The organism is Pseudotabrizicola formosa (genome assembly GCF_002900965.1).
Taxonomy (GTDB): domain Bacteria; phylum Pseudomonadota; class Alphaproteobacteria; order Rhodobacterales; family Rhodobacteraceae; genus Pseudotabrizicola; species Pseudotabrizicola formosa.
In genome coordinates this window covers 57451-115121 of record NZ_PJOM01000003.1, presented here as the reverse complement: position 1 = coordinate 115121, position 57671 = coordinate 57451, and the positions used below count along the sequence as shown (strand labels likewise).

The 57671-nt window shown below is 65.2% G+C and carries 50 protein-coding genes (2 of these 50 only partly in view); 24 read left to right on the top strand and 26 right to left on the bottom strand.

Annotation, left to right across the window (positions count from 1 at the left end; all coding sequences use genetic code 11):
* Window positions 1–189, top strand: the end of a protein-coding gene (locus tag CXR43_RS11785) for an aspartate-semialdehyde dehydrogenase (RefSeq protein ID WP_103334661.1). The gene continues 834 nt to the left of window position 1, outside the view; only the last 189 of its 1023 coding nucleotides appear in the window; the start codon falls outside the window, past its left edge; it ends in the stop codon at window positions 187–189.
* 70 nt (window positions 190–259) lie between these two features.
* On the opposite strand, the gene CXR43_RS11780 is transcribed toward CXR43_RS11785, so the two are convergent.
* Genes CXR43_RS11780 through CXR43_RS11770 form a run of 3 tightly spaced genes read right to left on the bottom strand, consistent with a single transcriptional unit; the run spans window position 260 to window position 2247 of the window.
* On the bottom strand, window positions 260–568 hold the full coding sequence (locus tag CXR43_RS11780; RefSeq protein WP_103334297.1) for a P-II family nitrogen regulator: 309 nt from the start codon (window positions 566–568) through the stop codon (window positions 260–262).
* 3 nt (window positions 569–571) lie between these two features.
* The gene (locus tag CXR43_RS11775; RefSeq protein WP_103334296.1) at window positions 572–1552 is read right to left on the bottom strand and encodes a sodium-dependent bicarbonate transport family permease; all 981 of its coding nucleotides are present in this window, start codon (window positions 1550–1552) and stop codon (window positions 572–574) included.
* A gap of 50 nt (window positions 1553–1602) precedes the next feature.
* Window positions 1603–2247 (bottom strand): carbonic anhydrase, encoded by a 645-nt coding sequence (locus CXR43_RS11770; RefSeq protein WP_103334295.1) that lies wholly within the window; start codon window positions 2245–2247, stop codon window positions 1603–1605.
* 142 nt (window positions 2248–2389) lie between these two features.
* On the opposite strand from CXR43_RS11770, the gene CXR43_RS11765 reads away from it, so the two are divergent.
* From CXR43_RS11765 to CXR43_RS11755, 3 genes are read left to right on the top strand one after another with little or no spacing between them, the layout of a single operon-like run.
* On the top strand, window positions 2390–2779 hold the full coding sequence (locus tag CXR43_RS11765; RefSeq protein WP_103334294.1) for a hypothetical protein: 390 nt from the start codon (window positions 2390–2392) through the stop codon (window positions 2777–2779).
* Between the two features lie 60 nt (window positions 2780–2839).
* The gene (locus CXR43_RS11760; protein ID WP_103334293.1) at window positions 2840–4243 is read left to right on the top strand and encodes a leucyl aminopeptidase family protein; all 1404 of its coding nucleotides are present in this window, start codon (window positions 2840–2842) and stop codon (window positions 4241–4243) included.
* Window positions 4243–5067, top strand: coding sequence for a C40 family peptidase (locus CXR43_RS11755; protein WP_103334292.1), 825 nt, complete (start codon window positions 4243–4245; stop codon window positions 5065–5067). The genes CXR43_RS11760 and CXR43_RS11755 overlap by 1 nt, the downstream gene beginning before the upstream one ends.
* 29 nt (window positions 5068–5096) lie before the next feature.
* Here the strand turns inward: CXR43_RS11755 and CXR43_RS11750 are convergent, their stop codons facing one another.
* Entirely contained in the window at window positions 5097–5444 is a 348-nt protein-coding gene (locus CXR43_RS11750; protein WP_103334291.1) for a DUF2794 domain-containing protein, read from the bottom strand.
* Window positions 5445–5706: 262 nt separating this feature from the next.
* On the bottom strand, window positions 5707–6699 hold the full coding sequence (locus tag CXR43_RS11745) for an asparaginase (protein WP_168219821.1): 993 nt from the start codon (window positions 6697–6699) through the stop codon (window positions 5707–5709).
* A 174-nt stretch (window positions 6700–6873) separates the two neighbouring features.
* On the opposite strand from CXR43_RS11745, the gene CXR43_RS11740 reads away from it, so the two are divergent.
* The 4 genes from CXR43_RS11740 to CXR43_RS11725 all read left to right on the top strand — a co-directional run bounded on the left by CXR43_RS11740 (window position 6874) and on the right by CXR43_RS11725 (window position 11200).
* Window positions 6874–7398, top strand: coding sequence for an invasion associated locus B family protein (locus CXR43_RS11740; RefSeq protein WP_103334289.1), 525 nt, complete (start codon window positions 6874–6876; stop codon window positions 7396–7398).
* 162 nt (window positions 7399–7560) lie between these two features.
* Entirely contained in the window at window positions 7561–8748 is a 1188-nt protein-coding gene (gene rlmN, locus CXR43_RS11735; protein ID WP_103334660.1) for a dual-specificity RNA methyltransferase RlmN, read from the top strand.
* A gap of 150 nt (window positions 8749–8898) precedes the next feature.
* The gene (locus CXR43_RS11730; protein ID WP_435530805.1) at window positions 8899–9936 is read left to right on the top strand and encodes a fatty acid desaturase; all 1038 of its coding nucleotides are present in this window, start codon (window positions 8899–8901) and stop codon (window positions 9934–9936) included.
* A 52-nt stretch (window positions 9937–9988) separates the two neighbouring features.
* Entirely contained in the window at window positions 9989–11200 is a 1212-nt protein-coding gene (locus tag CXR43_RS11725; RefSeq protein ID WP_210402096.1) for a winged helix-turn-helix domain-containing protein, read from the top strand.
* Here the strand turns inward: CXR43_RS11725 and uvrC are convergent.
* The 11 genes from uvrC to CXR43_RS11670 all read right to left on the bottom strand — a co-directional run bounded on the left by uvrC (window position 11184) and on the right by CXR43_RS11670 (window position 30905).
* Window positions 11184–13058 (bottom strand): excinuclease ABC subunit UvrC, encoded by a 1875-nt coding sequence (uvrC, locus tag CXR43_RS11720; RefSeq protein WP_103334658.1) that lies wholly within the window; start codon window positions 13056–13058, stop codon window positions 11184–11186. The two genes, CXR43_RS11725 and uvrC, sit on opposite strands and share 17 nt — an antisense overlap.
* 320 nt (window positions 13059–13378) lie before the next feature.
* Window positions 13379–14152, bottom strand: coding sequence for an SDR family oxidoreductase (locus tag CXR43_RS11715; protein WP_103334287.1), 774 nt, complete (start codon window positions 14150–14152; stop codon window positions 13379–13381).
* Window positions 14153–14155: 3 nt separating this feature from the next.
* A complete protein-coding gene (locus CXR43_RS11710) occupies window positions 14156–14338 on the bottom strand; it encodes a hypothetical protein (protein WP_103334286.1) in 183 nt (60 codons plus the stop codon).
* Window positions 14339–15133, bottom strand: coding sequence for a S49 family peptidase (locus CXR43_RS11705; RefSeq protein WP_103334285.1), 795 nt, complete (start codon window positions 15131–15133; stop codon window positions 14339–14341).
* 60 nt (window positions 15134–15193) lie between these two features.
* A complete protein-coding gene (locus CXR43_RS11700) occupies window positions 15194–15403 on the bottom strand; it encodes a hypothetical protein (RefSeq protein WP_103334284.1) in 210 nt (69 codons plus the stop codon).
* 100 nt (window positions 15404–15503) lie between these two features.
* Complete coding sequence (locus CXR43_RS11695) at window positions 15504–16133, bottom strand: 4'-phosphopantetheinyl transferase family protein (RefSeq protein ID WP_168219820.1); 630 nt, start codon at window positions 16131–16133, stop codon at window positions 15504–15506.
* Window positions 16126–20646, bottom strand: a complete 4521-nt coding sequence (locus CXR43_RS11690) for a MupA/Atu3671 family FMN-dependent luciferase-like monooxygenase (protein WP_103334282.1) — start codon at window positions 20644–20646, stop codon at window positions 16126–16128. Before CXR43_RS11690 ends, CXR43_RS11695 begins: the two co-directional genes overlap by 8 nt.
* Complete coding sequence (locus CXR43_RS11685) at window positions 20646–21644, bottom strand: glycosyltransferase (protein ID WP_103334281.1); 999 nt, start codon at window positions 21642–21644, stop codon at window positions 20646–20648. The genes CXR43_RS11690 and CXR43_RS11685 overlap by 1 nt, the downstream gene beginning before the upstream one ends.
* 1 nt (window position 21645) lies before the next feature.
* Complete coding sequence (locus CXR43_RS11680; protein WP_103334280.1) at window positions 21646–28092, bottom strand: type I polyketide synthase; 6447 nt, start codon at window positions 28090–28092, stop codon at window positions 21646–21648.
* Between the two features lie 108 nt (window positions 28093–28200).
* A complete protein-coding gene (locus CXR43_RS11675) occupies window positions 28201–29499 on the bottom strand; it encodes a glycosyltransferase family 4 protein (protein ID WP_103334279.1) in 1299 nt (432 codons plus the stop codon).
* The gene (locus tag CXR43_RS11670; RefSeq protein ID WP_103334278.1) at window positions 29496–30905 is read right to left on the bottom strand and encodes an O-antigen ligase family protein; all 1410 of its coding nucleotides are present in this window, start codon (window positions 30903–30905) and stop codon (window positions 29496–29498) included. The genes CXR43_RS11675 and CXR43_RS11670 overlap by 4 nt, the downstream gene beginning before the upstream one ends.
* Before the next feature lie 204 nt (window positions 30906–31109).
* Between CXR43_RS11670 and CXR43_RS11665 the strand changes: the two genes are divergently transcribed.
* Complete coding sequence (locus CXR43_RS11665) at window positions 31110–31712, top strand: hypothetical protein (RefSeq protein ID WP_103334277.1); 603 nt, start codon at window positions 31110–31112, stop codon at window positions 31710–31712.
* A gap of 28 nt (window positions 31713–31740) precedes the next feature.
* Here the strand turns inward: CXR43_RS11665 and CXR43_RS11660 are convergent, their stop codons facing one another.
* Entirely contained in the window at window positions 31741–32199 is a 459-nt protein-coding gene (locus tag CXR43_RS11660; protein ID WP_103334276.1) for a BLUF domain-containing protein, read from the bottom strand.
* Window positions 32200–32646: 447 nt separating this feature from the next.
* Here CXR43_RS11660 and CXR43_RS11655 point away from each other — a divergent pair, with 447 nt between their 5' ends.
* Window positions 32647–33522, top strand: coding sequence for a WecB/TagA/CpsF family glycosyltransferase (locus CXR43_RS11655; protein WP_354001013.1), 876 nt, complete (start codon window positions 32647–32649; stop codon window positions 33520–33522).
* Here the strand turns inward: CXR43_RS11655 and CXR43_RS11650 are convergent.
* Window positions 33403–34353, bottom strand: coding sequence for a glycosyltransferase family 2 protein (locus CXR43_RS11650; RefSeq protein ID WP_103334275.1), 951 nt, complete (start codon window positions 34351–34353; stop codon window positions 33403–33405). The genes CXR43_RS11655 and CXR43_RS11650 overlap by 120 nt on opposite strands.
* A gap of 352 nt (window positions 34354–34705) precedes the next feature.
* Between CXR43_RS11650 and CXR43_RS11645 the strand changes: the two genes are divergently transcribed.
* The 4 genes from CXR43_RS11645 (at window position 34706) to CXR43_RS11630 (ending at window position 39027) form a co-directional block, all read left to right on the top strand.
* Window positions 34706–35593, top strand: coding sequence for a CpsD/CapB family tyrosine-protein kinase (locus CXR43_RS11645; protein ID WP_168219819.1), 888 nt, complete (start codon window positions 34706–34708; stop codon window positions 35591–35593).
* A 3-nt stretch (window positions 35594–35596) separates the two neighbouring features.
* Entirely contained in the window at window positions 35597–36934 is a 1338-nt protein-coding gene (locus tag CXR43_RS11640) for a GumC family protein (RefSeq protein ID WP_103334273.1), read from the top strand.
* Window positions 36935–37000: 66 nt separating this feature from the next.
* Entirely contained in the window at window positions 37001–38224 is a 1224-nt protein-coding gene (locus tag CXR43_RS11635; protein WP_103334272.1) for a glycosyltransferase, read from the top strand.
* Window positions 38224–39027, top strand: a complete 804-nt coding sequence (locus CXR43_RS11630; protein ID WP_103334271.1) for a glycosyltransferase family protein — start codon at window positions 38224–38226, stop codon at window positions 39025–39027. Before CXR43_RS11635 ends, CXR43_RS11630 begins: the two co-directional genes overlap by 1 nt.
* Here the strand turns inward: CXR43_RS11630 and CXR43_RS11625 are convergent.
* Window positions 39024–39659 (bottom strand): SGNH/GDSL hydrolase family protein, encoded by a 636-nt coding sequence (locus CXR43_RS11625; RefSeq protein ID WP_103334657.1) that lies wholly within the window; start codon window positions 39657–39659, stop codon window positions 39024–39026. The two genes, CXR43_RS11630 and CXR43_RS11625, sit on opposite strands and share 4 nt — an antisense overlap.
* A 132-nt stretch (window positions 39660–39791) precedes the next feature.
* On the opposite strand from CXR43_RS11625, the gene trxA reads away from it, so the two are divergent.
* The 4 genes from trxA (at window position 39792) to CXR43_RS11605 (ending at window position 42134) form a co-directional block, all read left to right on the top strand.
* Complete coding sequence (gene trxA, locus CXR43_RS11620) at window positions 39792–40700, top strand: thioredoxin (protein ID WP_103334270.1); 909 nt, start codon at window positions 39792–39794, stop codon at window positions 40698–40700.
* A gap of 27 nt (window positions 40701–40727) precedes the next feature.
* The gene (locus CXR43_RS11615) at window positions 40728–41372 is read left to right on the top strand and encodes an LON peptidase substrate-binding domain-containing protein (protein WP_103334269.1); all 645 of its coding nucleotides are present in this window, start codon (window positions 40728–40730) and stop codon (window positions 41370–41372) included.
* Window positions 41369–41581 carry a Trm112 family protein gene (locus tag CXR43_RS11610; RefSeq protein ID WP_103334268.1) on the top strand — a complete coding sequence of 71 codons (213 nt, stop codon included), beginning with the start codon at window positions 41369–41371 and terminating at the stop codon, window positions 41579–41581. The genes CXR43_RS11615 and CXR43_RS11610 overlap by 4 nt, the downstream gene beginning before the upstream one ends.
* A gap of 118 nt (window positions 41582–41699) precedes the next feature.
* On the top strand, window positions 41700–42134 hold the full coding sequence (locus CXR43_RS11605; protein WP_103334267.1) for a c-type cytochrome: 435 nt from the start codon (window positions 41700–41702) through the stop codon (window positions 42132–42134).
* A 61-nt stretch (window positions 42135–42195) separates the two neighbouring features.
* Here the strand turns inward: CXR43_RS11605 and CXR43_RS11600 are convergent, their stop codons facing one another.
* A complete protein-coding gene (locus tag CXR43_RS11600; protein ID WP_103334266.1) occupies window positions 42196–42465 on the bottom strand; it encodes an I78 family peptidase inhibitor in 270 nt (89 codons plus the stop codon).
* Window positions 42466–42689: 224 nt separating this feature from the next.
* Here CXR43_RS11600 and CXR43_RS11595 point away from each other — a divergent pair, with 224 nt between their 5' ends.
* The 3 genes from CXR43_RS11595 to CXR43_RS11585 all read left to right on the top strand — a co-directional run bounded on the left by CXR43_RS11595 (window position 42690) and on the right by CXR43_RS11585 (window position 45861).
* Entirely contained in the window at window positions 42690–43820 is a 1131-nt protein-coding gene (locus CXR43_RS11595; RefSeq protein WP_103334265.1) for an S-(hydroxymethyl)glutathione dehydrogenase/class III alcohol dehydrogenase, read from the top strand.
* Window positions 43821–43979: 159 nt separating this feature from the next.
* Window positions 43980–44732 carry an NYN domain-containing protein gene (locus tag CXR43_RS11590; RefSeq protein ID WP_103334264.1) on the top strand — a complete coding sequence of 251 codons (753 nt, stop codon included), beginning with the start codon at window positions 43980–43982 and terminating at the stop codon, window positions 44730–44732.
* 82 nt (window positions 44733–44814) lie between these two features.
* A complete protein-coding gene (locus CXR43_RS11585; protein WP_103334263.1) occupies window positions 44815–45861 on the top strand; it encodes an LLM class flavin-dependent oxidoreductase in 1047 nt (348 codons plus the stop codon).
* A 59-nt stretch (window positions 45862–45920) separates the two neighbouring features.
* On the opposite strand, the gene CXR43_RS11580 is transcribed toward CXR43_RS11585, so the two are convergent.
* Window positions 45921–46340, bottom strand: coding sequence for a GNAT family N-acetyltransferase (locus CXR43_RS11580; RefSeq protein ID WP_103334262.1), 420 nt, complete (start codon window positions 46338–46340; stop codon window positions 45921–45923).
* Window positions 46337–47485, bottom strand: coding sequence for a succinyl-diaminopimelate desuccinylase (dapE, locus tag CXR43_RS11575; protein WP_103334656.1), 1149 nt, complete (start codon window positions 47483–47485; stop codon window positions 46337–46339). Before dapE ends, CXR43_RS11580 begins: the two co-directional genes overlap by 4 nt.
* 295 nt (window positions 47486–47780) lie before the next feature.
* On the opposite strand from dapE, the gene CXR43_RS11570 reads away from it, so the two are divergent.
* Together CXR43_RS11570 and CXR43_RS11565 are read left to right on the top strand one after the other, a co-directional pair.
* A complete protein-coding gene (locus CXR43_RS11570) occupies window positions 47781–49361 on the top strand; it encodes a Hint domain-containing protein (protein ID WP_354001012.1) in 1581 nt (526 codons plus the stop codon).
* A gap of 3 nt (window positions 49362–49364) precedes the next feature.
* Window positions 49365–50345 carry a Hint domain-containing protein gene (locus CXR43_RS11565; RefSeq protein WP_103334260.1) on the top strand — a complete coding sequence of 327 codons (981 nt, stop codon included), beginning with the start codon at window positions 49365–49367 and terminating at the stop codon, window positions 50343–50345.
* Here the strand turns inward: CXR43_RS11565 and CXR43_RS11560 are convergent.
* Window positions 50342–50677 carry a DUF8846 family protein gene (locus tag CXR43_RS11560; RefSeq protein WP_103334259.1) on the bottom strand — a complete coding sequence of 112 codons (336 nt, stop codon included), beginning with the start codon at window positions 50675–50677 and terminating at the stop codon, window positions 50342–50344. The two genes, CXR43_RS11565 and CXR43_RS11560, sit on opposite strands and share 4 nt — an antisense overlap.
* 134 nt (window positions 50678–50811) lie before the next feature.
* A complete protein-coding gene (gene dapD, locus CXR43_RS11555; protein ID WP_103334258.1) occupies window positions 50812–51639 on the bottom strand; it encodes a 2,3,4,5-tetrahydropyridine-2,6-dicarboxylate N-succinyltransferase in 828 nt (275 codons plus the stop codon).
* An 80-nt stretch (window positions 51640–51719) separates the two neighbouring features.
* On the opposite strand from dapD, the gene CXR43_RS11550 reads away from it, so the two are divergent.
* The gene (locus tag CXR43_RS11550) at window positions 51720–52526 is read left to right on the top strand and encodes an LOG family protein (protein WP_103334655.1); all 807 of its coding nucleotides are present in this window, start codon (window positions 51720–51722) and stop codon (window positions 52524–52526) included.
* 12 nt (window positions 52527–52538) lie between these two features.
* Here CXR43_RS11550 and CXR43_RS11545 read toward each other — a convergent pair whose 3' ends face one another.
* Window positions 52539–56390: a translocation/assembly module TamB domain-containing protein gene (locus CXR43_RS11545; protein WP_103334257.1), complete on the bottom strand. Its 3852-nt coding sequence runs from the start codon at window positions 56388–56390 to the stop codon at window positions 52539–52541.
* Window positions 56390–57671, bottom strand: the 3' portion of a protein-coding gene (locus CXR43_RS11540) for an autotransporter assembly complex protein TamA (RefSeq protein WP_246831393.1). Its footprint extends 515 nt past the window's final position; the window shows 1282 of its 1797 coding nt (coding positions 516–1797); the start codon falls outside the window, past its right edge — the gene reads right to left on this strand; the stop codon is at window positions 56390–56392. Before CXR43_RS11540 ends, CXR43_RS11545 begins: the two co-directional genes overlap by 1 nt.

The window sequence follows — 57671 nt, the reverse complement described above, 5'->3', positions numbered from 1 at the left end:
GGGGGATACATCACGCCCATCGATTGCGTGGGCGAATATGCCACCTATGTCAGCCGTATCCGGCAGGACGAGACGGTTGAAAACGGTCTGAACATCTGGGTTGTGTCCGACAACCTGCGCAAGGGGGCGGCGCTGAACGCGGTGCAGATCGCCGAAGTGCTGGGCCAGCGCTGTCTGAAAAAGGGCTGATGCCTACGGCCTGAAGCCCATAAAGCCCGCCCTCCGGCGGGCTTTTTCATCGGGGGCCTGCCGGGCGCGCTCAGAACCGCTCGGCCCGAAGCACTTCGCAATCGCTGACCGAGACCACGCCGATATGCCGCGCGACGACGGTGAATGCGGCATCCAGCAGGCTGTCCAACCGCTCGGGTCTGATCAGGCAAACCACGGCGACCATGCCGCCGCGTCCGACCTGGCCCTCCCGCGTCCAGTCGCCCGACCGGCCCGACCCACCCAGCACCGGCAAGACCGTGTAGCCCGTCACACCGGCCCGGGTCAGCGCATCGGTCAGGCGCCCCTGCATCGGGGCCTCGATAATGATCTCAACGCGTTTGGCGGCATGGGTCTGCATCGGTCAGCCTCCGGTCACGGCCTGGGCCACGGCAACATAGGCCGGAATCCCAATCGTCAGGTTGAAGGGAAAGGTCACGCCCAGCGAGAGCGTCAGATAGATTGACGGGTTCGCCTCTGGCAGGGCCACCCGCATAGCAGCCGGCACCGCGATATAGCTGGCAGAGGCCGCGAGCACCATCATCAGCGCGACACCGCCTGTTGACAGGCCCAGCAGCAACCCGGCTGCCAGCCCCGCGACGGCCCCGACCAGCGGCATCACCACACCAAACACCAGCGCGCCCGCCGTCAGCACCCCACGCGAGGCGCGCAGGCCGCGGCCCGCGACCAGCCCCATGTCCAGCAGGAACAGGCACAAGACCCCCTGAAACGGCGAGACGATGAAGCTTTCGATCCGCACCATACCATCCTGCCCGGTGACCATGCCGATCACGAAGGATCCGACCAGCAAAACGATCGACCCGTTCAGCAAAATCTCGCGCCAGAGGTCTGCATCCATCCGCTGCGCCCCACTGCCGCCACGACTGACCAGCCACAGCGCCGAAATGATCGCCGGAGCCTCCATCGCGGCGGCCACGGCCACCATATAGCCTTCAGAGGCAATGCCCTGCGAGGTGAGGACCGAGGTGCCGGTGACGAAGGTGACAATCGAAATAGATCCGTAATGCGCCGCCACGGCCGCTGCATCCGTGGTCGACATCTGTGTCAGTCCACGCAACAGGCCAAAGGCCACGAAGGGCAGCGCAAAGGACAACACCACACCAGCCAACAAGGCCGAAAGCAGCCGGGCATCGACCCCGTGGTCGGCCACAGCGACCCCGCCCTTGAAGCCAATGGCAAACAGCAGATAGATCGACAGCGCCTTGGCCGCCGCCTCAGGAACCGTCAGTTCAGACCGCGCCAAGGCCGCGAACAGCCCCAGTGCAAAGCACAAGATCATGGGTGACAGCAGATTGTCTGCCGCCAAAGAAAGAATGTCCTGCATGAAGGCTCCCCGTTTGCGGCGATATGGGGAGCGATTAATCTAAGACAAGGTCAGACTGCAACAAACCCGCGCAGCGGATCGTAATGCTCCAGCGCACCCTCGCCCGTGTCGTTCCAAAGCCCGTGCAGCGTCAGCCGGTCGTCAGTGACCGCCTCATGCACAAAGGGAAAGGTCATCAGGTTTTCCAGACTGATCAGCACCGCTTCTTTTTCCAGCGCGCGCGGGCGGTCGGCATCGGGCAGGTCGCGCACCCGTTCGAACCCCGGGCGCAGAATGTCCATCCAGCGCCCGACAAAGGAGGTCTTCTCCTCCAGCGCCGGGGCATGGCCCATGCACATGTCATGGCAGCCCTTGACCCCGCCACAATTGGAATGCCCCAGCACCACGATATGTGCGACCCCCAGCGAGGTCACCGCATATTCCACCGCCGCCGACGTGCCGTGATAGGTGCCGTCGGGCGAATAAGGCGGCACCAGATTGGCGACATTGCGGTGAATGAAGAACTCTCCCTCATCCGCGCCGAAGATCGAGGTCACATGCACCCGGCTGTCGCAGCAGGAAATCACCATCGCGCGCGGATGCTGCCCGCTGGCCGCCAGACGGCGGAACCAGGCCCGGTTGTCCTGATACGTCGTCGCACGCCAGCCATGAAACCGCTGGATCAGATAGTTCGGAAGGGGGCGGGCTGCGTCCATGCCTTTGGTACTCCGGAAATGGGCCAGACCCAGATAGGCCGCAATCGCAGAAAATTCGAGAGGGATAATTCTGCACCTGCAACCTTTTCTTCAACGAAACGGGCGCAGCCTGCCCTTGGGTGTGTATCAAAGGGTGAGGGCCATGCAGGCTGACAATGTGGTGCGGCTGTGTCCGCTGGAACGACTGCGGCAGGACGGCGGGCCGATCGCCACGATTTACCGAAATCTGGGCGCAGAATCGGCCGAGCGGGTGGTCACCCGTGCCTTGGGTGAGGTCGCGCTTACCATGGCGGGGCTGGCCACTCAGGTACAGGCGCATGACCTGGCAGATTTGGCACGGCACTTGCGCCGCTTGCAACTTATCGCAGAAAATCTGGGCATGGTTTCGCTTTCACTCGTCGCTGGGGATGCGCGGTCTTGCCTCGCCTCCGGGGATTCCACGGCTTTTGCTGCAGTCTGGGCCCGGCTGATCCGCATCGCCGAACACTCACTCGCCTTGGACAAGGCCCTGCCTGACCGCTCATTGCTGTAGCGGGGGCTTGCAGGCGGCGTGGGAACAGCTAGGCTTTGGCGACCCAGAAGGAGCCGTCAGATGCCGCCCCCGTCCACCCCTCTGCCCGCCTTTGCCCCTGCAGGATCTGCCTCCTTGCCGGTGCATGTCGTCGCCGCTGATGGCCTGCCAGACTGGCTCGCCGGACCGGGACAGGCCTGGGCTGGATGGCTGAATGCCACGCAGTTCAAGGCAGCATCGGGCGATGTGCGCCTCTTGCCTGCAGCAGATGGGCTTGCCGGCGCGATCATCGGCAGCGGCACCGCCTCCATGCGGGCGCGGGGGCGCTTTGGGATGGGCAAGGCCATCGCTGGCCTGCCGCCGGGCGACTGGCATCTGTCGGGCAGCCTGACCAAGACCGATGCAACAGAGGCTGTGCTGGGCTGGCTGCTGGCAGGCTACCGCTTTGACCGTTATCGTCCCGGCAGGGTGCCAGCTGACCAGACACGCCTCAAACTTCCAGACGGATTGGACGGCAGCTTCCTGATGGCCATGGCTGCGGGCGAATACCTGACCCGCGACCTGATCAACACCCCTGCCAATGACATGGGCCCCGAGGATCTGCAGGCCGCTTTCTTTGCTTTGGCCCAGGAACATGGAGCCACCGCATCCGCCATCGTTGGCGATGACCTGCTGGCGCAGAATTTCCCGATGATCCACGCGGTGGGACGCGCCTCGCCACGCGCGCCCCGCCTGCTTGAAATGCGCTGGGGCAGCACAGGCCCGCAGCTGACGCTGGTGGGCAAGGGGGTGTGCTTTGATACCGGCGGGCTGGATCTGAAGCCATCTGCCGGCATGTTGTTGATGAAGAAAGACATGGGCGGGGCGGCAACGGTCATGGGCCTTGCGCTGATGATCATGCGGCTGGGTCTGCCGCTGCGTCTGCGCCTGCTGGTGCCGGCAGTGGAAAACAGCGTGTCCGGTGCGGCCATGCGCCCGCGCGACATTCTGACCAGTCGCAAGGGCCTGACGGTCGAGGTCAACAATACCGATGCCGAGGGGCGGTTGATCCTGGCCGATGCCCTGACCTATGCCAGCGAGGAAGACGGCGCGACGATCCTCTCGATGGCCACTTTGACAGGCGCGGCCCGTGTGGCGGTGGGGCCGGACCTGGCCCCCTATTTCACCGACGATCCCGCCATGGCCGATGCCATCATGGCCGGGGGAACCAAAGGGTTTGATCCGGTCTGGCGCCTGCCGTTCTGGGACGCCTATGAGCCGATGATCGAACCCGGCATCGCCGATCTGGACAATGCCCCCACGGGCGGGTTTGCCGGGGCGATCACCGCAGCGCTGTTCCTGCGCCGCTTCGTCGCAACGCCGCGGTATGCGCATTTCGACATCTACGGCCATATACCGGCTGATCTGCCGGGGCGGCCGAAGGGGGGGGCCGGGCAGGGCGCGCGGGCGCTGCTCCATGCGCTGCCCGACATGCTGGGCCTGTGATGGACCGGCGCATCACCCCGTTTTCGGGCCGCTTCGCCCTGCCCTCGTTGCGGGGGCAGGTGGAGGCAACCTTTACCGAAGGTGAGGCGGCGACCGTCAAACTGCCGATCGCCGATCTGCTGGCCCATCCCGGTGGGGCGCGCGACCGCCAACTGCTTATGGGGGACGCCGTCACTGTCATCGACCTGAGGGACAATCACGCCTTTGTGCAGGCGGCCAAGGACGGTTATTGTGGTTGGCTCAAAGCCTCTGCCATCGGCCCGGCCACCCCTGCCACCCATTGGGTCGCGGCAAGGTCCAGCCATCTTTACGCGCGTCCCAAGGTTCAAGCGGCCGAACTGGAGGCATTGCCCTTCGGGGCACGGCTGACTGTCAGCCGCCTTGATGGCAGCTTTGCCGAAACGCCGCACGGCTATGTGCCGCTGACCCATTTGCGCAGCGTGAACGACCGCCCGGATGACCCCGTCGCGGTGGCCGAAAGCCTTGTCGGGGCGCCTTATCTCTGGGGCGGAAACTCGGCAGTAGGGATAGACTGTTCCGGGCTGGTGCAGACGGCGATGCTGGCCTGCGGTCTGGCCTGCCCGGGTGACAGTGACCAGCAGCAAAGCCTCGGGCAGGATCTGGCGGACAACATTCCCCTGCAACGCGGTGATCTGATATTCTGGGCCGGACATGTTGCCTGGGTCGCAGACACCCGTCGCATCCTGCATGCCAATGGCCACACGATGACAGTGGCGTTCGAGCCGATCGCAGAGGCAATCACCCGCATTCTGGCGCAGGATGGCGGCCCGGTCACAGCGCGCCGGCGTATACTGCCCGTGTGATGAACTGTCTTCCGCGGCCCGCCCGCGGCTCAGTCAATCGGCCGGATCAGCTTGCGTTCCAGAACCCGCAGCACCTGCGCCAAGTCACCACCGCGCCGCAGGATCTGGCCATCCATGCCCACCACCGCATAGATGCCCTGCTTGCCACGCAGCTTGGGCCGCTTTTCAATGCGGTACAGCGGATGCTCTGCCGTCCGCCTGTACACCTCGAACACCGCAAAGTCGCGCAAGGTGGAAATGCCGTAATCGCGCCATTCGCCCAAGGCCACCATCCTGCCATAGAGGGCAAGGATCGCCGACAGTTCCTGCCGGTCGAAACACACCTGCTCGGGCAGGGATGTGACAAAGGGGTAATGGCTCGGGGGTTGAACCGTCATCTGATCAGCTTACTGCCGGCACGGGGTAAATCAAGCCCACATCCGCTGCCCAACTTCCACCACGAAATGACCCCGGCCGCGCCCCGGGCGCACCCGATTGCCGCCACACAAGACAGCGATACCTTGTATACGTAGTGTGAGTAACTCCGGGGATCGGGTGTTGACTGCCCCCGCCCAGATGCCCGGTCCCCGGACCGTCATACCGCGACACAAAGCCCCCGTCACACTGACGGGGGCTTTTTTGTTATCCGGGTCTTTTCAGTCAGGCAAATCCTGCGGCCAGTCGAACCTCGCCCGTCGTCAACCCGCGCCAGTTCTTCTGCACGCCGGGAAGCCGCCTTTGCGCCATTGGATGATCCGCCTCCAGCACGCCCAACCGGACCAGAAGCGCCACAACTGCCGCCTCTGACGCGCGGGTCGCCCCGTCGGCAATTTTCAATGCGATGCCGATGTTCTGTTCCGGGATCATCGCCACGAACACCGCTTCTGCCCCGGTCTTGATCGCCACCCTGCCGTCCATGGCGCGCATCAGTTCGGTACAAGCCCGGCCTTCCCCGGCCACCATCTCGGGATGTGCCGCCATTGCCTGCCGCAGCCGCGCCATGGCCCGCTGCCGCCCGTCGCCCGTGTCGCGCGCGACGGCAAAGGCCTGCATGGCCCGCGCCAGCCCCGCAAGGGACATCGCGAAATTGGGGGCCGAACAGCCGTCGATGCCATGGCCCGCCACTGCCTCGCCCGTGACCTCTTCGGTGGCCGCACGGATCGCGCGTTGCAGCGGATGGTCAATCTCCACATATTCCGGCCCGGCTTTCATATGCTGGGTGGCAGTCAGAAAACCGCAATGCTTGCCCGAGCAGTTGTTGTGCAGTTGGCAGGGGGCCTCATCGGCCTGGATCAGACGGTTCCGTTCCTCCCGGTCATAGGGCTCGTGTGACCCGCAGCGCAGATCGGCCTCCGCCAGACCCAGCCCCTTCAGCCAATCCCCGGTCATGCCCACATGCAGGGCCGCTCCCTGATGGCTGGCGCAAGACAAGGCCAGATGCCGATCGGTCAGCCCGGCCGCATCCGCAGCACCACTTTCCACCAAAGGCAGCGCCTGTATCATCTTGCACGACGACCGGGGGAAGATGATCGTCGCCGGATCACCCCAGCTTTCCAGAAGACCATCCTCACCCCAGATCACCGCATGGCCGGCATGACAGCTTTCCAACTGCCCGCCCCGCCACAATTCCACCATTGGCACTGCATTTTTCACCGGCGTCCCCCGTCACAGATGCGCGATTTGTTGCCCATGGGGCTTTCGCGGATTGGTCTTTTTGCGTTACAGATGGGATATCGGGTTGAACGCCCTGCTGCCACAGGAAAAGCCGTATCGCAAAAACGGCGGCAGACGGGCAGAGGCAAAGGACAGCTTGGAGGCTGTAACATTATGACATCCATCTTCGTGCGCACCGCACTTGGCGTTGCCATGGCTCTGACAGCCACATCAGCCGTCGCGCAAGAATCGACGAACCGCGTCGCCACGCTTACGGACTGGAGTGTGTTTACAGAAGAAAACCCCAAGGAATGCTGGGGTGTGTCCAGCCCCAAGGAAACCATCAACAGCCGCGACGGCCAGCCGGTGTCGGTCCGCCGGGGCGATATCCTGCTGTTCGTGACCTTCCGTCCCGGTGCAGGGGCGCGCGGCGAAGTGTCTTTCACCGGCGGCTATCCTTTCGCCAACGGCTCGACCGTCAAGGTTGTGATCGATGGTCAAAGCTATGATCTGTTTGCCGATGGCGAATGGGCCTGGCCGGCCAGCGCCGAGGCGGACAGTGCCATTCTGGACGCCATGAAGCGCGGCGCAACGGCGGTGATCACCGGGGCGTCCGGTCGTGGCACCCAGACGCAGGATACCTTCAGCCTGCGCGGCTTTACCGCGGCCATGACAGAGGCTGAAGCCCGCTGCCGGTGACCGCGCGGCATTGGCACAAGACGGCGCCCCGGATTATCCGGGGCGTTTTGCGTTTTCAGCCCCAACAGCCTTGTGTGATTGATCGCACAGTTTCGTTTGCCTGGTTCCGTTTTCGCGCCGAATCCCCTATATGACTGCCTTACCCCGCCAATGGACATGCCGATGACCCCGACAGCCCCGATCACCCAGGATGTGCTGACCCTGCCGCGCAAGCTGCCCGAGGGCGGCCTCACGAATATCGTCGGTCTGACGCGCGATCAGCTGCGCACGGCACTGATCGCTGCCGGCACGCCGGAAAAGCAGGCCAAGATGCGGCTGGGGCAGATCTGGCAATGGGTCTATCACTGGGGCGTGCGCGACTTTGCACAGATGACCAATCTCGCCAAGGACTACCGCGCCCTGCTGGCAGACCACTTCACCATCGAGCTGCCCGAAGTGGTCAGCAAGCAAGTCTCCACCGACGGTACCCGCAAATATCTGGTCCGCATTGCGGGCGGGCATGAGGTAGAGGTGGTTTATATCCCCGAAACCGACCGTGGCACGCTGTGCATTTCCTCCCAGGTCGGCTGCACCCTGACCTGTTCGTTCTGCCACACCGGCACACAGAAACTGGTCCGCAATCTGACTGCCGGGGAAATCGTCGGGCAGGTCATGCTGGCGCGCGATGATCTGGGCGAATGGCCGGTGCAGGGCGACCCCAAGAATGAGACGCGGCTGATCAGCAACATCGTGCTGATGGGCATGGGCGAGCCGCTGTACAACTTCGAGAACGTGCGTGATGCGATGAAAGTGGTGATGGACAACGAGGGTATCGCCCTCGGCCGTCGCCGCATCACCCTGTCCACCAGTGGCGTGGTGCCGGAAATCGCCCGCACCGCGACCGAAATCGGTTGCTTGCTGGCCATCTCCTTCCACGCCACCACCGACGAAGTGCGCGATCAGCTGGTGCCGATCAACAAGCGCTGGAACATTGCCACCCTGCTCGATGCGCTGCGTGAGTATCCGGGCCTGTCGAATTCGGAGCGGATCACCTTTGAATATGTCATGCTCGACGGTGTGAATGACACGAAAGAGGATGCGCATCGACTGGTCGAGCTGTTGCGCGGCATTCCGGCCAAGGTCAATCTGATCCCGTTCAACGAATGGCCCGGCGCGCCTTACAAACGCTCCAGCGGCAACCGCATCCATGCCTTTGCCGACATCATCTATCAGGCGGGCTATGCCAGCCCGATCCGCACCCCGCGCGGCGAAGACATCATGGCGGCCTGTGGCCAGCTGAAATCGGCGACCGAACGCGCCCGCAAATCGTCTCGCGCCATCGCGGCCGAGGCAGGGCTTTCACATGGGTAAACCATGGTGGGCAAATTGCCGCGCTTGGCGCTCAATGCAGAAAATTGTAGCGTGAGTTTACACTTTTACATAGGACGTGTCAGAGAACATACACACGCCTATGACCAAGATAGCTGATCCAAACGCCGCAAGGGCCCCTGAATGACGATGATGCAGAACGACCTGGCGCAAGCCCAAGAGGCGAGCGCCAGAAAATGGGTGCCGTTGCTGGCGAAATACCGCGACCCTTCCACCAGACGCTCGCTGTTCGAACTGGCGGTGACGCTGGCTGGGTTCCTGGCCTTCTGGGCCGCCGCCTGGGCCGCCTTGTCTGTCAGCCCGTGGCTGGCACTGGCGATAGCAGTGCTCAATGGGTTCTGGCTGGTGCGCCTGTTCCTGATCCAGCATGATTGCGGTCATCAGTCTTTCTTTGCCAGCCGTGAGGTGAATGACTGGGTTGGCCGCGCCATCGGTGTGTTGACGCTGACGCCCTATACCGTCTGGAAACGCACGCATTCCATCCACCACGCCCATGCCGGCAATCTTGACCGGCGCGGCATCGGCGACGTGATGACCCTGACCATTGACGAATACAACCAGCGCAGCTGGCTGGGCCGGTTGCTGTACCGCGCCTATCGCCATCCGATCGTGATGTTCGGCATCGGCCCGGCCTATCTGTTCATTCTGGAATACCGCCTCCCGCTGGGTCTGATGACCGCGGGCTGGCGTTACTGGCTGTCGGCCATGGGCACCAATCTGGTGCTGGCAGCGCTGATCGCCGGCCTGTACCTGCTGGGGGGCTGGCAGGTGCCGGTGCTGATCTTCCTGCCCACGGTGGTTTCAGCCGCCACCATCGGGGTCTGGCTGTTTTTCGTGCAGCACCAGTTCGAGGAAACCTATTGGGACCAAGAGGCCGATTGGCAGATGCATGACGCCGCCCTGCTGGGCAGTTCGCATTACAAACTGCCGCAGCCCCTGCGCTGGATGACCGCGAATATTGGCATCCACCATGTGCATCATCTTTACAGCCGCATTCCGTTCTATCGCCTGTCCGAAATCTTGCGCGATTATCCGGTGTTGGCCGAAGCCCAGGTGCTGACCCTGCGTGAAAGCCTGTCTTGCGCCCGTCTGCACCTGTGGGATGAGGCGAACCGGCGACTGGTGACCTTCCGCGAAGCGCATCAGTCCCGTGCGGCACAGGCGGCCTGAGAAGCTGCAAGGATCTTGACCTTTGGGGCGTGGCGCGGTTCGACTGGCAGCCATGCATGTGCCGAACGCTACCGCCCGCCACCTGTTTTTGCAGCACCATGCCCTGACTGACCCGCGGCATGGCCCGGCCAAAGGCGCGGATCTGGCGGCGCTGATCGACCGCATCGGCTTTGTGCAGGTCGACAGCATCAGCACTGTCGAACGCGCACATCACATGATCCTTTGGGCGCGCCGACACAACTATCGCCCCGCAGCCCTGAAACCGCTGTTGGAACAAGACCGCGCGCTGTTCGAGCATTGGACGCATGACGCCTCGATCCTACCCATGGCGCTTTTCCCGCAGTGGAAGCACCGCTTTGCCCGGGATGCCACCCGCCTGCAGGCCAGTTGGCAGCGCTGGTTTCGCGACGGATACACAGCACAGTTTGACACCATCCTGAACCACATCGCCGCGCATGGCCCGGTCAGCAGCAGCGATGTCGGCATCGGAGAAGAACGCGGCAAAGGCGGCTGGTGGGACTGGCACCCGTCGAAAACCGCGCTGGAATGGCTCTGGCGCACTGGGCAAATCGCCGTCACCCGCCGTGACGCCTTTCGCAAGGTCTATGACCTGACCGAAAACGTCATCCCCGCCGAAATCTACCGCACCGAAACCTCGCCCCAACAGCATTGCGACTGGGCTTGTACCTCGGCGCTTGCCAACCTCGGCTTTGCCGATGAAACGGAAATCGCGCGCTATTGGCATGCGGTCGACAAAGCGGCGGTGCAGGATTGGGCGCGGGCGGAAATCGCTGCAAGCCGCCTGATCCGCATCACCGTTGAACAGGCGGATGGAGCGCTGCGCCCTGCCCTCGCCCGGCCCGATCTGTCCGCACGCGTGCAGGCCCTGCCGGATGCTCCCACCGCTCTGCGGATCCTGTCGCCCTTCGACCCTGCGCTGCGCGACCGCGCGCGGATCGAACGGTTGTTCGGCTTTCACTACCGGATCGAGGTCTTCGTGCCCGAACCGAAACGCCACTACGGGTATTATGTGTTTCCGGTGTTGGAAGGGACCCGCCTGATCGGCCGCGCCGACGCCAAGGCCGACCGCAGCACTGGCACCCTGCGTATCCGCGCCTTCTGGCCAGAACCTGGCGTCCGCATGACACAGGCGCGGATACGCAAACTCACGCGTGAGCTCGAGCGGCTTGCCGTCTTCGCCCATTGCACAACCTGCGACTACGCTTCCGGCTGGCAGCGCGACCCGCTCAGCCCCGCGCGTTGAAGGTGTCGTAGATCACCTGCGCCATCGCCTCGGAAATTCCATCCACCGCCGTCAGGTCCGATACTCCCGCCCGCGATACCGCCTTTGCGCTGCCGAAATGCGCCAAAAGCGCCCGTTTGCGCGTGGCCCCGACGCCCGGGATATCATCCAGCGGGGTTACCCCGACCTGCTTGGCCCGTTTGGCCACATGCGCGCCATTGGCCCAGCGATGCGCCTCATCCCGCAGTCGTTGCACGAAATACAGCACCGGATCGTTGCGTTGCAGGGCAAAGGGCCGCAAACCGGGACGGTGGAATTCCTCTTTGCCGGCGTCGCGGTCGATCCCCTTTGCCACGCCGATAAACGGCACGTCTTCCACTCCCAGCTCAGCCAGAATGCTGCCCACGGCCGACACCTGCCCCGCACCGCCGTCGATCAGCAACAGATCCGGCCACATGTCCGTTTTGCGGTCAGGATCTTCCTTGATCAACCGCTCGAAGCGCCGGGTCAGCACTTCTTTCATCATGCCGAAATCGTCAGAGTTTGCCCCTGCCGCGGACTTGATGTTGAACTTGCGGTATTGCGATTTGACGAACCCCTCCGGCCCCGCCACCACCATGCCGCCCACCGCGTCCGAGCCCTGGATATGCGCGTTGTCATAGATCTCGATCCGCTGCGGGGGCGCGTCCAGATCAAAGGCTTCGGCAAGGCCAGCCAGCAATTTGTTCTGGGTGCTGCTTTCGGCCATCTTGCGCGCAAGGCTTTCGCGCGCGTTGCGGGTGGCGTTTTCCACCAGCTCGGCCTTTTCGCCGCGCAAGGGCACGGCCAGTTCCACGCGCCGGCCCGCACGGTCAGACAGAGCCTGCACCACCAGATCCTCATCTTCCACCGGATGCGACAGCAAGATCAGCCTTGGCGGTTCCTTGTCATCATAAAACTGCGTCAGGAACGCGGTCAGGATCTCTGCCTCTTCTGCCCCCGCCCCGGTGCGCGGATAGAAGTCGCGGTTGCCCCAGCTTTGATTGGCGCGGATGAAGAACACCTGAACACAGGCCTGCCCGCCTTCCAGATGCAGCGCCACGATGTCCGCCTCGGCCACGCCGCGCGGGTTGATGCCTTGCGCCTGCTGTACCTGTGTCAGCGCGCGGATGCGGTCGCGCAGCGCAGCGGCGCGCTCGAACTCCATCTCCTCTGACGCTTTTGCCATCTCGGCCGCCAGATTGGCCTGCACCGTCGTCGTCTTGCCCTGCAAGAACCGCTCGGCATCGGCAACCAGCTGGCCGTACCCCTCGGCGCTGACTTTCGCGACACAGGGCGCAGAACACCGCTTGATCTGATATTGCAGGCAAGGCCGGGTCCGCGATTCAAACATCGCATCCGTACAATTGCGCAGCAGGAACACTTTCTGCAACTGGTTCAGCGTGCGGTTCACCGCGCCGGCCGAGGCGAAGGGGCCAAAATAGGCCCCCTTTTCCGTCTTCTTGCCGCGGTGCTTTTTCAGCTGCGGATAGGCATGGGTCTTGGAGATCAGGATGTTGGGAAAGCTCTTGTCATCCCGCATCAGCACATTGTAGCGCGGCTTCAGCTGCTTGATCAGGTTCTGCTCCAGCAGCAGCGCCTCCACCTCGGTGCGGGTGGTCAGAAACATCATGCTGGCGGTCTCGAAGATCATCCGCGCGATCCGCGCCGAATGTCCCGTGCCCCGCGCATAATTGGACACCCGCGCCTTGAGGTTGCGGGCCTTGCCGACATACAGAACCTCGCCCTTGGGGTTGAGCATGCGATAGACACCCGGAGAAGCATCGAGTGTCTTCAGATAGGCCTGGATCACTGTCTGACCGGTCGCCACGGCCTCGGTCTGCGGGGTTTTGTCGGTCACATCCTGTCCCTTGAAAAGATCCTGCCCGAAGGCATCGATTCTGCCCTGGCGCTGCAATGATATCGCGCTCGGGGCAAGGGGGAAGAAGTCCACCGTTTCTGTGGATAACTCTGCGGAGAAAGTTTCATCATCGCCGAATTTCCCTTGTATTTCGCCCAGTTCGTTAACATGCCTATTTTTTATGCGAAAATATAACACATTGAAAATGAACGGTATATTTTTGCATACCTGTTAAATTTCTGTAAAATCAGAGGCTTGTGTAACGCATGTGTGAACGTATTAAGAAAAGTGGACAACTTGAGCCGCCTTGTCCGTCAGGATCACTCGACACCCAGGACATCGGGTGTTTTCCAGCCCAGGTGCTGGCCGCCGTCCACCGCGATCATCTGACCGGTCACGCCAGGGGAATCGAGGAAAAACCCAAGTGCGGCCGTGATGTCCGACGGGTTCGCCCCCCGCCCCAGAACGGTCGCTGCACGCTGCGCTGCAAAGTGATGCGCCGACTGTCGCCCGCCTTGCAGAGTCGGCCCCGGTCCGATGCCATTGACCCGAACATGAGGGGCCAACCCCTGCGCCGCGGTTCTTGTCAGGGCCCAAAGCCCCATCTTGGCGATGGTGTAACTGGCAAACTCCGGCGTCAGCTTGTGGATCCGCTGGTCGATCATATTGACCACCAACCCCTGCGCCACCGGCTCGCCCTGCGCATCCGGTACCGCCTGCGGGCATTGCGCTGCAAAAGCCTGAGTCAGCACGAACGGAGCCCGCAGGTTGCTTTCCATCGCCCGGTCCCAACTGGCACGCGTGCCAGTCTGCACCGTGTCATATTCAAAGATCGAGGCGTTGTTGACCAGCACGGTCAGCGGACCCAAGGCCGCTGCCGCGCGTGAGACCAGCGTTTCGACCTGCGCCTCGTCCAGCAGATCAGCGCGCAGCGCCACCGCCCGGCGGCCCATCGCGCCAATCTCATCGACCACCGCCTGCGCTTCCTCAGCCGAGGACGCATAATGCACCGCAACGTCCTGTCCGCGCGCCGCCAGATACAGCGCCATCGCACGGCCAAGCCGCTTGCCTGCCCCGGTTACCAAAGCTGCCATGGCTCAGCCCTTCTTTTCGCAATCACAGCGTTTGCCGATCACATATCGCCCGCAGGACCGGCACACAGGCCCACGCCCAAGCGCCTTGGACTTCACCCGGTCAATCGCCGAAGGGAAGACCAGCTTTCCCACCATCCCCACCAGCACCATGGCCAGAAGGAAGATCAGGATGATCTTGACCAGCATCTAAAGCCCATAGCGCGCCCAAAGGGCACGCTCCTCGACCGATGCCATCAGCGTATCACTCATCGTCATGCCAAAGCGCTGCAACAACCCGCGCCGCTGCCCATAGGGCACCAGTCGCACCTTGTCGCCAAACATCTCTTTCATCTTGGGCACCAGATGGCCGACACCATCGGTCAGCCCGTTGTCAACGCTGGCGCGACCCACCCAGATATCGGCGTTGAACAGATCGGCGTCCGGTTTCAGCCGCGCCCCACGCCGCGCCTTGACCTGCGCAATGAAATTTTCGTGCAGAGGGGCCAGCATCGCGTTGATCCGTTCCACATCCTCTGGTCGCTCAGGCTTGAACGGGTCCGCAAAGGATTTCGACCGACCCGCAGTATGCACCCGCCGCTCCACGCCGTTTTTTTGCATCAACTCGTGAAAGCCAAAGCTGGCGTAAATCACCCCGATAGAGCCGACAAGCGAGGACTCGTCCACCCAGATCTGGTCCGCAGCCGTCGCCAGCCAATAGCCGCCAGAGGCCGCGATATCTTCGACAAAACAATGCACCGGCACAGTCTTCTCGACCGACAACCGCCGGATGCGCGATGCGATCAATGACGATTGCACCGGCGAACCGCCGGGCGAATTGATGACAAGCGCCACCGCCGCCGGTTTGCCGCGGGAAAATGCCCGTTCGATCACGGGAGCCAGGGCCTGATCCGAAAGACTGCGCCCCCCCGTTCCAATCGCCCCTTGCAGGCGGATCACAGAGACAACAGGCGGTTTGGGCATAAACGGGATGAGGTGCTTCATGCCCCAGAGGTAAGTCGGACCCCGACCCCGAACAAGGGCAAAGCGCCGTTTCTCACCGGTTTAGCTTTGTCGCACCCGGGTGTAGGTTGTCGGTCTGTCGCGGGCCAGCCGGATATAGGCAAACACCCCCGACAAAAAGCCAAACGCAGCCAGCAGGCTGGCGACCATGATCTGCGTCTGATCCTGTATATCCGCCGTCAAAGCCAGATACCCAAAGGCCCAGAATCCAGACCAGCTGACCACGCAGATCAGCGCGATGAGTTTGTTCATTCCATCCTCCAAGGCACCGCATGCCCTCCTCAAGACAGGCGTATGATCGGATGATAGCGCATTGCCCGGGCGTGTCGCGACAATTCGTCGCCGCCCGCCATCAAAGAGCGGCCAGCGTCAGCACATGGCCCCCCACCCGCAGGATGCGCCCGGCAATCCGGTCGCCGATGGCAAAGGGCGGCACACTCTGGGTGAACACCGCCACAAAACGATCCGCCTCCATCTCTATTCTCATCCCCTCAAAGCCATAAACCCTGCGGCTGACCAAGTATTGCGCCTTGAACGCGGATTCCTTGGCGCAGAACACGGCCTTGGCCTGACCCCCGGTGATCCCCAGCCGTTCTTCGGGTCGCAGGATATCATCCATCAGTTCGGGCTCCAGCGGCGTGTCGTCTTCCAGATCAATCCCGATCCCCCGGCACAGGGCACCCGGCATCACCACTGCCAGACAGTGCCGCCGGGTATGGGTGATTGACCCCACCAGTCCCGCGGGCCAGACGGGCGCACGATCCGCGCCCTGCGCAATGACCTCCGGCGCAAGGCCGATCTGCCTCATGGCGCTGCGAACTGCCGCCCGACCCGCCGCAAATTCGCGCTGCCGCAGGGGCACCGCCGCTGGCAAACCCTCGCCCTGCATCAGCGGATGATCGGCACGCGGATCTGTCCAGGCAATCCCCGCCCCCACGGGCGCGATGGCCCGCAGCGCCGCCAGCAGCCCTGCATCAGGCATCCACACCAGCCCGCCCGGCCCGCATTGCACGCCTGCGCGCCATGGCATCCGCCCGCGCCCCGGCCTGCGCCGCCAGCCCTGTGGGCGGTGCAACGCCTGCAGCCTTTGGGCTGTCCTCCAGATGGGCCGCCAGATCCGACAGCGTCGGAAAGCGGAAGATATCGGTGATCGACAGCCTGCTGGTTCCCAAGGCCGCACGGATTTCGCGATGCGCCTGCACCGCAAGCAAGGAATGCCCCCCCAGCGCAAAGAAGTTGTCCCTGGCCCCCACCCTCGGGACGCCAAGCACCCGCGACCAGACCGCCGCGATCTGCGCCTCAATATCTGACGCAGGACCCACAAATGCCGCTGGCTCAGCCCGCACCCCCGGTGCCGGCAAGGCCTTGCGGTCCACCTTGCGGTTGGGGGTGAGCGGAAATGCCTCAAGCGTCACGATATGGGCAGGAACCATATGCTCGGGCAAGGCCGCTGCCAGCGCCGCCCGCAGGCCGCTTTCCTGCGCCGCCCCGGTGACATAGCCCACCAACCGCAAATCGCCTGGACTGTCCTCGCGCGCCATCACCACAGCCTGGCGCACCCCCGGCTGTGCCTCCAGCACGGCCTCGATCTCGCCCAGTTCAATCCGGTAGCCGCGCAGCTTGACCTGATGGTCGGTGCGGCCCAGGAAATCGATCTTACCATCCGCCCGCCGGCGGACCAGATCGCCCGTGCGATACATCCGCGCGCCCCAGGGACAAGCCCGATCCGGGCTGACGAACGGATCCGCCACAAAGCGCTCTGCCGTCAGATCGTCCCGCTGCCAATAGCCACGCGTGACGCCATCCCCCCCGATCCACAGCTCCCCTGCCGTGCCTACCGGCACCGGCTCCATCGTCTCATCCAGCACATACATCTGCTGATTGGCCAGCGGCGTGCCGATGTTCGACACCGGTTCGACCGCGCCGACCTCCTCCACCGACGACCAGATCGTGGTTTCGGTCGGCCCATACATGTTCAGGATGCGCGCGCCGGATGCCGCGCGCAGATCTTGCACCAACGCACCGGGCAGCGGCTCACCCCCGATCATCATCGTCTTTACACCTGCCAAGGCAGCGCGCGAGTCGTCATTCATGGCCATCATCCGCGCCATGCTGGGGGTGCATTGCAGATGCGTCACCCGGTGCCGGATCAGTTGCGCCGCAATCGCGTAATCATCCGCCTCGACACCGCCGCCGGCATTCGCCCGCCGCACCACCTCGGCCAACGGAACCAGCCCCGCCATCACCTGATCGGGCGCAATGCCGTAATCGATCAGACAGGCGACCTCGCCCACACCGATGTGCTTGAGCTGCTCCACCCGGGCCAGCGCATCATCAACCGTTCCGAACAGGCCAGAGTCTTCAAAATAGCGCTGAAAGGCGAAATCAAGAATAGCCTCGTGTTCTTCGGCACTTAGGCTGCGCAGGTCAATGTCCATGGGGTCGGATACCCCCTGCGGCTTCTTGAATGCCGGGAAGGCCCAGGCATATTGCTTCACCAAGCCGACCGCTGACGCAAGATAGGCCTTCATCGGCGCTTCCGCCACGCGGCGCGCCTCGGCGCGGTCTTGTCCGAGATAGGTATGCAGCATCAGGGTGACCACACCGCTGTCGGGGTCATGCCCGGCCTTGGCGCGCGCCTCGCGGTAGAGGCGGATCTTGCCTGCAACCTCTTCCAGTGATTGGCCCAGCAGGTGCGTCAGCACATTCGCCCCCATCTCGCCCGCCTCGCGCCAGGTGGCGGGGTTGCCTGCGGTGGTCACCCACAGGGGCAATTCGCGCGACACAGGGCGGGGTTGAGTGACGACCGGGACCATCGTTCCATCCGCCTTGGGGAAATCCACCGCCTCACCACGCCACAGACGGCGGACCTGATCGGCAGCGGCGTACATTGCTAACTTGTTGTTTGGAGGCGTGTTTTCCGGGCGCAGCACAAAGTCTTCCGGCTGCCAGCCGCTGGCAATCGCCATGCCCGCCTTGCCATTTGTCAGGTTGTCGATCACCGCCCATTCCTCGGCAATCCGCGCGGGATGATGCAATGGCACCACGCAAGACCCGGCCCGCACGCCGATGTTTCTGGTGACCGCCGCCACCGCAGCGCCGGTGACGGACGGGTTCGGGTAGGGCCCGCCAAAGGCGTGGAAATGTCGTTCCGGCGTCCAGACCGCGACAAAGCCATGGGCATCGGCAAACCGTGCCCCGTCCAGCAGCAGCTGGTATTTACTGGCGCCAGCCCCATCATCATTGCCCCAGTAATACAATGAAAAATATATATTTTTTTCGGATCTGATCCGCCCGGAAGACATCAGTGTCCGGTTTTCATCGGATGAGATCACCACCTTGAAGCCACGGGCCAGGGTCCAGAACAGCTCTAGCACCGAGATGTCGAAGGACATGGAGGTGACGGCCAGCCACACGCCCGGATCGGTGCCGATACGATTGTCCATCCCTTTGAAAAAGTTCACAACATTCCGATGTTCGACCATCACGCCCTTCGGACGTCCGGTGGAGCCGGATGTATAGATCATATAGGCCAGATCGCCCGGCGTGACACCAGATGTGGGGTTTGCGTCAGAGGCCCCGGCGATCCGTTCATCGCTGTCCAGACACAGCGCCGCCAGTTGTTTCGGCAGCGCGCCTGCCAGATGACTGCTGGTCACGATCACCGGGCAGGCGGAATCTTCGATGAAAAGTGCTGTTCTTTCAGCGGGATAGGCCGGGTCCATCGGCACATAGGCCCCTCCGGCCTTCAGAATGGCCAGCGCGCCCACCAGCATATCAGCGCTGCGGCGCAGGTGCAGGCCGACCAGCACCCCCGGCCCCACGCCCATATCGCGCAGCACATTGGCCACCCGATTGGCCCGCGCGTTCAGCTGGGCATAGGTCAGGTCCAGCGCTTCAAAACTGATCGCCGGGGCATCGGGTGTGCGCTGCGCCTGCGCCTCGAAGGCCTGATGCACACAGTATGTTTCACGTATGGCAAACGTATGGTTCACGTCGGATAAAACAGCACGCCGTTCGTGCGCAGATAGAATGGGCAGATCGGCGACGCGCGCGGCCTCTGTGGCGGCCCCGATGACAAAGGACAGACGCTCGGCCAGCGCCCGCGCCTCGGCCTCAGACAGCTGTGACAGATCGGCCTGCAGCGCACCGTCGGAGAGTGTGATCACACTGCCCGCCACCGGCGCGCCGTGCAGAGACACCGCCACCTGCGGCATCGCCAGACCGGAGAGCGCGGCATCGCGCGTCATCAGGTCGAGCGCGAAACCCGGTGCGCGTTCGGCCAATACAACCGCCCGCGCGGCAGCGACCGTCCCATCTGTTGCCACCCGCACCGGCACCCAGCCGCTGCTGTAGCCCGCCAGGCCCGGCGCGACCGAAAGCGCCACATCGGGGCTGGCCTGTCCCGATACCCGCGCCATGGCCACCGCCAGCGTGGCGGCGTCGCCTGCCACCGCCAGCCGCAGCCAGCCGTCCCCCGCGCCCTGAGCCGCGCCCGTGCCAGCGCCAGCGCCTGCCACCACCAGTGGCGACAGCGTCGCCAGCCGCTTGCGGATCGCAGGCTCGAACGGCACCAGAGCCGCAAGCGCCGCCGTCAGCGCCTCTGCATCGGGCGGCGGGGACATATCGGTCACCGTGGACGGGCAGACCGGCAATCCGCGCCTCTGGCAACTGAGCCGGTGCAACCGGACTGCGCCCTGCGCACAAGCCACCACCACCCCTTGGGGAGAGCTGGACAGCACCGCGCCTGGCGCGCCCGCACCCTGCACCACATCTGCCGCCCCCACGTTCAGCACCCCAAAGGTGCTGGCGATCTTGGCCGTGGTCAGAGGGTTCCAGCTGCGGCCATGGTCCAGCGCCCGCACCCTGCGCGCGACGGCTTCGGCAGGGTGCGAAAAATCCAGATGCCCAAAGGCGGCGGGCCTGTCGGCGCGGGCAAAGACCTGCCGCTGGGTAAAATCCTGCGGCACCGGGCGCAGCCCGGTTTCCAGCTGGGCCATCAGCGCCGGAAAGCTGTCGAGGCCCGCCTCGAAACAGCGGGAGTTCAGGGTCAGCGCGGTTTCTGCCGGGTGCAGGTCAAACAGGCGCTGCTCCAGAATGTCGCCCTGATCGACGCCATCGGTCATCAGGTGCCAGGTGATGCCATGCTGCCGTTCGCCCGCCAGCAGCGCCCAGACCGGGGCATTGAGGCCGGCATAGCGCGGCAAGGGTCCGTCATGAAAATTCACCGCGCCTTGCGTGGCCATGGCCCGCACCGCCGCTGGCACCAGTGACAGGTTGGCGACCGACAAGAGCCAGTCGCAGGTCAGCCCTGCCAGCCGCTGGTCCAGCCCCGCCCCGGGGGGTTCCACCCGCAGGCCCTGCGCCATGGCCCAGGCGCGCAGGTCTGGCTGGCGCGTCACCACCGCCGCCAGCCGGTGCCCGCGCGCCAGCCATGCGGCACCGCAGGCCTGCGTCAGGCTTTCATTGCCGATCAGAAGCGCTGTCAGACCCATCAGACTCTCCTTGCCGCCGCAGCGGTCTTGGTCACCGGCCGGAAGCCGGACATTGCCCAGTGCATGGCATGGGCCGTCATGTCGCGCAGGTAATGCGGCGGATCGAGCACCGGCCTGCGCTGGACCAGCGCCCGCAACCGCCAGATCAGCCCGCCCGCCACATGCGCCGCCGTCGCCGCCAGCGCATAGGCGCGGCCATGCGACTTGGTATAGTAATACATCCGCGACTCGAGCCAGAAGCGCGGGATGCGCTGCCAGGTCTTCATGCCGGTCGACACCGATCCGACATGGGCCACCCGGCTTTCCAGAACGTAATCGGTGGGAAACCCGGCCCGTGCGGCCCGCAGGCAGAGGTCGGTTTCCTCGAAATACAAAAAGAAGGTCTCGTCAAACAGGCCGATACGGTCCAGCACCCTATGCCGCATCATCAGGCTGGCCCCGGCCAGCCAATCCACCCGGCCGGATGCCACCGGCAAGGGCGGAGCCACCACAGACCCGCGCAGCAGGCGGGTGATCGGGCCCAGACGGGCGGCCTGTTCAAACTCGCCCGCGATGGAGGGAAAGCGGAAGGCGGTGTGATGCGGCGCACCATCCTCGCCACAGATATGGCTGCCGGCAAAGCCGGTGGCGGGATGGGTTTCCAGATGCGCCAGCAGGGCGCGGATGGCACCCGGTTCGGGAAAGGCGTCGGAGTTGAGCAGGTAGACATAATCCGGGCGTTGCCCTGCAGGCAGACCGGCGCGGATGCCAAAATTGTTGCCCGCGCCAAAGCCACCATTGCGCCCCGATTGCAGCACCCGCACGCCATGCGGGCCCTGATCCCAGCCGCGCGCCGCCACCTCGGCGGTCAGGCGCTCGAAACTGCCGTCGCCGGAGTCGTTGTCAACGATGACCAGCGCGCCATCGATGCCCTGCATCGCCTGCAGCGCGGCGGTGGCAGAGCGCAGGGTCATCTCTGCCGTCCGCCAGTTCAGGATCACTGTCAGCACGCTGGCCATGTTATTCCGCCGCCTGCGCCAGAACGGGGGCGGTGGTTTCGGCGGCCTCTATCAGGGCGCGCAGGCGGGCGGAGAGGACGCGCACATTCGGTTCCAGCACCATGCTGTCATGATCGCCCGGCACCTCGATCACCTGCAGCGCCGGGGCGAATTGCGCAAGGTCGTTGTCGGGCAGGACAAATTCCCGCGCCGCACTGACCCAACGCCCGCCGGTCACCTGCCAGCGCCTGTCAAGCGGTGGACGGAACAAGGCCACGGCCCCCTGACGCGGGGCCATGTGATAGAGCGGCAGCGCGGCGCGGAACGCGGCCTCGATGGCACCATTGTGCAGGGCGGCTTCGTCGCTGGACCCCGCGCGCTGCGCCTGTTTCCACGCCTGTTTTTCGCGCCACCAGCGGCCCAGGAAGGCAGGCCCTTCGGCCCGCAGCTCGGCCAGCCGGATGATCAGCCTGTCCAGCTTGCTCAGGGCGGGGCGCAGCGGCAGCGGCGTGTCGAGCAGCACCAGCAGCGGCACCTGATCGCCCGAGGCTTCCAGCTGGCGGGCGATTTCCCAGGCGATCAGCCCGCCCCCTGAAAACCCGCCCAGCAGGTAGGGGCCGGTGGGTTGCACCTGCCGCATTTCGGCGATGTAGTCGCGCGCGGCGCTGACAAAATCGGTATGCGGCTGCGCCTCACCGTAAAGTCCCCGGGCCTGCAAGCCATAGAACGGCCGGTCGCCGCCCAGAAGCTGCGCCAGATGGCGCAGGTTCAGCACATTGCCGAACATGCCCGCGACAAGGAAGAAGGGTGTCTTTGCCCCGCCCCCGGCGCGCGCCTCGCCCTTGTGCATGGGCACGATATGGGTAAAGCGGCGCGGCGCGGGCCCGGCACCGGGGGTTGCACTGGGCGTGGACCGATCTTCCTGCGGGCCGATCTGCGCCTCGATCAGCGCGGCGCAGGCGGCGATGGTGGGGGCCTCGAACAGCACCGAAATCGGGAAATCGGTGCGATAGGCCTTCTTGATCATCGCAAACAGCCGCACCGCGATGAGGCTGTGGCCGCCAAGGTCAAAGAAACTGTCGCCGGTACCGACCCGCGCCACCCCCAGCAGATCCTGCCAGAAGCCTGCAAGGGTGCGTTCGATATCGCCGCGCGGTTCAACGTAATCGCTGTCCAGATCGGGGCGGTCGAAACGGGAGGTTTCGGTCGGTGCCGTGTCTGGCACCTCGGCGGCGCGGATCAGCGCGGCCAGGTCGAGCGAGGACACGATGATCTGGCTGTGGCCCAGCGCCACCGCGCGACCAAAAGCCTCGGCCCCTTCTGCCGGGCGGATGCCTTGCGAAAAGGCGTGCAGCAGCCGGTCTTCGGCGGGCGACGTGGCGCGGGGCTGCGGGTCGTCAAGCTCAAGGCTGCGCGGGTCGGGCGGCGTCTGCCGCAGGCCGCCGTCCAGCCGGTGGATGGTGAAGCCCTGCACCTCGATGCAGACCTCGCCTTCGGGCGTCGCCAGCGTCACGTCAAACACCGCCGTTCCGCGCGCGGCCAGATTGGCCCCGGCGTTGCGCACATGGCTGACAATACGGGCGGGCAGCGGGCGATAGACCCGGACGCGGCTGTAAGAGACCGGCACCCAGAGGTGATCGGGACGGTAGCCGTCGATCAGCCCCATGGCCCAGCCGGTGGCCAGATCCATCAGGGCGGGGTGGATGTGCCAGCCCTGATCCGGCTCTGCCCGGTAAGGATCGGGCAAGGCCAGATGCGCCAACCCCTCGCCGCGGCCGATGGTGCGGGAGGTCAGCACCCGCCAGCGCGGGCCAAAGTCCAGATGCGCCTCTTGCGGGCTGGGCAGGCCCGTCCCCAGCTCTGGCCTTGGCAACCGGGCCGCAAGGGCGGCCACATCGAGGCGAGGGGCAGCCTCGGCCAAGGGCAGGAGGCGGGCAGAGGCATGCTGCAGCCAGCCTGTCCGGCCCTTGACCGGCAAGGCAGACTGGACATCAACCGTGTAGCCTTCGTCACTGCGGCGCAGCCGCGCCCGCACCGGGCGGGGGGTGTCGCCGATATCGAGCGCGCGAAAGAAGGTCAGATCGCGGATTTCGAAAGCGTCGGTCTCGCCCTGCTCCGCCCATGCCTCGGCCAGCAGTTCCAGATAGCCGGTGCCGGGGATCAAGGCGGTGCCCCCCTTGAGGCGGTGCTGATCCAGCACCCAGCGGTCAAGCCCGTAGGTTGCGTGAAACACCCGGTTGCCGTGGCGGTCGAACCCGGCCTCATCCAGCAAATGCGCCTTGATCGGCACACGCGGCGAGTCGGGCGTGCCGGTGCGGTCGGCGAGCGCCTCGGCGGCCATGCCGACACCCTGCCAGATGCCCCAGTTCAGCGCGATGACGCGGGTCTTGCCGCCCGTCCGGTGTTTGGCATAGGCGTTGAGATATTCATTCGCCGCCACATAGTCGATCTGCCCCGCAGGCCCGGTGATGGTGGAGGTGGAGGAAAACAGCACCAAGAGGGCGATGGAGCCATCGGGGAACAGGCGGTCCAGCACCTGGGTTCCGTGCAGCTTGGGGGCAAAGACCTCTTCGACCTCGGCGGTGGTCTTGAGCATCATGGGGCCGTCATCGACCACGCCCGCCGCATGGATCACCGCATGGACCGGGCCAAAGCGCGCCTCACCCGCTTGCCTTGCCGCCCGCATCTCATCGAGATTGGCCACATCGGCCTGGGCGACCAGCACCTGAGCGCCCAGGGCTTCAAGCCGTTGCAGGGCGAGGATGCGCCGCGCCAGCGGATCACCCGGGGCGACCCTGGCAAGCAGCGCCGGCCAGGTGGCTCGGTCGGGCAGCGCGCGCCGTGCGACAAGGGTGATCCTGACGCCAAAGCGCCGGATCAGGGTTTCGGCCACGGTCAGGCCGATGCCGCCAAAGCCGCCGGTGATCAGGACATGCGCGCCCTGCGGCAGATCAACCCCGGCCTCGGGCAAGGGCACCGCCCTGACGCCGGTTTCGTAGCGGCGCCCCTTGCGCCACGCGGCTATGGCGGGCTGATCGGACAGCACCTCTTCCAGCACCACATCTGCCGCATCGCCGGGGCCAAGATCCAGCAGGCCGACCAGCACCCCCGGCAGTTCGCGCGGGATGACGCGGGCGGGGCCAAGCACCATGGCTTTTTCGGGATAGGCCAGGGCCTCGCCCTTCACCTGTGCCGCCCCGGTGGTCAGCACCGTCAGGCGGATCGGCCGGGGCAGGTTTTCCTCCGTCAGCGCCTGGCAGAGGAACATCAGGGCGTAAAAGCCCTGTTCGATGTTGCGGTGCAGGAAACTGGAGCCGGGACGGAAGGTTTCGCGGCCCGTCACCAGCCAGCCATGCAGGATGCGGGACGGGGCCAGCCCGCGCGCCACCAGATCGCGGATCAGGCTGTCATAGCCTTCGCGGCCGCGTTCCGGCGACAGGCGGTAATCGCCCTGTGCGTCGCGGGCAAAGGCATCGCCCGCGCGCACCCGCACCACCCGGTGCCCGGCCTGTACCAGCCGGTCGGCCACGGTGGCGCACAGGCCGGTGTCATCAAGGAAGATCAGCCAGGTCTCTGGCGGGGTGAGCGACAGGTCATCCAGATCGAACCCTGCCGCCTTGGGGTGCCAATGGGGCATGTAGCCCCAGTTGGCCAGATCGGCGATGCGGGCGGGCGGGGCCTCTGTTGCGGCCGCCTGCCCCTCTGCCGGGGCGATGAAATAGGGTTTGCGCTGAAAGGCATAGCCGGGCAGCGGCACACGCTGGCGAGGGGCGTCGCCCCAGATCTGCCCCCAGTCCACCGCCACGCCGCAGGCCCAGAGCCGGGCCAGCGTGACCATGTGCCAGGCGTCATCTGCCATGGGGTGATCGGGGTGGCGCAGGGCCGGGATAACCTGACCCGAAGGCACGCCATTGGCCTGGGCCAGCGACGACAGCGCCCGGCCCGGCCCCATTTCCATATAGACCCGCGCCGGTTCTGCCTTGAGCCACTCCATGCAGGCGCGGAAGTTCACCGTGCCGCGCAGGTGCTGCACCCAATAGTCGGGGTCGGTGGCCTGCTGCGGGGTAAGCTCACGGCCGGTGCGGTTGGAGAGGATGGGCAGGGTTGGGGGTGACAGCCGGATAGACCGGAGATAATCGCCGAATTGCGCCAGGATCGGGTCCAGCATTGCGGAATGGGCGGCGATGTCGATGGCGATGCGACGGGTCTCGATGCCTTGGGCGGTCAGTCTGGCGGCAAGGTCGGCGAGGGCGCTGTCGGGGCCGGAAACAACGCAGAGGTCGGGCGCATTGACCGAGGCGATGTCCAGCGGCGATGTGGAAGCGGGGGCCAGCCCCGTTGCCAGTGGCGCTTGAACCAAAGGCGCACCCTTGGCGACCCCCGGGATGGTGTCAGACTGAAAATGACCAGCGTCATCTAGCGCCTTGCGCAGTTCGGGTTCGGACAGCGGGACGGAGAGCATGCCGCCCGGCGCGATGGTGTCGAACAAGGTGCCGCGCAGGTGCACGAGGCCGATGCAATCTTCGAAACTCATCACCCCGGCAAGTGCGGCGGCGGTGTTTTCGCCCATCGAATGGCCGACGAGCGCGGTGGGCGTGACACCCCAGGACTCGAAGAGCTTGGCCAGCGCGTATTCGGTGATCATGATCAGTGGCAGCTGCACCGAGGGGCGCTTGAGGGCGGCATCTGCCGCCGGCTCTGCGCCTTTGGCAGGCAGCCAGAGCGCGCGGATATCGTAGTCGAGCCTGGGCTCCAGCACGGCAAGGCCGCGGTCCATCCAGTCGGCAAAGACCGGTTCGGTTTCATACAGATCGCGCGCCATGCCGGCATATTGCGCGCCGCCGCCGGGGAACATGAAGATCACCTGCGGGTCATCGCCCAGATGGTCATGGGTAAAGACGCGGCGGGGATCGTTGGTTTCGAGAAGATCGGCGGCTTCGGCATGGCTGCTGGCCACCAGCACGCGGCGTTTGTCAAAGCCGCGGCGGCCGTCTTTCAGGGTGAAGGCCACATCGGCAAGCGGCTGGCCGGGGTTGGCGCGCAAGTGGGTGGCAAGGCGCGTGGAGGCGGCATCAAGCGCGGCCTTGCTGCGGGCCGAGAGGACAAGGGGCTGAAACGGCCAGTCGCTTTGCCCCGATGCCGGGCGCGGCGGGGCCTGTTCCAGCACCGCATGGGCATTGGTGCCGCCGACGCCCAGGCTGTTCACCCCGGCGCGCAGGATGGGCGCGTCCCAGGCGGTCAGCCGGTCATTGACGCGGAAGGGGGAGGTTTCAAAGTCAATCGCGGGGTTCGGGGCCTCGTAGCCCAGAGAGGGCGGCAGTTCGCGGTGGTGCAGGGCGAGGGCCACCTTGATCAGGCTGGCCACGCCCGCGGCCGTATCCAGATGGCCGATATTGGTTTTCACGCTGCCGATGCGGCAGGTGCCCACCGCATCGGTGGTTTCGCGGAAGGCGGCGGTCAGGGCCGCCACCTCGATCGGGTCGCCCAGATAGGTGCCGGTGCCGTGGCATTCGACATAGCTGACAGAGTCCGCCGTGACCCCGGCCACCGCCTGCGCCTCGGCGATGCAGCGGGCCTGGCCGTCAACCGACGGAGCCAGATAGCCCGCCTTGCCGGCGCCATCGTTGTTGACCGCCGAGCCCTTGAGGATTGCCCAGATATGATCACCGTCGCGCAGGGCCTCTTTTGCCCGGCGCAGCACCACGCAGCCCGCGCCCGAGCCAAAGACGGTGCCTTCGGCGCGGTGATCGAAGGCGTGGCACTGGCCGTCAGGCGACAGGATCTCGCCTTCGGTGTAGAGATAGCCGCGCGCATGGGGCAGTTCGATGGTGACCCCGCCCGCAAGCGCCATGTCGCATTCGCCGTTCAAGAGCGCCTGTGCTGCGTAATGCACCGCCACGAGGCTGGTGGAGCAGGCGGTCTGCACGCTGATGCTTGGCCCCTTCAGATCAAGGATATGGCTGACGCGGGTGGCCAGGAAATCCTTGTCATTGCCGGTATGGCGCAGCAGAAACAGGCCGGTCTCCTCCACCAGATCGCGGTGCGAGCACAGGTTGAAATAGAAATACGACCCCATGCCACAGCCCGCCCAGACGCCGATGGGGCCGGGGAAGCTTTCCGGCGGGTGGCCCGCGTTTTCCAGCGCCTCCCATGCCACCTCAAGGAACTGGCGGTGCTGGGGATCGAGGATGGCGGCCTCTTTGGGAGAGAAGCCAAAGAATTCGGCATCAAACTGCTCGAACCTGTCCAGCACGGCGGCGGCGGCCACGTAATTGGGTCGCGCCATCCGGGCCGCGGATTCCCCGGCTGCCAGCAGGGCCGCCTCGTCCAGCACCCGGATCGCGCCCACCCCGGCGCGCAGATTGCGCCAATAGGTGCCAATGTCTTCGGCACCGGGCAGATGTGCGGCCATGCCGACAATGGCGATGTCGGTGTCGGACAGATCGGCAGGCGAAGGACGTTCGGGCATAATTGGCGTACTCGGCAGGCGCAAGTGGCGCGGTAGCTATGGATCAAACTTGGCTAAAATAAGGAGTATTGGCGGGGCCTGCCCCGAGGGGGCATGGGCTGTCTCATATCAGCCCGGCCCGAAGGGTGCGGGCTTTGGCAAGGACGGGTCTTGCACCCAGCGGTAGACCGAAAGGATCTGCGCGGCCTTGCGGTCCCATGTGAACAGCGCCTGCACCCGCGCGCGCGCAGCCTCGCCCTGTTGCGCCACCTCATCGGGATGATCAACGCAATAGGCCAGCTGCGCGGCCAGCCCGGCAATAACCCCGGCCCGCCCGGTGATCGGGACCTTCCAGCCGGTCGTATCTGTCACCAACTCGGCGGGGCCTGCGTAATCGACCACGATGGGGGCAAGGCCCAGCGCCATCGCCTCCAGCACCACGCCGCCGCCGAATTCACGGATCGACGGAAAGGCCAAGAGCTGGCAGCGCGCCGCGATGTGCTGCACCTGTGCATGGTCCTGCCAGCCGTGAAAGATCACGCTGTCCCCGAAGGCGGCGGCCTGCGCCCGCAACGGGGGCATCTGGTCGCCGTCGCCGATGATGTCGAGGACCAGCCTGCCGCTGCGCAGCAGGGGGGCTGCCGCCGCGATCAGCATATCGACCCCTTTCAGCGGCACCAGACGGCCGATGAAACAGGCGCGCATCGGGCCGGGCGCGTGGTGGCGGGCCGCGGCATTGAACCGCGCCGGGTCCACCGCGTTTTCGGGCAGATAGATCACCCGACCCTGATGCGCCGCAGGAATCTCGCGCGCGGTCTGGCGCGATCCGGCAAGGATGGCATCGGCGCGCAGGGTGGCCCGCCGGCCCGGCAAGGCGCGGTAGAGGCCCCGCACCTGTGACAGCCATTCGCGTTCGCGCGCCATTTCGGCCTGAAACCCCGCAGGCCAGGGCACCCCGCCGTTGATCGGCCCCAGCACGAAGGGCACGCCCGCACGGCGGCATTTCGCGGCGATCAGGCTTTGCTGCACGGGCGAGAGCGGCGTGATCCGGTGCACCACATCATACTGTCCGGCGCGGATGGCGGCGCCAAAGCGCTGCCAGACCAGACGTTCGAAATAGGGATAGCTGAGAGTCGCCACCGCCTGCTGGATCGTCCAGCCGCCGCGCCCGCCGGTCAGGGCTGTGCCCAGTTTCCACAGCGGGCGCGCAAGGGCCTCGGAGTCAATCGCGGTGAACTCCACCCCTTCGCGCAGACCGGCGCGCAGGATGGCATCGCGGTTGCGCACCTGGGTGACAAGATGCACATCGGCCACCCGGGCCAGCGCACGAGCAAGCGACCAGCCGACCAGCGGCACGGACACCCATTCGGGGTTGGCGGCTTCGGCCAGCAGCAGGACACGAGGGGTGGCGCGCGGCGGGGCGGTCATATCACGGTGCGCCCGGGCGGCAGGGCATGGTCCTTTGCCTGACGGCGCGCGGCTTTCCACGCGCTGCGCAAGGCTTCGGCATGGCCCAGCACCGCGCCCGCCATCAGCCAGGTGAAGGGGATCAGCGTGTCATTGGGCAGAAGATCCACCAGATTGACGGCAAGGATCAGCACCACCGCCGCGGCAAAGGGCGACAGCATGGCGGCGGGCTGGCGCAGGGCCTCGCGCGACATGAGCGCGATGGGCAGGGCAAGCAGGCCGAATTCGGCCACATAGCCGGCCCAGCCAAAGGTGCCCAGCGTGATGATCCAGCCGCCATCGGCGATGACATTGATCTGTCCGGTCACCGGGTCATGCAGCAGGCCGCGCCCGTAGAGGCCCCAGCCAAACCACGGACGTTCGGCGGCGCGTTCCAGCAGCAGCTCTTCATTGGCGATGCGGAAGGCCAGGGAGGCCCCGCGCTCGGCATTCATCGCGCTGGCGATGGACAGGATGTCCTGCACCGGCACCAGGTGCAACCCGCGCAGCAGCGGATAGCTGATCACCACAGCCGCCATCATCCCTGCGCACAGGATCTGCACCCGCCGGGGCAGGATCAGCACCATGGGGGCGAGCAGCAGCGCATAGAGGACCGGCCCGGCACTGCGGCACAGGACAAGCACGACCAAGAGATAGATCGCGGCAAGCAGGTATTTCGGCCGACAGGCCGCAGGCCCCACCCGCAGCAGCGTCACCGCGGCGACGCAGCACATCATCGCAAAGAAGGCGACCCACAGCCCATGGGGCATAAACACGAAGGGCCGATAGCCACCAAAGCGGATGGCCTGACTGAAATCATGCTGAAAAAACCCGTAGATCATCAGGTTGAGCTGGGGCGACATCCGCGCCTCATAGAGCATCGGCAGGGAATACAGCAGCCCGGCCATCACGAGGGCCACCAGCAGGGCCCGCATCGCCTCTTCGCTTGCCAGATAGTGGCGCGCCAGAAAGAACGGCACCAGCGCGATGGCCTGATTGGCCACCACCGCCACGCTGTCATAGATCCGCAGTGCCGGCAGGGACATGGCCTGAAACCAGATCGGGTCGTCATTGGTCAGCACGGTGGCAAAGGGGCTGAGAACGTAAAGCAGGATCAGCCCGCGCCCCAGCCGGGACACCGGCAGCAGGCCAAACCTGTGCCGCAACAGGAAAAGCACCGCCAGCACGGCGGCCAGACCGGCCACCGCATCCTTGTCGATGCCCGGCACCACCGGCAGATCAAGGGCCACGACCGGCGGCAGCAGCATATAGGCGCCCAGCACCGTCCAGATCAGCGCGCGTGCCGGATCAAGTTTCGTGAACAGGGTCCACGACACCACTGGCCACAGGGCCAGCATCAGATAGGCAAGCGTGTTTGCAATGGGCATCTGTGTCTGGGTATCTGCTGTGCGCCGGCCGCGATAGCACGGAACGGATGGCCTGTCTTGCAAGGCTTCGCGGCACGAGCGTGCCTTGAATGCGGCAGGGACAGGGCAAAGCGGCACGGGCGGCGTGGCAGGTGGCCTTGTGCGGCATCCTGCTCTATACCGCAAAGCCTTGCAGCCATCTGCGCTGTGGAAAGGGCAAAGACCATGCTTTGGGATATCCGGACGCGCATGAAACCGGCGCTGGGAATCATTGACCTCATTCCCAATGTGCACCGCACCCCGGCCCTGGCCGCGCTGCGTCGCGCGGTGCAGGAGGGGCGGCCCGCCACGATCCGCCTGTCAGAGGAGGACAGGGAACTGGCGTTTCACGACGCCCATGTGCAGCTGACCTCGCCGATCGGTGCGCGGGTCCTGAAAATCCTGCATGATGCCGGGCATCTGAAGCTGAAGAAGCCGCCCGCCAAGACCCTGCCCGCGCTGGAGGCTTATATTGCCACCGAACCCGCCTTTCGCGCCGATGTCGCCCGCATTCTGGCGGCAGAAGAGGCCAAGCGCCTGCGTCTGGCCCAGATCATCGCCAACCCGGCCTGTGCCCGGCCCGAGGAGATCAATCCTTACCTGATCGACAAGGTGATCTCGCATCACCTTGGCCACGCCGCCACCGGGACTGTGGCGATTGCCGGTCTGCCCTGCCACCGCAGCCGCAGCCCCGGCGACCCAGCAGAGGCAGAACGCACCCGCGCCGAAGACCGCCTGCTGTGCTGGTGGACCGACAGCACTGGCCAGCGCCAGGGTGAGGCCGGGTGAGGGCTGATCGCGTCAGCTCCGGGGCAGCTCAGGTCAGGATCGGCCCGCTATAGCGCATCATGCCAAATCTGAACCGCTTGTACATCTGACGGGTCAGGGCCAGAGCGACCGGTTCGTTTGCGGGGCCCGCCTCGCGCAGGCGCAGCAGCCGGATCAGACGGTCCTGCGCCGAACTTTGGACCTGCGGCAGCTGATCTGGCCCGGCATATCCCATGGCCCAGTGCGAAAACACCCGTTCCTCGACCCGCTGGCTCCACAGCCGGAGCACGCCGCTGTGACGGCTGTCGCCCAGAATGCGCATATAGCACTGTTCGACGGCCTGTCTTTCGCCCTCCAGAACCTGAAAGAACGACTGATCGTGGTAGAGCAGCACGCCGCTGATGCCGTCACGGGTGTTGTTGCGCACCGACACGTCCAGCAGATCTGCGAGGCGCGCAGGGCAGACCGGCTCGGGCGCGGCGCTGGCATAGGCAAGGTGATGTAGCATTCTGGACCGTAATTCTTGTTCTGTATCTGTGGACCCGGCGCATGCGCACCGGCCCAGCGGCCGCCGGTGAAGCGGCCAGGCGCAGGGGCGGGCCAGTCGGCGCGGCACCCCCAGACTCTGTGTGGCACAATACCCATGCCTTTCTGGTACCTACACGACACCGACTCCCCTGTCTGCCTGATGCAGGGGCTTTTAGATATTTCTGCAATAAATGATTTGATCCAGATCAATCTTTTGCGGCATCCGACGCGCCGTTTTTGGACATCGGATTCTGGCTGGCCAAACAGGTGGTCAAAGTGTTAACAAATTCTTAACACACAAAAGCCAACGCACTGAAATGTAACGGATGACGCCCTTGTAACACAGGGGGAAGCCTCGTTTGCATCCCGTATCCGCCTGGCCCCTGACCGTGACAGAAGGCCTTGGCACCCCTCGAAAGCCCGAAGCGTGCGGTTTCAGTTTCCTGACCAGGTCATCACCGTGAACATGCCCGACCAGACCTGCCTTCTGGCCGAGGTCCGGACACGGCTGCAGGCCGGCAGGGGCTTTAGCCTGGCCACCCTCAACCTTGATCACCTGGTGAAACTGCGGGCCTCGGCCAGTTACCGGCAGGTCTATGCGGCGCAGGATCTAATCGTGGCCGATGGCAATCCGATCGTCTGGCTGTCCCATCTTGCCCGCTGCCCGGTGACGCTGGTGCCCGGATCTGACCTGCTGCGCCCGCTGTTGCAAATGGCGGCGCAGGATGCCGTTCCGGTGGCCTTCTACGGCTCTACCCCCACGGTCCTGGCGCAGGCCGCCCTGAACCTGAACGCCGAGATGCCGGGCCTTCGGGTGGTGTGGTCCGGTGCCCCGGTCATGGGGTTTGACCCCAACGGAGCGGAAGCGCTGGCCGCCCTGACCGGGATGCAGGCCACCGGGGCGCGGCTGTGCATCATCTCGCTCTCGGCACCGCGACAGGAAGCCTTCGCCGCCTTTGGCCGCAGCATCGCCCCCGCCATAGGGTTTTGCGGCTTTGGCGCCGGCCTTGATTTTGTGGCGGGCCAGCAGACCCGCGCCCCGCGCTGGATGCGCAAGCTGGCGCTGGAATGGTTGTGGCGGGTGATGTCTGCGCCACGCCGGCTGATCCCGCGCTATCTGGCCTGTATCGCCATTCTGCCCGGTCAGGTGGTGGCCGCGCTGCGCCAGCGCGGACGGGCCGCATCACTTGTACTCGATCAGGCCGCGCCGCCGGCCCCGGAGCCGGTTCAGATGAAAGCCCAGCGCACCCTGCGCCTCGGCGAAGCGCCCCATCACGATCAGCACCCCCCAGGACCAGCCTGAGTGCCGCGCCAGACGCGCCACCTGCGCAGGATAGGCCAGTGCCAGCAGCCAGCCCAGCGGATGCAGGGCACCCGCCGCGATCACCGCCAGCGGGCCCGCCGCGCCCCAGATCAACGCCCGCCGGTGCTCGGCAACCCAGTGACGCTCGGCCCCCGCGCCATGCAGATGCGCCCCTTCGGCGAAGGCATGCCCCGACCGGACCATCCGCCGCCACCATTGGCCAAAGCGCAGCAGCGCCGCGTCATGCAAGGTCATCGCGGCATCAATCCGCCAGATGGTGCCGCCAGCGCGGCGCAGGCGCAGGCACAGCTCCGGCTCTTCGCCGGCGATCAGGTCGTCGCGGTAACCGCCCACGGCCATGACGGCGGCAAAGCGCATCAGCGCATCACCGCCGCAGGCCAGCGCCTGCCCCACCGGCGTGTCCCATTCCCGGTCGGCCATGGCATTGTAGACCGAGGCCTGGGGAAACCGCTCGCGCCGTCGGCCACAGACCACCACGGCGGTGGGATGCTGATCAAACGCCTGCAGCGCGGCGGGTATCCAGCCGGGGTCCAGCGTGCAATCGCCGTCGATCAGCTGCACATAATCGGGCGGCGCATCGGTCAGAACCGCCAGCCCGGCATTGCGGGCCCGGGCGGCGGTGAAGGGCTGGCCCATGTCCAGCGCGACCACCTGCGCCCCCGCCGCCGCTGCCGCGGCCGGCGACCCATCGGTGGAGCCGCTGTCGACATAGACCAGCCGCCGGACCTGACCTTGCAGCGACGCGAGACAGGCCAGCAGCCGCGCGCCTTCATTCCGGCCGATCACCACCGCGTCAATGGTCGTCCTCATCCCCGCGACCCCCGTTTTCTGCCCGCCAAGCCTAAAGCCCACCCCGGCCAAAGACCATGCCCCAAAGGCGGGGAAACGGGGAAAGCCAAAGGGGCCGGACCAGGGGCAAAGCCTTTCATTTCGGAAGACAATCTGCTAGTCATCAGGGGAACTGGACGGGGGTCCGGCGCGTTTGAAACGGTTGCAGGACACATCCGTGCCTTGCACTGGTGCAGACAAACCAAACCATCGCGGCTTGCTTGGGTGCAGGTCTGATGTGCGGCAGGCAGCCCCCGCGCTGCGCTTTTCAGGAGCGTGCCATTTCATGGCCCGACACAACAAGTTGGCGTTACCAGTGCAAAAGTCGATGAATATGGGGATTTTCACGATGGCCGAGGAGGGCGACGTCCCATCGCGGCGCCGCCGGCTGGTGCCGGCGTCGGTTTTCCGCCCGGGCAAGGCGGCCAGACGGCTGCCGGAGCCACCGGACGGGAACCTCAGTCGGGACGTGTTTTCCGAAGCCTATCCCCTTGCCCTGTTCAGCCCTGCACGGATCTGGGAATCGCTGTCTGCGATCAGCCTAGATGGCGACCATCTGGCACGAAACGGTTTGTTCACCAATCCGGACCAAAGCCTTGCGGGCACGGCATTTGACATTCTGCGCACCCGGGTGTCGCAGGCGATGATCGAGCGCGGCTGGAAGCGCATTGGCATCACCTCGCCCACCCATGGCTGCGGCAAGTCGTTCACTGCGGCCAATCTGGCGATGGCGCTGGCCCGGCGTCCCGGCAGCCGGACGGTGCTGCTTGACCTCGATCTGCGGCGACCCGGTCTGCACAGCCTGTTTGGCGCAAGCCCCAGCGGCGCGCTGCGCGCCTTTCTGGAGGGCAGCCAGCCATTGGACCAGCTGTTCGTGCGGGTAGGCAGAACTCTGGCCATCGGCTTCAACTCTGAAACCGTGCCCGATGCGGGTGACGTGCTGCACAGCGCCGAGACGCTGCAGGCGCTGGAGTCGATTGATCACCTGCTGGACCCGGAAATCATCGTGCTGGATCTGCCCCCTGCGCTGGTCAGCGATGATGTGCTGGCCATGCGGGGCAAGCTGGATGCGGTTCTGGTGGTGGTGGATGGCAACCAAAGCACCGCCAAGGATATCCGTGCCTGTGAAGCGCTGTTTGAAAACCGTATCCCCCTGATGGGCATTGTCCTGAACCGCGCGCAGGACCGTGGCCTTGGCCGGCTGCGCTATGGGCGGGACTAGCGGATGGGGCCGATCCAGACCGTTGAAGACCTGGTCAACCTGATCCGCCGCCGGTTCTGGCTGATGGCGCTGGTCACGCTGACCGGAACCCTGCTTGCGGTTTTCTATGCCAAGACGCGCCCCGATGTGTTTGAATCGACCGCCGTGCTGCAGGTGGAACTGCCGATGGTGAGCGAAGGCGGGCGGGCCGCGGCCACGCCGGTGAATGTGCTGCAACTGCTGACCAATATCGAACAGCGCCTGACCACGCGCGAAACCATGATCACCCTGATCGAACGCCACGGGCTGTTTGCCGATGCCCCCGGCCTGTCGCTGGAAGACAAGGTCGATGCGATGCGGCAATCGATCCGGTTTCAAAGCGTGACAGGACCATCGGGGGCGCTGTCGGCCTTGATCATCGTGGCGCAGGCCGGGCGGGCCGAAGATGCCGCGCGCATCGCCAATGATCTGGCGCAGAGCGTGCTGGATCTGGGGGCCGAAGGCAAGCGCGCCACCGCCGAGGCCAGCTTTGCCTTTTTCACCGAACAGGAAAGCCGGCTCTGGCAAGAGATCACGACGCTGGAGACCGAGATTTCGGATTTTCGCAACGCCAACCGCAGTGCCCTGCCCGGGGTGCGAGAAGCCCGCCAAGAGGAGATTGCCCAGCTGGAAACATCGCTGCGCGGGCTCGACCAAGAGATAACGGGCTTGCAAAGCGAGGCGGCGCAGATCGGCAGCTTGCCGACCCCGCGCGCGACAGACCGCCGCCGGCAGGAGGACATCGCGCAGCGCCTGTCGGTGCTGATGGCGCAGCGCACCCCGCTTGTGGAGCGCAAGACAGCGCTGGAGGAGACGCTTGGCAACACGGCCGAGGTGGAACGCGTGCTGTCGGCCTATGACCGGCAGATGCGGCAGTTGCAGGATCAATATGCGCTGGTGTCGCAGCGCATGGCCGAGGCGGAAACCGCCCGCAGCCTTGCCGCGCGCCAGCAGACCGAACGCTTTGCCATGCTGGAACGCGCGATCACCCCGGATTATGCGATCGGGTCCGGTGGCAGGAAAATCGCGATTGCCGGCCTGATCGGCAGTGCAGGCCTTGCGCTTGTGCTGGCCTTTGTGCTGGATCTGCTGAACCCTGTCATCCGCACCGCCGCCCAGATGGAGCGGGAGCTGAACCTGCGGCCGGTGGTGTCGATCCCCGAGGTCCCGCACAAGAACCGCAAGCCTCTGGCGCGCAGGATGATCACCTCGCTGATTGAAAACGAGGCCGGACACCTGCCGGACCTGACCGCAAAGCACCGCCGCCTGGTTCTGGGCGGAGCCGTGCTGGCGCTGGCGCTGATGGCTTTGGTGCTGCAGTGACCCGCGCAGGAGGCGTCAGATGACACCGCCGAGCGGAGCTGCAAACCCTGTGCCGCGGAGCCTGCGTTGAAAATCGGCTATCTGGTGAACACCTATCCCCGCGGTTCGCTGACCTTTATCCGGCGCGAAATTCTGGCGCTGGAACGTCAGGGCTGGGAGATACACCGCTTTGCCTTGCGGTCGGACCGGGCCGCTCTGGTTGATCCGGCGGATCTGGCCGAAGACGCGCGGACCGAACATATTCTGGACCTTGGGGCCGGAAAGCTGATGATGTCGGCGCTTGGCTGGATCGCACAGCATCCTTTGGGCGCGCTGCGTGCCTTGGGCCTGGCGCTGCGCTGCGGGGGGCGGGCCGATGGCGTCACAGCAGGCACCGGGGGGCGCTTGCGTCACCTGATCTATTTGATGGAGGCGGCGCATCTGGCGCGGCGGTGCCATGACCTGCGCCTGACGCATGTTCATGCCCATTTCGGCACGAATTCCACCACGGTGGCCATGCTCTCGGCCCTGATGGGGGGACCGGAGTATTCCTTCACCGTGCACGGCCCCGAAGAATTTGATGCGCCCAGGGCCCTGTGTCTGGGGGTAAAGGCCGACCGGGCCACCTTTACAGTGGCAGTGTCCAGTTTTGGCCGCAGTCAGCTGTGCCGCTGGAGTGCTGCGGAAACCTGGCCCCGGCTGCATGTGGTGCATTGCGGACTCGAGCCCTGGCGCTTTCCCGATCCGGCCCCGATGCCCGAGGGCGGGCCACATCTGGTGGCCATCGGGCGGCTGTCCGAACAGAAGGGCTTTGCGCTGTTGATCGAGGCGGTGGCGCGGGCGGTGCAGGCGCTGCCCGGTCTGCAGTTGACCTTGGTGGGCGATGGCGATTTGCGCCCGCAGATCGAGGCGGCCATTGCCCGCCACGCTCTGGCCCGCCACGTCACCCTGACCGGCTGGCTGGACGAGGCGCGGGTGCGTGAGGCACTGGGGCGCGCGCAGGCGCTTGTCGTGCCCTCCTTTGCCGAAGGGTTGCCGGTGGTGATCATGGAGGCCATGGCAGCGGGGCGCCCGGTGATCGCCACGTCGATTGCCGGCATCCCCGAGCTGGTGACGCCCGAGAGCGGCTGGCTGGTGCCCGCGGGCAGCGCGGCGGCCTTGGCGCAGGCGATGCAGGACATGGCAAGCACCCCGCCCGAGCGGTTGAGCGCCATGGGACGGGCGGCGCGCCTGCGGGTTCTGGACCGGCACGACATAAACCGCGAGGCGGAAAAACTGACCGAGCTTTTTGCCAGCAAAGGCCATGTGTGATGCCACTGCCTCAGCCCCTGTCGCTGACCGTTGTCTGTGCCAGCCATTCAGAGGCCATCCTTGCGGCCAATCTGGCGGCCTCGCCGATGATGGCGGCGGGGGTGCGCCTGCATGTCGAACGCGGCGCGCCTTCGGCGAGCATCGCCTATAACCGCGCGATGGATGCGACGGACAGCGATCTGATCCTGTTCGTCCATCATGACGTCTATCTGCCCAGGGGCTGGGATCTGCTGCTGGCACAAAGGCTGGCCGACCTTGGCCGGCACCATCCCGACTGGGCCTTGGCCGGGGCGTACGGGGTTGCGGCAGATTACCGGCAGTTCGGGCCGGTCTGGACCTCATCCCTGGGCGAGATCATCGGACGCGTTCCGTTGCAGCCCGAACCGGTGGTCAGCTTTGACGAGATGCTGATCGTGCTGCGCCGGTCGTCCGGCCTGCGGTTCGATGATGCGCAGCCGGGCTGGCACATGTATGGCACGGACATCGTCTGCCGCGCGCGGGCCGCCGGACAGGGGGCCTATGCGCTTGGCCTGCCCTGCATCCATAACGACCGCTTTCATGACGGGCTGGGGGCGGATTTCACACAAAGCTATCGCTGGATGCAGGCGAAATGGCCGCAGTTCCTGCCGATCCAGACCCCTGTCACCAAGCTGAGCGGGTCGGGCCTGCACCTGATGCGCGAACGCTGGAACATGCGCAAATCGCGGGCAGTGCGGGCGGGCGGCGCGGTGGATACCGGCGTGCCGCCTGCAGAGCTTGCGGCACGCTGCGGATGGGGCGACCTGACGCCACCGGCTGCTTAAAGCCGCCGGATCGCCTCGGCCACGGCAAGACCAAGGGCGGCGTGGGCCTCGGCTTCAAAGTGGATGCCATCCTGCGGGCTGACGGCGATGATCTGACCGGCATCCAGAAACCCCAGCCCACGGGCCTGCGCCAGGGCCTGATAGCGTTCGGCAAGCCCCGCGCTGCGCGCCGACGCCCCCAGAAATTCCCCTGCCAGCGGCCCCACCTCGGCCACTGGCGGCGGGCAGATCAAGAGCATACGAAAGCCGCCGTGCCGGGCCTGCATCTCAAGGCTGAGCGCGATATCGACCAGCCCCGCCACACCGGCCGTCACGGCCTCGGGCGAGGCCGAAAACCGTGCCTTCACATCATTGGTGCCCAGCATGAGGGTCAGGACATCGACCGGGCCATGGCTTTGCAGCGCGATCTTCAGCCCGTCCTGCCCGTTCATATGCGCGCCCATCACCGGATCGGGATATTGCGCCGTGCGCCCCGGCAAGCCTTCTTCGGCCAGTTCCCAGCCCACACCCAGAGCCCGCAGGCACACCTGTGGCCAGCGCACGCCCGGCCCGAACCGGTGGTATTCGCCACGCGTGACAATGGGCGGGGTGCCATGGGTGTTGCTGTCCCCAAAGGTCATCAGAAACGGCATCGCATCCTCCCACATCGCGTTGAGTGCAGGCTAGGGGCAGACTGTGCCGAGGTAAATGCCCCTCGCACCCCCTTGGCCTTTGCCCGCGCTGTGCGCATATAAGGGGCAAAGTTCAGCCGGAAGAGGGACCAGATGTTCAGCCTTGGTGACAAACCCACCCCCGCCCCGAAACAAGACCTGATCAAGGACACGACCGAGGCCACCTTTATGGCCGACGTGATCGAGGCCAGCCGCGAAGTGCCGGTGATCGTCGATTTCTGGGCGCCATGGTGCGGCCCGTGCAAGACGCTTGGCCCGGCGCTGGAGGCGGCGGTGAAGGCCGAAGGCGGCAAGGTCCGCATGGTCAAGGTCAATGTCGATGAAAACCAGATGATCGCTGGGCAATTGCGGGTGCAATCCATCCCCACCGTCTTTGCCTTCTGGCAGGGCCAGCCGGTGGATGGGTTTCAGGGCGCGATACCGGGTTCCGAGATCAAGAAATTCATCGACCGGATCAAGGCGCTTGGCGGTGATGGCGGTCTGGCCGAGGCGATCGAGGCGGCGGAACAGATGCTGACCGAAGGCGCTGCGGTGGATGCCGCCGAGACCTTTGCCGCCATTCTGGAGGAAGAGCCGGAAAATGCCGCCGCCTATGGCGGGTTGATCCGCAGCCATCTGGCCCTTGGCAATCTGGAACAGGCCGAGGTGATGGCCGACAATGCCCCCAAGGCCATTGCCACCGCCAAAGAGGTCGAGGCGGCACGCGCCCAGATCGCCTTGGCCAGACAGGCCGCCAATGCCGGACCCGAGCAGGACTTGCGCAACGCGGTCGAGGCAGACCCCACCGATCATCAGGCGCGCTTTGACTATGCTGCCGCCCTGTTGGCGGCAGGCAAGACCGAAGAGGCGGTGGATCAGTTGCTGGAACTGTTCCGCCGCGACCGGGAATGGAAAGACGGGGCCGCGCGGACCCAGCTTTTCACCATCTTTGATGCGCTGACAGCCAAGGACCCCATCGCCACCAAAGGGCGCCGCAGGTTGTCGTCGATGATATTTGCCTGATGCCGTTTCCGGCCTAGGTGGATTGGCATGATGAACATCTCTGACTTGCCCGAGACGATTCCGGTTTTCCCGCTGCCCGGAGCCCTGATGCTGCCCCGGGCGCGGCTGCCGTTGCACATCTTTGAACCGCGCTATCTGGCGATGATCGAAGATTGCATGAAAACCAAGACGCGGCTGATCGGGATGATCCAGACCCGTGAAACGCCCGGTGGGGAAAAGCGCTTGCAGTCGATCGGCTGCGCGGGCCGCCTGACCGGGTTTTCCGAAACGGAAGACGGGCGCTATATGATCACCCTGTCGGGGATGTCGCGGTTCCGGGTGAAGGAGGAGGTGCAGGGCTTTACCCCCTATCGCCGCTGTCTGGTGGACTGGTCGCCGTTCGGACGCGACCTGAGCCGCGAGGAGGAAAGTGATCCCGGCTTTGACCGCAAGGCCTTTCTGGCGGTGCTGGGCCGGTATCTGACCACATTGAACCTTGCCACCGACTGGGACAGTCTGAAAGAGGCCGAGACCGAACTGCTGATCAACTCGCTGTCGATGCTGTGCCCCTTTACCCCCGAAGACAAGCAGGCGCTGCTGGAGGCGCCATCGCTGTCAACCCGGCGCGAAACGCTGGTGACGCTGATCGAATTTGCCCTGCGCGGCGGCGCGGATGACGAGGTGATGCAATGACCGATGCCCCCCCACGCGACGCGGCATCCTCGACCGGTCAGACCGTGGACCAGCGCATGCTGGAAAGCCTGGTCTGCCCGGTCAGCGGAGCGGTGCTGTCCTATGATGCCCAAGCACAAGAACTGGTGTCGAAAACCGCCCGGCTGGCCTTTCCGATCCGCAATGGCATTCCGGTGATGCTGGTCAGCGAGGCGCGCCCGCTGGAGTGAGGTAAAACCGGCCTTGATGACGTTCTCGTGATCGGCCGGCGCAGCACAATAACGTCACTTCCGCGATGCAAGCCTGTGTCTATACTGCCTGAAAATCACCAGCCAGGAGCCAGACACGATGAAGCTAATCTCGAAAAGCCTGATTGCCGGACTTGTTCTTGTCGCCGGTGTTGCTGTTGCCAAAGAGGGGGTACAGGACCCGACCGTCAAGGCCAGGATGGACCTGATGGGGACCATCGGCATGAACGTCAAGGTTCTTGGCGACATGGCCACCGACAAGGTGGCGTTCGATGCCACCGCCGCCGCCGCCGCGCAGGAGGCTTTGGTCGCCGCTTCGGCCGATATTGCCGCGAAGTTCGAACCCCAGGCGACCGACCCGGTGGCCGAAGCCAAGCCCGAGATCTGGACCAACTGGGATGATTTCGTGGCCAAGGCCGAGGTGCTGAACGCCGCGGCAACCGCGCTGGACCCCACGTCGCTGGACGGGGTCAAGGCCGGGATGGGTGCCATCGGCGGCACCTGCCGCGATTGCCATTCCACCTACCGGATGTAGGCCACAAGGTCTGTGGCGAGGACAGGCCCCCGCAACCGGGGGCCTGTTGCGCAAGGCGCCGTCAGGTGCAATACACCCGCGAAATCCGTTCGGTCCGGTCGATATCGATGTTCAAACGGTCGGCACGGTAATCCATGGTCACCGCGGTGTCGGGGCGGATGATGCGGGTTTCATGAGCAAATCGCATGGTCTGCAGCACCGAGGCGGGCTGGCCCACCAAGGTTTGCAGCGCATCCGCGCCACAGGTGGAAAGGTCCGGGCCTTGGGATACAACCGGTTGGCATGCGGCCAGCACGGCCACGACGCATCCGGCAAAAGCTGCCTGTTTCATAGCGGTCTCCGTTCATCTGCGGCCATGATGGCGCAGGGTTACACCTATCCCTTTACTTGGCCATCGCCGCGGCTTGGCTTCAACCCCCGGCGTGCAGACCGGCGAAAGCCTGCGCAAGCCTTGGCCTTACCGCCTTGCACCGAAGTGGAAATTCCCGACGCAGGGTCTTGCCTTGGCAGGCCGTTTCCCCCAGCCTGTCGCCAAATCGAAACAGGAGAATACCCATGCGCACCCGTGCCGCCGTTGCCCTTGCCCCCGGCAAACCCTTGACCGTGATGGAGGTCAATCTGGCCGACCCCAAAGAGGGCGAGGTGCTGGTGGAGATCAAGGCGACCGGCATTTGCCATACCGACGAATTCACCCTGTCGGGCGCAGACCCCGAGGGCTTGTTCCCCGCCATTCTGGGGCATGAGGGCGCGGGCGTGGTCATCGCCTGTGGGCCGGGGGTGAAAAGCCTGAAGCCGGGTGATCATGTCATCCCGCTTTATACCCCCGAATGCCGCCAGTGCCCCAGCTGCCTGAGCCAGAAGACCAACCTGTGCACCGCGATCCGGTCTACCCAGGGACAGGGCCTGCTGCCCGATGGCACCACCCGGTTTTCCATGCTGGATGGCACGCCGATCCATCATTACATGGGCTGTTCCACCTTTGCCAACCACACGGTGGTGCCGGAAATCGCCCTGGCAAAGGTGCGAGAAGACGCGCCCTTTGACAAGATCTGCTACATCGGCTGCGGCGTGACCACCGGCATCGGTGCTGTGATCAACACCGCCAAGGTGGAAATCGGGGCCAAGGCCGTGGTCTTTGGGCTGGGCGGTATCGGGCTGAACGTGTTGCAGGGGCTGAAACTGGCCGGGGCCGACATGATCATCGGCGTCGACATCAACAATGACCGCAAGGCCTGGGGCGAGCGGTTCGGGATGACCCATTTCGTCAACCCGAAAGAGATCGAAGGCTCGGTGGTCCAGCACATCGTCGATATGACCAAGACGCCCTTCGACCAGATCGGCGGCGCGGATTATTCCTTTGATTGCACCGGCAATGTGAAGGTGATGCGCGACGCGCTGGAATGCACCCACCGTGGCTGGGGCCAGAGCATCATCATCGGCGTGGCCCCGGCGGGGGCGGTGATCGAAACGCGCCCGTTCCAGCTGGTGACGGGGCGGGTCTGGAAGGGCACCGCCTTTGGCGGCGCACGCGGGCGGACGGATGTGCCGACGATCGTGGACTGGTACATGGACGGCAAGATCCAGATCGACCCGATGATCACGCATACCTTGAAGCTCGAGGACATCAACAAGGGGTTTGACCTGATGCATTCGGGCGAGAGCATCCGGTCTGTGGTGATCTACTAGGGCCAGTGTTGACGGGGGGCTGTCTGCCCCCCGCACCCCCCGAGGATATTTTTGAACAGGAAATAGGGAGAGAAAGAGCGACAGACTGCGGATGCGCGCGCTGCTAGAGGCTTTCCTTGGGCCAACCAAAATGCGACAAGCGGCGCAATGGAGAGACCTATGCCTGAAACCCGCACCCCCCGCCTTTGCGTCCTGATCGACGCCGACAATGTTCCCGCCGGCTATGCCGAGGCGATCTTCGAGGAGATCGCCGCCTTGGGTGAGGCCTCGGTCCGCCGGATCTATGGCGACTGGTCGGCGCAGCGGTTGGGTGGCTGGGCCAAGAAGGTGGCGGCCTTGGGGCTGGTGGCGGATCAGCAGTTTTCCAATACCAAGGGCAAGAATGCGTCTGACATCGGGCTGGTGATTGCCGCGATGGATTTCCTGCATTCGGGCCTGTTCGATGGCTTTGTGCTGGTGTCATCAGACAGTGATTTCACCCGGCTGGCCGCGCGCATCCGTGAACAGGGGCTGGATGTTTACGGCATCGGCGAGAAGAAGACCCCCGAGGCGTTCCGCATGGCCTGCAAGCGGTTCATCTATGTGGAAAACCTGAACACGCCTGCCGAGGAAGCGGCCCCGCGCAGCATGTCCCGCAATGAGATGGTGGAAGACGCCCCGCCGCCGCGCCCCGGCACCAAGGAAGCCCCGTCGGGGGCGATACCGCTGATCGTGGCCGCGATGCGCGCCATCGACCCGGATGGCGAATGGTATACGCTGGGGCCGCTGGGCCAGTTCATCACGCAGGCCAACCCCGATTTCGACACCCGCACCTATGGTGCGGCCAAGCTGTCGGATCTGGTGCGCCGCCTGCCCCGGTTTGAGGTGCGGCAAAGCCCCAGCGGCCAGTTGGAACTGCGCGACCTGTCCTGAACGCGCACAGCTGCCGTGCGGGGGTGCGCCTTTGCACGACCAGCGGCCTCGCCTATGTTGTCGCAAACAACAGGAGGCCGGTATGGGCGAGATTTCCTTGGGGCTGGACACGTTCGGCGATGTGAACCGTGGCGCGGACGGGCAGATGTTGCCGATGGACCGCGTGCTGCGCGATGTGGTGGAGCAGGCGGTGCTGGCCGATGAGGTGGGCATCGATTTCATCGGGCTGGGCGAGCATCACCGCGACGATTTTGCCATCTCTGCGCCCGAGATCGTGCTGGCCGCGATTGCGGGGCGGACCAGCCGCATCCATCTTGGGACGGCCGTCACCGTGCTGTCTTCGGATGATCCGGTGCGGGCGTTTCAGCGGTTTTCGACCTTGAATGCCGTGTCCGGCGGTCGGGCCGAGGCCATTCTGGGGCGTGGGTCGTTCAGCGAAAGCTATGCCCTGTTCGGTTATGACATGGCCGATTACGATCAGCTGTTCGAGGAAAAGCTGGATCTGTTCGCGCGTCTGGTGCGCGAGAAGAAGGTGAGCTGGAAGGGCGAGACCCGTGCGCCGTTGAAAAATCAGGTGGTCTATCCGCCGCTGGGGCCAGAGGGGCTGACCACATGGGTCGGCGTTGGTGGCAGCCCGGAATCGGTGGTGCGGGTGGTGCGGCAGGATCTGCAGCTGATGCTGGCCATCATCGGCGGCGATCCGGCGCGGTTTGTGCCTTATGTCGATCTGTATCACCGCGCCGTGGCGTCGATGGACGCGAAGGTGCGCCCGATCGGCGTGCATTCCCCCGGGTTCGTGGCGGCGACGGATGAAGCGGCGCGCGAAGCGCTGTGGCCGCATTACCACGAGATGTTCGGCCGCATCGGCCGCGAGCGCGGCTGGCCCCCCGTGACCAAGGACAAGTATCTGGCAGAGGTCGAGCATGGCTCGCTTTACGTCGGCAGTCCGGAGACGGTGGCGCGGAAGATCGCCAAGACGGTGCGGACGCTGAAGATCCAGCGGTTTGACATGAAATATGCGACCGGGCCGCAGCCGCATGGCGACCTGATGGACTGTATCCGCCTTTATGGCGAGACCGTCATTCCGATGGTGCGCGACATGCTGGCCAGTGACCGCGCGGTTGCCTGAGGGCTGGGGTTGGATGCCTGCGGCGGGCGTTTTTCGGAAGCAGTAGTGCGCTTGGTCCCTTACAGAACCAGCACCATGTCACGATGGGGGATGCCAGCGTCGTCATAGACCGGGCCCACGGCAAGGAAGCCGAGGCGTTCATAAAAGCCGAGCGCATGGGTTTGCGCGCCAAGCCTCGCCCGGGTGATGCCGGGCTGGCGACGCAATTCTGCAATGGCCGCCTGCATCAACGCGGCCCCCAGCCCGGTTCCGCGTGCGGACGCCAGCACGCAAACGCGGCCGATCTTGCCTGTATCGCCTGACAGCAGCAGCCTGGCCGAGCCTGTGGGCACTCCGTTGACGGTGGCGAGCAGGTGGATGGCCTCATCATCCTTGTCATCGACCTCATCCGCCTCGGACACGCCCTGTTCCTCGATGAACACAGTGCGGCGCAACTGGCGGCAGGTGGCAATGTCGCGGGTGGGGGCGATGTGGATCATGCGAAATAATCCTGCAGGATGCGGGTATAGATGGCTTTGAGCTGGTGGATCTGCGCCACCTCGACCCGTTCATCCACCTGATGCATGGTCTTGCCGACCAGTCCGAATTCCACCACCGGGCAGTGATCTTTGACAAAGCGCGCGTCCGAGGTGCCGCCGGAGGTAGAGGCCACCGGTACGCGCCCGGTTTCTGCCTGCACTGCGCGCGCGATCAGGGCCGAGAAATCGCCGGGCGGGGTCAGGAAACTTTCGCCCGAGATCTGGATGCGCAGGTCAAGCTGCACCCCGGTGTCCTGCGCCACCGCCTTTGCATGATCCTGCAGCCATTGCGTCAGGCTGGCACCGGAATGCAGATCATTGAAGCGGATGTTCACCGTGGCCTGGCCCCGCGCCGGGATGACGTTATTGGCCGGATTGCCGCAGTCGATGGTGGTGATCGCCAGCGTCGAGGAATCGAAATGGTCGCTGCCCGCATCCAGCGGCGACTCCTCCAGCCGGGACAGCAACCTGACCAGCGCTGACATCGGGTTTTTTGCCCGGTGCGGATAGGCGGAATGGCCCTGCACCCCGGTGGCGGTGACAAAGGCGGTCATGCTGCCGCGACGGCCGATCTTCATCATCTCGCCCATCTCAGTCGGGCATGTGGGTTCGCCGACCAGACAATGCGTCATCCGCTCGCCGGATTGCGCCATCCAGTCGAGCAGGGCCACGGTGCCGTCGGCCCCGATGCCTTCCTCATCACCGGTGATGGTCAGGATCACCGCGCCATCGGGCGGGGTATCGCGCATGAAATCCACCGCCGCCGCGACAAAGGCCGCGACGCCGGATTTCATATCGGTCGTGCCGCGGCCATACATCCAGCCATCCACAATCCTGGCCCCGAACGGATCCTGCGTCCAGGCGGCGGCGTCACCCACCGGCACCACATCGGTATGGCCGTTGAAGCCGAAGCTGCGATTCGCGCCGCGTGTGCCCCAGCGGGCGAAGAGGTTGGGCACGCCGCCCCGGTCCACCCGCGTGCAGGTGAACCCGGCGTCGCGGAGCACCGCCTCCAGCAACACCAGCGCACCGCCTTCGGTGGGCGTGACCGAAGGGCAGCGGACCAGATCGGCGGTAAGGGCAACGGGGTCAACGGGACTGGGCATCATCTCTCTCCGGCAGGGCTAAGGCAGGCATAGCCACAGGACGCAAGCGCTGCAACTGCCCGCAGTGCGGCCAGATGTTGTTGCCGCCGCGACACGGATTGCCCGGCACCACAGGCCCACCACGCACTGTGGCGGAAATGTGGATGACTTGCGGCAAAAGCCTGTTAACCTTCGTTAATAACACAGTCCCAGAGGCAGGGCAGAGCAGGGTCAACGTACCCATTGGCACCAAAGGCTCCGGCAGGCACCCGCCTGACCGCCTTCAATGCTCTGTCTCCAACGGGGGGAGGCAGTCTTGGCGAGAGGCGCAGAACTGAACTACACCGTCAACGCAAACGCCATGGCAATGGCGGATGCGATGTTCGGCGATGGTGTGAAGGTGGTGGGCGCAAGCTACACCGGCGCGCGCGACAGCTCGGCCACCTTTACCAATGGCCAGGTGGCCCCGGGCGTGCTGCCGTCGTCTTCCGGGGTGATCCTGTCTACCGGCAATGTGCGCGACTTCACCCAGTCCGGCGGAGACCCGAACCGCGACAGCGATACGTCGACAGACACCTCGGGCATCGACAACAACAGCCAGTTCAATGCCGTAGCAGGGGCCCGCACCTTTGACGCCGCCTGGATCGATGTGGATTTCATCCCCGATGGCGATGTCATGACCATGCGCTTCGTGTTCAGCTCGGAAGAATACCCCGAATATGTGAATTCGGCCTTCAACGATGTGATGGGGGTCTGGGCAAACGGCACCTATGTGCCGATCTCGATCGGGAACGGCACCTCGTCGATCAACAACATCAACCCGATGACCCAGCCAAACTTGTTCATCAGCAACCTGGATGATGAATACAATACGGAAATGGACGGGTTCACGGTGACGATGACCCTGACCATCCCGGTGCAGTCCGGGGTGGTGAACTCGCTGCGCATCGGAATCGCCGATACCGGCGATGCGCGCTACGATTCAAATCTGATCATTGTGGGCGACAGCATCCAGACCACGCTGGTGGCGCGCGACGATGAAGACACCATGTTTGCCACCGGCGAGAAGACCTTCGATATTCTGGCCAATGATGAGTACAGCGGCGCGGGCGCATTGCGCGTGACCCAGATCAACGGGGCCAATGTGTCGCCCGGACAGGTTGTGACATTGGCATCGGGTCAGCAGGTGCAGCTGAATGCCGATGGCACCATCACGGTGATCGGCAATGGCGACAGTGAACAGGTGAATTTCACCTATACCGTCGCCTCGACCGTTGGCGGCCATGTCGATACCGGGATTGTCAAGATCACCACGATCCCCTGTTTTGTCGCGGGGACGATGATCCTGACCGACAAGGGGGAATGCCGGGTAGAGTCGCTGCGCCCGGGCGATCTGGTGATCACCAAGGATGACGGCCCCCAGCCGCTGCGCTGGACCGGGCGGCGGAAGGTGGCGGCGACAGGAGCGATGGCCCCCATCGAGATCCGGGCCGGCACCTTTGGCAACCACCGCCGGTTGCTGGTCTCGCCGCAGCATCGGGTGCTGGTGCATGATCCGCTGGCCGAGCTGCTGTTTGGCGAAACCGAGGTGCTGGTGACGGCGCGCGATCTGGTCAACGGAAGATCGGTCCGGGTGATGGAGGGGGGGCAGGTGGACTATGTTCACCTGCTGTTCGACCGGCATCAGATTGTGTCGTCCGAAGGTCTGGCAACCGAGAGTTTCCTGCCCGGCCCGCAATCGACGCGCCTGTTCGAGGCCGAGATCATCACCGAGATTTGCACGCTGTTTCCCGAGCTGAACCCGCTGACCGGAGACGGTTACAGCCCGGCAGCGCGGCGGACATTGCGGCCGTTCGAGGCGCAACTGCTGTTTGCAGCGGCCCAGAAGGCGGCGTGAAGCATGAGTGACTGGCTGGCGCTGTCGGATATGGACTTGCCCGAGGGGGATACCCGCCCGCTGGAACGGGGGCTGTTCATCTGCGAGATTGCCTTGCCGCTGGGCGAGGGCACCGTCGTGTTGGAATGGCATGACGGCGCGCAGCGCAGCTTTTCGGTGTTTGCCGATCCGCAGGCCGGGATTGTGGTCCTGCACCGGGCGGGGCAGATGGTGCGGCGGCATGTGTTGCAGGGGCCTTTGCCCTTTGGGCAAGGCCCTGGCCGGATCACATACGGCTGGAACCGGTTTACGGGGGCCTGGACGCTGGGTTTCGGGCGCATCGGGCGCGGTGAGGAATGCAGCAGTGCCGGTATCGGGCCGATCGCGCTGTCGCCGCACGAGCTGGCGGGTCTGTGCCGGCGCGACGGGGCGGCGCTGCGGCACCGGTCCCTGCTGTGGTTCGGAGTGACCCAAGGCGCGCGGCCGCCGGAGCGGGCCCCCTGGCTGGGCTTGCGCACCCCGGTGGACACGGCGCGAGGGCCGGTCGCGGCGGGGGCTTTGCGCCCGGGCGAGCTGGTGCGGACCGCGGACAACGGCTTGCAGCCGGTGTTGCGGGTCAGGCGCATGCGCCTGCCAGGCCGTGGCAGCTTTGCCCCGGTTGTCCTGCGCGCGCCTTATCTGGGTCAGGGCAGTGATGTGCTGTTGTCCGCGGATCAGCTGGTGGTGCTGAACGGGGCGGAGGTGGAGTATCTGTTCGGTGCCGAAGAGGTTCTGCTCAGCGCGGGGGCGCTGGCGAACGGCACAATCGGGCGGCTGGACGGGCGGCAGGCGGCGATTGACTGCGTGGCGCTGGATCTTGGCCTGCCCGAACTGCTGCTGGTGGACGGGCTGAAGCTGCTGAGCCACAGCGCGCTGGCCGAAGCCCCCCTGCCGGTGCTGCAGGCCTATGAGGCGCAGCAGTTGGTCAGCGCGGTGGCGCGGCGGAGCCTGTTCGGCGCGGCCTAGTCGTACAGCGCTGTCATCTGGGCCACGATGACCGAGTTTTCCTCGAGCGCGCGCAGCATCAGCGCCTCTTCCTCGGGCGGGATCTCGGCCCCGGCCTCTTTTTGTTCATCCAGCGAGCCATGGCCTTCGACCTCGAGCACGGCCAGTTCGGCCTGCTTGAGGATGGCCACGGTTTCGCGGACCGCCTCGGCCTCATCGACGCCGCTGGCGTAGCACATCAGCGCCCCGCCGGTGGCCTTGGCGGGCAGGTCGTCGCCGGGTTTGCGGCCGACCTGAACCAGCAGGGTATAGACCTGCTGGCGGCTGGTCTTTGCGGGCTTGTCATCGGTCATGGCGCGGCCTTTCGGGGGCGGGTGTAACACGGGGGGAAGATTCCAAAATCAAGCAATATCAATCACTTGACCTTGTAACTTTAATCAAGTTTTAACACATGCCCACAGCCCGAGGGCTGTGGGGCAGGCAAGGATCAGTCGCGCAACAGCTCGTTGATGCTGGTCTTGCTGCGGGTCTGCGCATCGACCTTTTTCACGATCACGGCGCAATAGAGGTTGATGCCGTTCTTTGACGGCATCGAGCCTGCCACCACCACCGACCCGGCGGGCACTTCGCCATACATCACTTCGCCCGACTCGCGGTCGACGATCTTGGTCGATTTGCCGATGAACACGCCCATGCCAAGCACCGAGCCTTCGCGCACGATGCAGCCTTCGACCACTTCGGACCGGGCCCCGATGAAGCAGTTATCCTCGATGATGGTCGGGCCGGCCTGCATCGGTTCCAGCACGCCGCCGATGCCGACGCCACCGGAGAGGTGCACATTCTTGCCGATCTGCGCGCAGGAGCCGACGGTGGCCCAGGTATCAACCATGGTGCCTTCATCGACAAAAGCACCAAGGTTGACGAAGGATGGCATCAGCACCACGCCTTTGGCGATATGGGCCGATTTGCGCACGATGCAGTTTGGCACGGCGCGGAACCCGGCAGAGCGGAAGTCGTCTTCGCCCCAGCCATGGAATTTGCTGTCAACCTTGTCCCACCAGCTGCTGCCCTGTGGGCCGCCCGATTGCAGGCCCATGTCCTGCAGGCGGAACCCCAGCAACACGGCCTTCTTGGCCCATTGGTTCACATGCCAGTCGCCCGTTTCGCGCCGTTCGGCGACGCGCAGGGTGCCGGCACCGAGCGCCGCCAGCGTGGCCTCGACCGCGTCACGCGCTTCGCCCTTGGTGGCGGGGGTCAGGCTGTCACGGGTGTCCCATGCGGCTTCGATGGCGGCTTCCAAGGCGGCGTTTGACATGTTGTCACCCTTTTTCGGTTGGTCCTGTTGCGCCCTGCCTATAAGGCTTGGAACACCCTCACGCAATGCAAGAGCACCTGATGAAAGACGAACCCCGCGCCCACCCGTTCCGCGACAGTCTGGAAGATGTGAAAGCGGCAGATCAATGCCCCGACACGGCGCAGACCCGCGCGCCCGCGTATCGGCTGGCCTTTGCCGACACGGATTTCATGACGCGCGAGGAATTGCGCCCGGTGCGATTGCAGCTGGAACTGCTCAAACCGCAGATGGTGATGGATGAGCGCGGGATCGAGTCGACCATCGTGCTGTTCGGGGGCGCCCGGATTCCGCCCCGCCCGGAACAGGGGCGCACGCCGGGGCTGGCGGCGCTGTCGGCCTATTACGACGAGGCGCGGAAATTCGCCTGTCTGATGACGACCCGCAGTCTGCAAAGCTATGGGCGCGAGAATGTGATCATGACCGGTGGCGGCCCGGGGGTGATGGAGGCGGGCAATCTGGGCGCGCATGAGGCGGGGGGCCAGTCGATCGGGTTGAACATCGTGCTGCCGCATGAGCAGGCCCCGAACCCTTATGTCACGCCGGACCTGTGTTTCAACTTTCACTACTTCGCCATCCGCAAGATGCATTTCCTGATGCGGGCGCGTGCGATTTGTGTGTTTCCGGGCGGTTTTGGCACGCTGGACGAGATGTTCGAGGCGCTGACCCTGATCCAGACCAAGCGGATGAAGCCCATTCCCTTTCTGCTGTTTGGCCGGGCATTCTGGGAAAAGATCATCAACTGGGAGGCGCTGGCCGAGGCCGGGACGATCAGCCCCGAGGATCTGGAGCTGTTCCGCTTTGTCGAAACCGCAGACGAGGCGGTGGCGGTGATTGACGGCTGGGGCTGACCCCGGCCGCGCTTAGTAATCGCGTTCGTAAAACAGGCCGATCCCGGTGTTGCCATCGGCCCCGACCCGGCCCTTGAGGGTGACGGTTTCGCTGATGTCGAGGTTCAGGTTGATCTGGCTTTTGCCATCCTGATCCACGACGATTTCGGAATAGACGTTTTCCGACAGGTATTTGCCTGCCGTCAGCTGTGCCGCCCCTTCGGCATCGGTCTGCACATCCAGATCATCGAGGCCGAAGCCCTGACGCAGGCGGCTGATCAGACCTTCGCCGCCGCGACCGGCGAGGGTGGCCACCGCATTGGCCAGTTGCAAGCCTTGCAGCGCCGAAAGCGACTCGAGCCGGCGGCCGAACAAAAGCTGCGACAGCACCTCTTCCTGCGGAAGTTGCGGGTTGGAGGTAAAGCTGACCTGCGGATCGCTGGCCGAGCCGTCGATCACCACCGAACTGGTCACATTGTCGTTCACGCTGCTGGCCACGACGCGCAGGCGAGGGTCAAAATCGCCTTCAAGCTGCAAGGAGGCCTCGGAAAGGTCAAGCCGGCGGCCCAGAATATCAAGGCGGCCACGGATCAGGTCAAACGAGCCTGAGGGGATGATGTCCGTGGTGGTGCCGGTCAGGCGCAGGGTGCCGCCCAGTTCGGCATCCAGCCCCCTGCCCCGGATGAAAAGCTGGTTGGGGGCCGAGATTTCGATATCCAGATCGAAGGGGCGTCTTGCCGTGCGGCGGGCGGCGTCTGCCGGATCTGCGATCAGGCCCGCGCGGCGGCGGGTTTCGCGCACCGCGGCGGGTTCGCCGATGTGCTGCAACCCGTCGATCAGCTCTTGCCCGCCAAGGCCGGTGGCGGCGATGCGGATTTCGGTCTGCGGCAGGGCGATGCGGCCTGCGATCAATGCGCCGCCGGTGAGCGGCCCGGTGATGCGGAGCTGACCATTGGCAAGGGTCTGATACAGCTGGGGATCGCGCAAGGTAACGCCGGAGAGCGTGAGCCCAAGGTCGGCGCGATAGGGCGCGGTCAGGGCGATGGGGCCGCTCAGGCTGACCCGCCCGCCGCTGGAGACGGCGGCGGTGGTGCTGATCTGGGCAGAGCCGCCAGACAGGGTGGCTGTGGCGTCGATGGATTGCAGGGAAAAGGGCAGTGTCGGGTCGGCGAAGGTGCCGCCCGACAGGCTGACCCGGCCTGCCAATGAGGACAAGGCGACGGGGCCATCAAGCCGCAGGTCGATGGCCAGCGGGCCGGAAACGACACGGTTGCCAAGGAAGGGATTGGCGAGGCCGGCCTGCGCCGAGCCCTGCACGGTCAGATTGGCGGTGTCGAAAGACCGGGCGATCTGGCCGGCAACGCGGGCGTTGATGCTGCCCGGGCCGGTGCCGGTCAACGCGACGGTGTAGGCGGCCCCCGTATCCACCGCCGTGCCGGACAGGGTGACGGGGCCGGGGAATTCGGGCAGCAACACGCCGAGATTGGCCAGGCGGGCCGACAGGTCAAGCTGACGCTGGTCGCCTGTCAGGCGGCCGGTGGCCGTGGCGGAGATCTGCGGGCTGGTCAGGGTCAGGCTGTCGAGGCGGACCAGACCATCCTCCAGCCGCAGGGCGACGCTGAAGGCAGAATCGCCCGCCAGCAGACGGTCGGCCTGCGCCTGACCGGTGCGCAGGGCATTTGCGGTGGCGTCCAGCGTCAGGGTGGCCGTTTGGGTGGTGCCGGTAAAATCGGCGGTGGCGGCGACACTGCCGCCAAGGCCCGGGCGCAGCCGGGACAGTTCCTGCACCGACAGCTGGGCGGTCAGATCGCTGCCGGCGGTGGCGAGGGTGCCAGTGGCGGCGATGCTGGCACCGGGGGTGGTGAGGTTGAGCTGTTCGATCACCAGCGCAGACCCGTCCAGATCGGCCACAAGCGACAGCTGTGACGCGCCATTGAGCAGGCGGTCCAGATCGGGCTGGCCGAGGCGCAGGGCGGTGGCTTCCAGATCGGTGACGATGCGGGCCTGACCGGTGGTCAGCGGGCCAGACAGCCGCAGATCACCGCGGATGGCACCGCCGTAATCGGGGCCAAGGCGCGACAGATCATCCATGCGCAGGGTCAGGGTCAGATCGGCAAGATCAGAGGTGACGGTGCCAGAACCATCGGCGGCCAGGGACGGCGCACGGATGGCAAAGCTGCGCAACACGGTGCCGGTGGTGTCGCGGCGGATGTCCAGCGCGATGCTGGACGCGCCTTGCAGCAGGGTGTCGGCCTGCGGGATGCCAAGGGTCAGGTTCTGGCCGGCGACCCTTGCCTGCACGTCGAAATCGCCGCCCAGCGGGCTGCCCTGTCCTTCGGCGGTGACGGTGCCGCGCCCCGACAGCGGGCGCCCGGCCAGGCCGGACAGCGGGGCAAGATCTGTCGCGTCGATGCGCAGGCGGCCACGGGTGCGGAAGCCATCTTGCAGACCGGAGATTTCCCCGCCCGCTGACAGGGTGACCGGCCCGGCGGTCAGATCCAGCGCGCCGATGCGGGTGACGCCGGAGCCTTCCTGCCAGAACAGGCGGGTGGTGGCGGTGACGGTCTCTCCGACCGCCATGGACAGGCCGGGGTCTTGCAAGGCAATGCCAGTGCCATTCAGCGTGAAGGTGCCGCCGATCACCCTGCCTTGCGTCCCGCGCGAGATCCGCCCAGAGCCGCGCAGGTCGGCCTGTGCGATCTGTGCGCCGGGGGTCACCACCTCTTGGGCGTCAATCACCGCGCGCCAGGACTCATCAGTGCGGGCGTCATAGGCAACCTCCAGCCGGGCGGCGCGGACCGAAACCCCGGCATCAAAGCCGGGGATGATGACCGGATTGCCATCGGGATCGCGCAGGAAGCCGTTCAGCGCGATCACCTCGGGCAGGCCGTCGGCGGCAATGATGGTCTGCCCGCGCAGCTCGACAGAGCGCGCGCGCAGATCAAGCGCCGACAGGTCAACGCGGCCGGTGGCCGTTCGCAGGCCGCTGACATCCAGAGACACCGCATCCCCAAGGAAGCCGGCGTATTGAGGCAGGAACAGCGGCGCCAGATCGCCGCCCAGATCGGCATTGAACCGGGTGCCGCCATCCTGCGTGCCCAACAGGGTGACGGTACCCGCCAGACGCGGCGCACCATCGCTGGTCAGGTTGACGGTGGCGGCGAAATTGTCCAGCGGGCCGGTGCCGTTGATTTGCAGCCCCACCGCAGGCGCGCCGGGCAGATCGAGCAGCGTGGCCGCGATGCCGCCCGCCTCTTCGACCACGTTCAGATCAAGCGCCAGCTGGGTGCTTGCATTGGCGTAAGAGGCAGAAAGCTCGATCAGCCCCTCTGGCCCGCTGTCGGTGCGGGTGATGGTCAGATCCGCCGCGCCTTCGCCGCCGGCCAGTGAGACCGAGGCCTGAATGCTGCCTTCGACCGGCTGGCCCAAAAGCTGTTCGCCCAGCACCACCCGATTGGCCTGCAGGCTGGAAATGTTGATCGACACCGGCAGATCGGGCAGGGAAAATCCCGAGGCTTCGGGCGTGGCCATCGTGTCATCCGACACCGGCGCGCGGGCGATGATGATTTCGCCCGCTGTCAGTTCATTGATGGCAACCCGACCGGCCAGCAGGGAGGACCGCGACCAGTCGAGCACGATGTCGTTCAGCGTGAGCCAGATGCCCTCCTCATCTGCGATGGTCAGCTGCGTGGCCGTCGCACGCGACGACAAGGCCCCTTCGAACCCGCGCAGGGTGATCTGGCGACCTGCACCTGACAGGGTGTCTTCCAGAAAGGCGACAATGGTGCCGCGATCGGTGCGTTCTGCCTCGGTCAGCGGTTCATCCGCCTGCGCAAGGGCGATGCAGGGGGCGGAGATCAGGGCAAGGGACAGAAGCCAGCGCATCAGAACGCCTGCCCCAGACCAACGTAGATCTGGACACCCTTGCCGGTATTGCCGCCGACCGGGCCGGCGACATCCAGCCGGATCGGGCCAAAGCCTGTGGCATAGCGCACGCCGATGCCCGCCCCGGCGTGCCAGTCGCCGGCGGGGTCAAAGAAGCTGCCCACATCCACCCGGCCCGCATCGACAAAGCCGACCACGCCGATATTGCCCGAGACCCTGGCGCGCAGTTCCAGCGAGCTGCCAAGGAAATGGTTGCCGCCGATCTGGTAGCTGATCGGCCCGCGCAGGACGTTGACCCCCAGCGACTGGAACGGCTGCCCCCGGACAGTGCCGCCACCCCCGGAATAGAACAGGTCATCGCGCGGCGTTTCCAGCAATCCGGCCCCGGTCACGATGCCGGCCTGAATCCGCGCGGCGACGACAAAGCGGTCATCCGCGCCAAAGCCGCGATAGCCCCGCAGATCGGCCGTGGCGCGCAGGCCAGAGCCGGTGGTGCCAAAGCCCAGGAAGGGCTTTACCTCGGCTTCGATGAAATAGCCGCGCGTCGCGTCATTGGTGTCATTGCGACGGTCCCAGGTCAGGCCGACCGGCAGCGACAGGCTGCGGAAGCGGAAATCGGTGGAAAAGCTGCGATCGTCGGAAAATTCCGTTCCGTCGATGATGCTGTAAGCCAGATCAGCCCGCCCGGTCAGGCTGTCGGAAAAGACATGGGTAAATCCGATGCCAAGCCGCGCCAGATCTGCCCGGAAATCGGGTTCGTCCAGATGGCCGATTTCGCTGGAAAAGCGGGCCGTGGTATCGGGGGTCAGGGTGGCGGGGCGGTCGATGGTCAGTTCAAGACCATAGTCCATGCCATTGTCACTGGCCCCGATATTGGTGACCGATCCTTCGAGGCGCAGACGCTCCGCCCCGCCCAAGAGGTTGCGATGCGTGAAGGCAGCGGTCAGATCCAGCCCTTCGAGGCTGGAGACTTCGGCCCCGAAGCTGAGGTTGCGGGGCTTTTCCTCCACCACGGTGATGGTGGTGCCCAAAAGGTCGGGGCGGGTGATGCCTTCATCCTCGGTGATGGTGACAGAGGCGAAGGTGCCGGTGCGGCGCAGCCGGTCTTCGGCACGGGCCACCTCTGCCGGATCATAGACCTCGCCCTGCGGGAGGCCGGCAATCTTGCGCACGCGGTTTTCGCGGGTGCGTTGCTGGCCGGTGACATCGACCGGGCCAAAGCGCAGGCGCGGACCGGGATCAAGACCGACAGCGGCGGACAGCGTGCGATTGGGATGATCC

Coding starts and splice junctions, on each gene's coding strand:
- CXR43_RS11760 (WP_103334293.1), top strand. CDS start 2,840: ATGCCGCCCCCGTCCACCCCTCTGCCCGCCTTTGCCCCTGCAGGATCT.
- trxA (WP_103334270.1), top strand. CDS start 39,792: ATGTTCAGCCTTGGTGACAAACCCACCCCCGCCCCGAAACAAGACCTG.
- CXR43_RS11550 (WP_103334655.1), top strand. CDS start 51,720: ATGAAAGACGAACCCCGCGCCCACCCGTTCCGCGACAGTCTGGAAGAT.
- CXR43_RS11755 (WP_103334292.1), top strand. CDS start 4,243: ATGGACCGGCGCATCACCCCGTTTTCGGGCCGCTTCGCCCTGCCCTCG.
- rlmN (WP_103334660.1), top strand. CDS start 7,561: ATGACCCCGACAGCCCCGATCACCCAGGATGTGCTGACCCTGCCGCGC.
- CXR43_RS11610 (WP_103334268.1), top strand. CDS start 41,369: ATGACCGATGCCCCCCCACGCGACGCGGCATCCTCGACCGGTCAGACC.
- CXR43_RS11690 (WP_103334282.1), bottom strand. CDS start 20,646: ATGGGTCTGACAGCGCTTCTGATCGGCAATGAAAGCCTGACGCAGGCC.
- CXR43_RS11685 (WP_103334281.1), bottom strand. CDS start 21,644: ATGGCCAGCGTGCTGACAGTGATCCTGAACTGGCGGACGGCAGAGATG.
- CXR43_RS11590 (WP_103334264.1), top strand. CDS start 43,980: ATGCCTGAAACCCGCACCCCCCGCCTTTGCGTCCTGATCGACGCCGAC.
- CXR43_RS11650 (WP_103334275.1), bottom strand. CDS start 34,353: ATGAGGACGACCATTGACGCGGTGGTGATCGGCCGGAATGAAGGCGCG.
- CXR43_RS11595 (WP_103334265.1), top strand. CDS start 42,690: ATGCGCACCCGTGCCGCCGTTGCCCTTGCCCCCGGCAAACCCTTGACC.
- CXR43_RS11545 (WP_103334257.1), bottom strand. CDS start 56,390: ATGCGCTGGCTTCTGTCCCTTGCCCTGATCTCCGCCCCCTGCATCGCC.
- CXR43_RS11565 (WP_103334260.1), top strand. CDS start 49,365: ATGAGTGACTGGCTGGCGCTGTCGGATATGGACTTGCCCGAGGGGGAT.
- CXR43_RS11625 (WP_103334657.1), bottom strand. CDS start 39,659: ATGCCGTTTCTGATGACCTTTGGGGACAGCAACACCCATGGCACCCCG.
- CXR43_RS11605 (WP_103334267.1), top strand. CDS start 41,700: ATGAAGCTAATCTCGAAAAGCCTGATTGCCGGACTTGTTCTTGTCGCC.
- CXR43_RS11600 (WP_103334266.1), bottom strand. CDS start 42,465: ATGAAACAGGCAGCTTTTGCCGGATGCGTCGTGGCCGTGCTGGCCGCA.
- dapE (WP_103334656.1), bottom strand. CDS start 47,485: ATGCCCAGTCCCGTTGACCCCGTTGCCCTTACCGCCGATCTGGTCCGC.
- CXR43_RS11615 (WP_103334269.1), top strand. CDS start 40,728: ATGATGAACATCTCTGACTTGCCCGAGACGATTCCGGTTTTCCCGCTG.
- CXR43_RS11700 (WP_103334284.1), bottom strand. CDS start 15,403: ATGAACAAACTCATCGCGCTGATCTGCGTGGTCAGCTGGTCTGGATTC.
- dapD (WP_103334258.1), bottom strand. CDS start 51,639: ATGTCAAACGCCGCCTTGGAAGCCGCCATCGAAGCCGCATGGGACACC.
- CXR43_RS11715 (WP_103334287.1), bottom strand. CDS start 14,152: ATGGCAGCTTTGGTAACCGGGGCAGGCAAGCGGCTTGGCCGTGCGATG.
- CXR43_RS11580 (WP_103334262.1), bottom strand. CDS start 46,340: ATGATCCACATCGCCCCCACCCGCGACATTGCCACCTGCCGCCAGTTG.
- CXR43_RS11660 (WP_103334276.1), bottom strand. CDS start 32,199: ATGCTACATCACCTTGCCTATGCCAGCGCCGCGCCCGAGCCGGTCTGC.
- CXR43_RS11710 (WP_103334286.1), bottom strand. CDS start 14,338: ATGCTGGTCAAGATCATCCTGATCTTCCTTCTGGCCATGGTGCTGGTG.
- CXR43_RS11645 (WP_168219819.1), top strand. CDS start 34,706: ATGGGGATTTTCACGATGGCCGAGGAGGGCGACGTCCCATCGCGGCGC.
- CXR43_RS11765 (WP_103334294.1), top strand. CDS start 2,390: ATGCAGGCTGACAATGTGGTGCGGCTGTGTCCGCTGGAACGACTGCGG.
- CXR43_RS11725 (WP_210402096.1), top strand. CDS start 9,989: ATGCATGTGCCGAACGCTACCGCCCGCCACCTGTTTTTGCAGCACCAT.
- CXR43_RS11585 (WP_103334263.1), top strand. CDS start 44,815: ATGGGCGAGATTTCCTTGGGGCTGGACACGTTCGGCGATGTGAACCGT.
- CXR43_RS11780 (WP_103334297.1), bottom strand. CDS start 568: ATGCAGACCCATGCCGCCAAACGCGTTGAGATCATTATCGAGGCCCCG.
- CXR43_RS11750 (WP_103334291.1), bottom strand. CDS start 5,444: ATGACGGTTCAACCCCCGAGCCATTACCCCTTTGTCACATCCCTGCCC.
- CXR43_RS11680 (WP_103334280.1), bottom strand. CDS start 28,092: ATGCCCGAACGTCCTTCGCCTGCCGATCTGTCCGACACCGACATCGCC.
- CXR43_RS11630 (WP_103334271.1), top strand. CDS start 38,224: ATGCCACTGCCTCAGCCCCTGTCGCTGACCGTTGTCTGTGCCAGCCAT.
- CXR43_RS11665 (WP_103334277.1), top strand. CDS start 31,110: ATGCTTTGGGATATCCGGACGCGCATGAAACCGGCGCTGGGAATCATT.
- CXR43_RS11730 (WP_435530805.1), top strand. CDS start 8,899: ATGCAGAACGACCTGGCGCAAGCCCAAGAGGCGAGCGCCAGAAAATGG.
- CXR43_RS11695 (WP_168219820.1), bottom strand. CDS start 16,133: ATGCCTGATGCAGGGCTGCTGGCGGCGCTGCGGGCCATCGCGCCCGTG.
- CXR43_RS11670 (WP_103334278.1), bottom strand. CDS start 30,905: ATGCCCATTGCAAACACGCTTGCCTATCTGATGCTGGCCCTGTGGCCA.
- CXR43_RS11675 (WP_103334279.1), bottom strand. CDS start 29,499: ATGACCGCCCCGCCGCGCGCCACCCCTCGTGTCCTGCTGCTGGCCGAA.
- CXR43_RS11740 (WP_103334289.1), top strand. CDS start 6,874: ATGACATCCATCTTCGTGCGCACCGCACTTGGCGTTGCCATGGCTCTG.
- CXR43_RS11560 (WP_103334259.1), bottom strand. CDS start 50,677: ATGACCGATGACAAGCCCGCAAAGACCAGCCGCCAGCAGGTCTATACC.
- CXR43_RS11640 (WP_103334273.1), top strand. CDS start 35,597: ATGGGGCCGATCCAGACCGTTGAAGACCTGGTCAACCTGATCCGCCGC.
- CXR43_RS11705 (WP_103334285.1), bottom strand. CDS start 15,133: ATGAAGCACCTCATCCCGTTTATGCCCAAACCGCCTGTTGTCTCTGTG.
- CXR43_RS11775 (WP_103334296.1), bottom strand. CDS start 1,552: ATGCAGGACATTCTTTCTTTGGCGGCAGACAATCTGCTGTCACCCATG.
- CXR43_RS11770 (WP_103334295.1), bottom strand. CDS start 2,247: ATGGACGCAGCCCGCCCCCTTCCGAACTATCTGATCCAGCGGTTTCAT.